At 68.4% G+C, this 57671-nt stretch carries 48 protein-coding genes, 3 pseudogenes and 1 CRISPR repeat array (1 of these 52 only partly in view); of the genes and pseudogenes, 22 read left to right on the plus strand and 29 right to left on the minus strand.

The window, feature by feature from the left end; all coding sequences use genetic code 11:
- The first annotated feature begins 10 nt into the window (after positions 1-10).
- Positions 11-524: direct repeats of the CRISPR family, unit length 24 nt; unit sequence CCCCGCCAGCGCGGGGGTGAACCG.
- Positions 525-1779: 1255 nt separating this feature from the next.
- Positions 1780-2478 (minus strand): AbiV family abortive infection protein, encoded by a 699-nt coding sequence (locus BLS99_RS00850; protein WP_091041907.1) that lies wholly within the window; start codon positions 2476-2478, stop codon positions 1780-1782.
- 289 nt (positions 2479-2767) lie between these two features.
- Here BLS99_RS00850 and BLS99_RS25500 point away from each other — a divergent pair, with 289 nt between their 5' ends.
- On the plus strand, positions 2768-3511 hold the full coding sequence (locus tag BLS99_RS25500) for a hypothetical protein (RefSeq protein ID WP_143034640.1): 744 nt from the start codon (positions 2768-2770) through the stop codon (positions 3509-3511).
- A gap of 22 nt (positions 3512-3533) precedes the next feature.
- On the opposite strand, the gene BLS99_RS00855 is transcribed toward BLS99_RS25500, so the two are convergent.
- Positions 3534-6659, minus strand: coding sequence for an NB-ARC domain-containing protein (locus BLS99_RS00855; protein ID WP_143034641.1), 3126 nt, complete (start codon positions 6657-6659; stop codon positions 3534-3536).
- A gap of 365 nt (positions 6660-7024) precedes the next feature.
- Here BLS99_RS00855 and BLS99_RS00870 point away from each other — a divergent pair.
- Positions 7025-8363 (plus strand): annotated as a pseudogene (locus tag BLS99_RS00870) (transposase).
- Positions 8364-9510: 1147 nt separating this feature from the next.
- On the opposite strand, the gene BLS99_RS00875 reads toward BLS99_RS00870, so the two are convergent.
- The gene (locus tag BLS99_RS00875) at positions 9511-10272 is read right to left on the minus strand and encodes a DUF6338 family protein (RefSeq protein ID WP_091041924.1); all 762 of its coding nucleotides are present in this window, start codon (positions 10270-10272) and stop codon (positions 9511-9513) included.
- A 340-nt stretch (positions 10273-10612) separates the two neighbouring features.
- On the opposite strand from BLS99_RS00875, the gene BLS99_RS00880 reads away from it, so the two are divergent.
- Both BLS99_RS00880 and BLS99_RS00885 read left to right on the plus strand, forming a co-directional pair.
- Positions 10613-12907, plus strand: coding sequence for a protein kinase domain-containing protein (locus BLS99_RS00880; RefSeq protein WP_143034642.1), 2295 nt, complete (start codon positions 10613-10615; stop codon positions 12905-12907).
- 616 nt (positions 12908-13523) lie between these two features.
- Entirely contained in the window at positions 13524-14963 is a 1440-nt protein-coding gene (locus tag BLS99_RS00885; RefSeq protein ID WP_091044662.1) for an NF041680 family putative transposase, read from the plus strand.
- Position 14964: 1 nt separating this feature from the next.
- Here the strand turns inward: BLS99_RS00885 and BLS99_RS00890 are convergent, their stop codons facing one another.
- Positions 14965-15369, minus strand: coding sequence for a hypothetical protein (locus BLS99_RS00890; protein WP_091041928.1), 405 nt, complete (start codon positions 15367-15369; stop codon positions 14965-14967).
- 302 nt (positions 15370-15671) lie between these two features.
- Between BLS99_RS00890 and BLS99_RS00895 the strand changes: the two genes are divergently transcribed.
- Complete coding sequence (locus BLS99_RS00895; RefSeq protein WP_091041931.1) at positions 15672-15908, plus strand: hypothetical protein; 237 nt, start codon at positions 15672-15674, stop codon at positions 15906-15908.
- On the opposite strand, the gene BLS99_RS00900 is transcribed toward BLS99_RS00895, so the two are convergent.
- The 3 genes from BLS99_RS00900 to BLS99_RS00910 all read right to left on the minus strand — a co-directional run bounded on the left by BLS99_RS00900 (position 15893) and on the right by BLS99_RS00910 (position 19713).
- The gene (locus BLS99_RS00900) at positions 15893-16918 is read right to left on the minus strand and encodes a hypothetical protein (RefSeq protein ID WP_091041934.1); all 1026 of its coding nucleotides are present in this window, start codon (positions 16916-16918) and stop codon (positions 15893-15895) included. The two genes, BLS99_RS00895 and BLS99_RS00900, sit on opposite strands and share 16 nt — an antisense overlap.
- Before the next feature lie 405 nt (positions 16919-17323).
- Complete coding sequence (locus BLS99_RS00905; RefSeq protein WP_091041938.1) at positions 17324-18610, minus strand: hypothetical protein; 1287 nt, start codon at positions 18608-18610, stop codon at positions 17324-17326.
- 176 nt (positions 18611-18786) lie between these two features.
- Positions 18787-19713, minus strand: a complete 927-nt coding sequence (locus tag BLS99_RS00910; RefSeq protein ID WP_143034643.1) for a hypothetical protein — start codon at positions 19711-19713, stop codon at positions 18787-18789.
- Positions 19714-20000: 287 nt separating this feature from the next.
- Here BLS99_RS00910 and BLS99_RS27730 point away from each other — a divergent pair, with 287 nt between their 5' ends.
- The 7 genes from BLS99_RS27730 to BLS99_RS00945 all read left to right on the plus strand — a co-directional run bounded on the left by BLS99_RS27730 (position 20001) and on the right by BLS99_RS00945 (position 26516).
- Positions 20001-20282, plus strand: coding sequence for a GNAT family N-acetyltransferase (locus BLS99_RS27730; protein WP_425432602.1), 282 nt, complete (start codon positions 20001-20003; stop codon positions 20280-20282).
- Positions 20183-20542 (plus strand): helix-turn-helix domain-containing protein, encoded by a 360-nt coding sequence (locus BLS99_RS27735; RefSeq protein WP_091041945.1) that lies wholly within the window; start codon positions 20183-20185, stop codon positions 20540-20542. The genes BLS99_RS27730 and BLS99_RS27735 overlap by 100 nt, the downstream gene beginning before the upstream one ends.
- 632 nt (positions 20543-21174) lie before the next feature.
- A complete protein-coding gene (locus tag BLS99_RS00925) occupies positions 21175-22047 on the plus strand; it encodes an adenosine deaminase family protein (protein WP_091041949.1) in 873 nt (290 codons plus the stop codon).
- A 169-nt stretch (positions 22048-22216) separates the two neighbouring features.
- Positions 22217-22807 (plus strand): TetR/AcrR family transcriptional regulator, encoded by a 591-nt coding sequence (locus BLS99_RS00930; RefSeq protein WP_091041953.1) that lies wholly within the window; start codon positions 22217-22219, stop codon positions 22805-22807.
- Between the two features lie 233 nt (positions 22808-23040).
- Positions 23041-24552: a multicopper oxidase family protein gene (locus BLS99_RS00935; protein WP_091041956.1), complete on the plus strand. Its 1512-nt coding sequence runs from the start codon at positions 23041-23043 to the stop codon at positions 24550-24552.
- Between the two features lie 298 nt (positions 24553-24850).
- Positions 24851-25876, plus strand: a complete 1026-nt coding sequence (locus BLS99_RS00940; protein ID WP_091041960.1) for a hypothetical protein — start codon at positions 24851-24853, stop codon at positions 25874-25876.
- Positions 25877-25973: 97 nt separating this feature from the next.
- A complete protein-coding gene (locus BLS99_RS00945; RefSeq protein WP_091041963.1) occupies positions 25974-26516 on the plus strand; it encodes an FYVE zinc finger domain-containing protein in 543 nt (180 codons plus the stop codon).
- A gap of 81 nt (positions 26517-26597) precedes the next feature.
- Here BLS99_RS00945 and BLS99_RS00950 read toward each other — a convergent pair whose 3' ends face one another.
- Positions 26598-27515, minus strand: coding sequence for a LysR family transcriptional regulator (locus BLS99_RS00950; protein ID WP_176953151.1), 918 nt, complete (start codon positions 27513-27515; stop codon positions 26598-26600).
- Positions 27516-27629: 114 nt separating this feature from the next.
- Here BLS99_RS00950 and BLS99_RS00955 point away from each other — a divergent pair, with 114 nt between their 5' ends.
- The gene (locus BLS99_RS00955) at positions 27630-29048 is read left to right on the plus strand and encodes an MFS transporter (RefSeq protein WP_176953152.1); all 1419 of its coding nucleotides are present in this window, start codon (positions 27630-27632) and stop codon (positions 29046-29048) included.
- A 96-nt stretch (positions 29049-29144) separates the two neighbouring features.
- Here the strand turns inward: BLS99_RS00955 and BLS99_RS00960 are convergent, their stop codons facing one another.
- From BLS99_RS00960 to BLS99_RS00970, 3 genes are all read right to left on the minus strand, one after another.
- Positions 29145-30590 (minus strand): hypothetical protein, encoded by a 1446-nt coding sequence (locus BLS99_RS00960; RefSeq protein WP_091041969.1) that lies wholly within the window; start codon positions 30588-30590, stop codon positions 29145-29147.
- Positions 30591-30600: 10 nt separating this feature from the next.
- On the minus strand, positions 30601-31119 hold the full coding sequence (locus BLS99_RS00965; RefSeq protein WP_091041972.1) for a SigE family RNA polymerase sigma factor: 519 nt from the start codon (positions 31117-31119) through the stop codon (positions 30601-30603).
- 140 nt (positions 31120-31259) lie between these two features.
- The gene (locus BLS99_RS00970) at positions 31260-32081 is read right to left on the minus strand and encodes a helix-turn-helix domain-containing protein (protein ID WP_091041975.1); all 822 of its coding nucleotides are present in this window, start codon (positions 32079-32081) and stop codon (positions 31260-31262) included.
- Positions 32082-32189: 108 nt separating this feature from the next.
- On the opposite strand from BLS99_RS00970, the gene BLS99_RS00975 reads away from it, so the two are divergent.
- Entirely contained in the window at positions 32190-33386 is a 1197-nt protein-coding gene (locus BLS99_RS00975) for a Gfo/Idh/MocA family protein (protein ID WP_091041979.1), read from the plus strand.
- Positions 33387-33449: 63 nt separating this feature from the next.
- On the opposite strand, the gene BLS99_RS00980 is transcribed toward BLS99_RS00975, so the two are convergent.
- From BLS99_RS00980 to BLS99_RS00990, 3 genes are all read right to left on the minus strand, one after another.
- Positions 33450-34394: a hypothetical protein gene (locus tag BLS99_RS00980; RefSeq protein WP_091041981.1), complete on the minus strand. Its 945-nt coding sequence runs from the start codon at positions 34392-34394 to the stop codon at positions 33450-33452.
- Positions 34395-34398: 4 nt separating this feature from the next.
- Positions 34399-34884 carry a hypothetical protein gene (locus tag BLS99_RS00985; protein ID WP_091041985.1) on the minus strand — a complete coding sequence of 162 codons (486 nt, stop codon included), beginning with the start codon at positions 34882-34884 and terminating at the stop codon, positions 34399-34401.
- 171 nt (positions 34885-35055) lie between these two features.
- Positions 35056-37581, minus strand: coding sequence for a tetratricopeptide repeat protein (locus tag BLS99_RS00990; RefSeq protein ID WP_091041989.1), 2526 nt, complete (start codon positions 37579-37581; stop codon positions 35056-35058).
- A 346-nt stretch (positions 37582-37927) separates the two neighbouring features.
- Here BLS99_RS00990 and BLS99_RS00995 point away from each other — a divergent pair, with 346 nt between their 5' ends.
- Entirely contained in the window at positions 37928-39934 is a 2007-nt protein-coding gene (locus BLS99_RS00995) for a right-handed parallel beta-helix repeat-containing protein (protein WP_091041994.1), read from the plus strand.
- Positions 39935-39950: 16 nt separating this feature from the next.
- Here the strand turns inward: BLS99_RS00995 and BLS99_RS01000 are convergent, their stop codons facing one another.
- The 9 genes and pseudogenes from BLS99_RS01000 to BLS99_RS01040 form a co-directional block, all read right to left on the minus strand.
- Entirely contained in the window at positions 39951-40472 is a 522-nt protein-coding gene (locus tag BLS99_RS01000; RefSeq protein WP_218126140.1) for a GNAT family N-acetyltransferase, read from the minus strand.
- Between the two features lie 90 nt (positions 40473-40562).
- Positions 40563-41813 carry an MFS transporter gene (locus BLS99_RS01005; RefSeq protein ID WP_091041998.1) on the minus strand — a complete coding sequence of 417 codons (1251 nt, stop codon included), beginning with the start codon at positions 41811-41813 and terminating at the stop codon, positions 40563-40565.
- 27 nt (positions 41814-41840) lie between these two features.
- Positions 41841-42587: a DUF899 family protein gene (locus tag BLS99_RS01010; RefSeq protein WP_091042001.1), complete on the minus strand. Its 747-nt coding sequence runs from the start codon at positions 42585-42587 to the stop codon at positions 41841-41843.
- A 66-nt stretch (positions 42588-42653) separates the two neighbouring features.
- Complete coding sequence (locus BLS99_RS01015; RefSeq protein WP_218126142.1) at positions 42654-43895, minus strand: MFS transporter; 1242 nt, start codon at positions 43893-43895, stop codon at positions 42654-42656.
- A gap of 105 nt (positions 43896-44000) precedes the next feature.
- Positions 44001-44852 carry an aldo/keto reductase gene (locus BLS99_RS01020; protein WP_091042006.1) on the minus strand — a complete coding sequence of 284 codons (852 nt, stop codon included), beginning with the start codon at positions 44850-44852 and terminating at the stop codon, positions 44001-44003.
- 77 nt (positions 44853-44929) lie between these two features.
- Positions 44930-45964 (minus strand): ArsR/SmtB family transcription factor, encoded by a 1035-nt coding sequence (locus tag BLS99_RS01025; RefSeq protein WP_245712157.1) that lies wholly within the window; start codon positions 45962-45964, stop codon positions 44930-44932.
- A gap of 123 nt (positions 45965-46087) precedes the next feature.
- Positions 46088-46519, minus strand: coding sequence for a hypothetical protein (locus BLS99_RS01030; protein WP_218126145.1), 432 nt, complete (start codon positions 46517-46519; stop codon positions 46088-46090).
- A 75-nt stretch (positions 46520-46594) separates the two neighbouring features.
- On the minus strand, positions 46595-47386 hold the full coding sequence (locus BLS99_RS01035; RefSeq protein ID WP_091042010.1) for an ABC transporter permease: 792 nt from the start codon (positions 47384-47386) through the stop codon (positions 46595-46597).
- 47 nt (positions 47387-47433) lie between these two features.
- Positions 47434-48096: pseudogene (locus BLS99_RS01040) on the minus strand (ABC transporter ATP-binding protein); the annotation flags it as partial.
- 100 nt (positions 48097-48196) lie between these two features.
- On the opposite strand from BLS99_RS01040, the pseudogene BLS99_RS01045 reads away from it, so the two are divergent.
- Positions 48197-48583, plus strand: a pseudogene (locus BLS99_RS01045) (GntR family transcriptional regulator); the annotation flags it as partial.
- Positions 48584-48720: 137 nt separating this feature from the next.
- On the plus strand, positions 48721-49866 hold the full coding sequence (locus tag BLS99_RS01050; protein WP_091042020.1) for a DUF1648 domain-containing protein: 1146 nt from the start codon (positions 48721-48723) through the stop codon (positions 49864-49866).
- 22 nt (positions 49867-49888) lie between these two features.
- Here the strand turns inward: BLS99_RS01050 and BLS99_RS01055 are convergent, their stop codons facing one another.
- The 4 genes from BLS99_RS01055 to BLS99_RS01070 form a co-directional block, all read right to left on the minus strand.
- Entirely contained in the window at positions 49889-50242 is a 354-nt protein-coding gene (locus BLS99_RS01055) for a hypothetical protein (RefSeq protein ID WP_091042024.1), read from the minus strand.
- 84 nt (positions 50243-50326) lie between these two features.
- Entirely contained in the window at positions 50327-51070 is a 744-nt protein-coding gene (locus tag BLS99_RS01060; protein ID WP_091042029.1) for a hypothetical protein, read from the minus strand.
- Positions 51071-51220: 150 nt separating this feature from the next.
- Positions 51221-51625: a nuclear transport factor 2 family protein gene (locus BLS99_RS01065; protein WP_091042034.1), complete on the minus strand. Its 405-nt coding sequence runs from the start codon at positions 51623-51625 to the stop codon at positions 51221-51223.
- 81 nt (positions 51626-51706) lie between these two features.
- Entirely contained in the window at positions 51707-52897 is a 1191-nt protein-coding gene (locus BLS99_RS01070) for an MFS transporter (protein ID WP_176953153.1), read from the minus strand.
- 103 nt (positions 52898-53000) lie between these two features.
- On the opposite strand from BLS99_RS01070, the gene BLS99_RS01075 reads away from it, so the two are divergent.
- The 3 genes from BLS99_RS01075 to BLS99_RS01085 all read left to right on the plus strand — a co-directional run bounded on the left by BLS99_RS01075 (position 53001) and on the right by BLS99_RS01085 (position 54338).
- Positions 53001-53624, plus strand: a complete 624-nt coding sequence (locus BLS99_RS01075; RefSeq protein ID WP_176953154.1) for a TetR/AcrR family transcriptional regulator — start codon at positions 53001-53003, stop codon at positions 53622-53624.
- Between the two features lie 115 nt (positions 53625-53739).
- Entirely contained in the window at positions 53740-53985 is a 246-nt protein-coding gene (locus tag BLS99_RS01080; RefSeq protein ID WP_143034644.1) for a hypothetical protein, read from the plus strand.
- Positions 53982-54338: a hypothetical protein gene (locus tag BLS99_RS01085; RefSeq protein ID WP_091042051.1), complete on the plus strand. Its 357-nt coding sequence runs from the start codon at positions 53982-53984 to the stop codon at positions 54336-54338. Before BLS99_RS01080 ends, BLS99_RS01085 begins: the two co-directional genes overlap by 4 nt.
- A gap of 43 nt (positions 54339-54381) precedes the next feature.
- On the opposite strand, the gene BLS99_RS01090 is transcribed toward BLS99_RS01085, so the two are convergent.
- Both BLS99_RS01090 and BLS99_RS01095 read right to left on the minus strand, forming a co-directional pair.
- Complete coding sequence (locus BLS99_RS01090) at positions 54382-54792, minus strand: hypothetical protein (RefSeq protein WP_091042056.1); 411 nt, start codon at positions 54790-54792, stop codon at positions 54382-54384.
- Positions 54793-54939: 147 nt separating this feature from the next.
- The gene (locus tag BLS99_RS01095; RefSeq protein WP_091042059.1) at positions 54940-55395 is read right to left on the minus strand and encodes a VOC family protein; all 456 of its coding nucleotides are present in this window, start codon (positions 55393-55395) and stop codon (positions 54940-54942) included.
- 165 nt (positions 55396-55560) lie between these two features.
- On the opposite strand from BLS99_RS01095, the gene BLS99_RS01100 reads away from it, so the two are divergent.
- Complete coding sequence (locus BLS99_RS01100; RefSeq protein ID WP_176953155.1) at positions 55561-55920, plus strand: nuclear transport factor 2 family protein; 360 nt, start codon at positions 55561-55563, stop codon at positions 55918-55920.
- A gap of 460 nt (positions 55921-56380) precedes the next feature.
- On the plus strand, positions 56381-57671 hold the beginning of the coding sequence (locus tag BLS99_RS01105; protein WP_143034645.1) for a glycosyl hydrolase family 28-related protein. The gene runs 2933 nt beyond the window's last position; the window shows 1291 of its 4224 coding nt (coding positions 1-1291); its start codon is at positions 56381-56383; its stop codon lies off the right edge, out of view.

The following is a 57671-nucleotide window of genomic DNA, read 5'->3' on the forward strand; positions in this document are numbered from 1 at the left end:
GAGGCGAACTCCCCGCCAGCGCGGGGGTGAACCGTGCTACCTGCACGCCGACCGGACCGACCGCGCGAACTCCCCGCCAGCGCGGGGGTGAACCGCTGTCGGGCCTGTCCAAGGGCGCCGTCGAGGAGAACTCCCCGCCAGCGCGGGGGTGAACCGGATTTCAAGGTCGTCGACCTCGGCGGCGAGTTGAACTCCCCCGCCAGCGCGGGGGTGAACCGACCAGGCGTGGGCCAGGTGGCAGCGCATGGCCGAACTCCCCGCCAGCGCGGGGGTGAACCGTACTCGCTCGAAGACGCCGTGGCCGCGCTGCCGAACTCCCCGCCAGCGCGGGGGTGAACCGCGGGCCCGCATGACCTCGGCTCCTCGGCGGGCGAACTCCCCGCCAGCGCGGGGGTGAACCGCCGTGCGAGACGTGCACGGACTGCCACGCGTGGAACTTCCCGCCAGCGCGGGGGTGAACCGCACCCGTTCCTGAACAGGTTCGTGAACGTCGGGACCTCCCCGCCAGCGCGGGGGCGAACCGACAGCGACAAACAACCTCTTGACGGTTGCCCTGACCTCCCCGCCAGCGCGGTGAACCGCCACAAGCACGGCGCCAACCGCGGAGAGCACGGACCTCCCCGCCAGCGCGGGGGTGAACCGTTCGGCATGCAGGAGATCAATCTCGCCCGCACGACCTCCCCGCCAGCGCGGGGGTGAACCGGCCCTCGTGGAGTAGGCGAAAGGCGTGCCCAGGAACTCCCTGCCAGCGCGGGGATGAACCGATGCGAACCAAGACCGAATGGCCGACCACCTTCCGAAAAACCTGACGACACCCAGCCTGCCCGCAATCCCTGCTCGCGCGAGGGTTATTTGTGGTTACTCACCACCGGTGCTCAACAGCGCCACTTTGCGAATCCGGAAACTGTGGCGGAAGGGGCCGATCGACCCCCTCCGCCACCTCAGCTTTTAGAATTGCGCAACGCTCACTCCATCAACTACGCGCCGCGAGTCGCGCCGATACTTCAACCCCGACATCGTTGTATACTGAATGGATCGCGAAGCCTCTTGATCTGCGAAAAGGATGCTGCTCAAGTGGGTGAGGTTTATTGTCATAGCCCGCCATGGATCGAAACCGACACTCGGGCACTTACTTCTCAGACTTACGTTCGAACCGCCTTCAAGATTCGGTCGGGCAAGCTTCAAAGAGCGCATGTGCGTCGGCGCATCAGACGCCGATAGGTCTCCTGGCGCTGGGTCAGCAGTCTCAGATGATCATTCAACTATCGATACTCGTAGGGAGTGAAGACGACCCGTCACCGGCCCACGGGGAGGCCCGTCCTCCCGAACCCGTTGGGCTCGGGAGGACCTTCATAACGAACCAGAACTGACATGCGGAGCTCGAATGAGACGCATTCAGGCGCCGTAGTGGCTTGCGATGGCTTGGTACTGGCTGATCCAAAAACCCAGCTTCTCGTCCTTGGAGGGACGCGGTTCGAGGAGGCCGAGGTGGGGTGGCGGTGCGGGCCGAAACGCGGACGCGGTTGCGACCGGTCTCGGTGTCGGTTTCCATGCACTCGCCTGCGACCGCGGCTATCGCCTCGGCGCGCTCCTGTAGGTCGGCAGTGACGCCGGCGTAGTCGCCTTCACCGCGCAGGAGCCTGCGGACCTCGGCCCAGTTCAGGCACGCTCTCGGGTTCGGCAGGGATGACAACCCGTCACCCTGCCCACCGAGAGACCAGTCCTCTCGAACTTGCTATGGCAGCACCTGAAGTGTCATGAAACAGCGCACTCCCCGTGTCATTCTGGCGCCCTTTCAGACAATCGCTCAACGAAAGACGTGAACTCTTCGGGCTGAGCGTATGGCATCACGGCCCAGTGCATACCCTCCGCTGAATCAATCAGCCACACCTCGGTAGCATCTTGTTGCCGAGTGTGATCCTCAATCAGATGCATCTGGATAACCTGAGCGGCACGTCGGATGTCACCTTCGACTTCTCCTGATGGCACATCTAGTGGTGACGTGATCGAGGTGGCAGCTCGATCGACATAAAGTCCAGCCTGCTTGTCGAGGTTGCGTTGCTTCGCAGTTGCCTCGAACGTCTCCAAATCAGGCAGGGTGTAGTACTCGTGCCTGCGGGTGGAGTTCCAGAACCCAGCTAGGCCGGACGCGAATTGCTCGGCGACCTGGAGTTTCTCCCCATGGGGTCGTCGTACGGTCCGTAGTCCTTCGGGCACCATGACAGATCTCGCCGGACGTGCTGGCAACCCATACATGCCGAGCGGCGCCGTCCACTCGTGTTCCGCCGCCTGATACAACCAGCGCGCCTTTGCCAGCTCTTCCATCGCAAGAACCACCAAAGCCTGGGCACGCCCCGGGCTCTGGTGTTCGGCGAGAACGGCGGCGTCCTCAATAAGCGCTACGGCGTTGGCCAGCAATGCCTTCCACCACTGACGTGCGAAGGCGGCGCTGATCTCTTCCGGTTCACTCCGTGCCATGAAGATGATTGTGACTCGAAGTTGGGGATCTGTGCAACCTGTTCATGATGCCTTCAACCAGCATGTTGATCGGGGTCTTGAAGGTAGCCGATTACGCGGGTCGAGAGCTTCGGGATGCTCCAGGGTCAGCCTCGTCGGGGCACATCGGAGCCCTCGCGTAACACCTGACGCACCGGACAAGCGAACGCGTGTGCCGCAGCCCCGAAAACGGCTCGACCATCCGGGCTTAAGTTGCTTGCACCCGATTTGGGGAAGTCGACTACGAATCTACCTGTGTCAGTATGGGAAGGTGAAATCTCCTCTGACCTCTGATGAGATCTACGCCCCTTTGCTGGGACTGGGTCTGCTTCAACCGAAAGTTGCACCACTCACCGCCATGCTGACGCTTTGGCGGCTGCACCACCATCAGCAGGACTGGACACATGGCGCCGCATACGGCATCATCACCGGCTGCCTTGCACGCTTGGGAGTACAAGCCGTCATCCAGGAGACGGCCGTCTACATCACGAATCCCAGCGATACACGCGATCCCGCACTGTATGGCAGGGATCCGGGATTCCTGGAGTCTACTGGAGACCCGTACTTCGTCATGAGGCTCCCGGGCCTGCACCGGTTGGTCGACCTCTTCTTGCCAGACCTTCCAGAGATGAGAGGTTCGGCCGCAGCTCCAATGCCGCTACAATGTGCTGTCCAAGATGGGTCCTTGCCGGAATACATGGCAGTCCCTCGGGGAGATCGGCTTGTCGTTTACATTCCGGGCGAGGAGTGGGGAGAGGAAGAACTAATCGGACTACCAGGATTCAGGGAAGGTCTGGCTTCACGACACTGCACCGACCTTCTGGCGGAACTCGTCGACATGCTCCACTGGCTGCCTGAAGCACTTCCGCTGGAGCATGAGTGCTGGGTGGTGCTCGCGAAGGTAGTGCGGGCGACCGAGCGCGCACAGCTTGCGATGATCGCCCCATCGCAGCCGGTCTTTATCTCGCGTGCGGGGCGTCGCTTTACTATGGCTGAACTCCTAGATGACGTTTAGTTCATCACGCCACTCCAAGATTTCACATCGCGGCGCCGCCCTCGTATGCGTGGGCATTCCAAGCGTGTCGATAGAGCTCGAGCCGGGTATAACGCCACATGGTACGCCAGCCTCCGCCGATGCTTGGAAGTTCGTCGATGCCAAGGTCGTCCAGTTCAATCTCCATTAGGAGCTGTTCGGCAGCGGCGCTATGTCCCTGCAGTAGCAGCGAGATGGCACCCACAAGTCGGAGACGGTGCTGCTCGCGAGGATTCGCTTGCGGGATGACCAACTCCGTCACTGACCAGGTCATCGCTTCGTGAAGCAGAGCTGCAGCTTCAGCACGATGCTTGAATATGCCGGTGAACAGACGCATGGCGCATTGATGGCCCACGTTGAGCAGCAATCGGATTGACTCCTCGACATGGAGGGTACTGGTCTCGGCTGTCTCCTTGAAGGCGACGAGCTCGAGACGAGCGGCCGCCCAGTGCTCTTGCTTGATGAGCAGTTCGATCAGGAGTCGACGGACGGTCAACTCGTTGAGACCACCGAAATCGCCTCCTTCCAGGACTTCCCGGCAGGTCCGAATGCCTTCTTCCGCATCGAAGTCGCTGTTCGAGAAGCTGCTATCGAGCGCGCGGATTCGCTTGCCAGCACGAGTGACAGGAACGTCCGGCAGACGCAGGGCAAGATCCTCGTATGCGACCATCAGCGGTCCAAGCAGCCTCGAGGCGTCGATCTCTTTATCAGCGATATTGATTCGCATGGCACCGATGACGGGCGCGACGACTTGGGCAATAACTTCGGGCGCCGTGATTGCTTGGGCTTGCGCGAACAGCAGCACCATTTCCAGCCAACGAGTAAGCTCGCGGTCGGTGGCGGTCGACCGGTCGGGCCGGGTGAGGCGCAGTTCGGCGAGGTTGCCAAGAGCATGCGCCCAGATAGTCTGGTGGTTGAGGTCTGGATCGTCCCCCAGGATCTCGATAACGTTGCGCCAAATTGCTTCGGCCGCTTCGAAGTTTCCTTTGCGGCTTTCCATGAGCCCGATATTGGTGACGAACTGCAGGGTCACCGGCTCGATCACCTGGGTGGCGACTACATGGTTGAACAGCGTCCGGGCATGGCTGAGGAGCAGTCGGACCCGCTGCCACTCGCTGCGGTGGGCGGCTGCCATTAGCCACCGGTTGGCGTGCGTAGCGAGCAGCATCAGGAGGGCGTAGGGATCGGGGAGTCGCTCGGCTTCAGCCCGGAGCAGGTCCTGCACGATCGAGTTGACCTGCATGGTCTGGACGTATACTGCGGCATCGCGTCCCTGTTCCGGAGGAAAGGGTTCGTCGAACGCAACGAGGGAGAACCGGCGCAACTCTCGGATAGTTTCACCGAGCGCGAATGCTGGCGCATCGATGTAGGAGGCGCCTTCCCCGGGGGGGACCCGGCTGGTGTGCTCATAGTCGTGGAAGAAGGAGGCGGCGACCATCTGGGTTGGGATTCTGCGCGATCCGAGATAGGCGGTGGCGGTCAGCATGGCGATTGGCAGGGCTGCGTTCGGGGAGTCCGGATCTTGCTGCCATCGACGGATGAAGGGGTCAAGACACATGTTGATCGCCGCCGTCAGGGTCCGAGGATAGCCTGAGGGCAACGCGCCATGGTCGTCAAGCGCTCGTCGACGGAGCGCAACGACGTATTCGCTCACGCCGGCCGGATCAATGCCGCAGGTGGCGATATAGCCAGCGATGAGTTCGATAGCGAGCGGCCAGCCCTCACTGATTTCGCGCAGGGCGCGGAGATCTTCGGGGTCGGCGTTCCGCCAGGACTCGGGCAGTCGGTTGCGGAGCAGCTGTTCGCCTTCAGCTTCGGACAAGGTGCCGACTTCGATGACTCTCGTTCGACCGTAGTTCGCCGCAGCGTTGAGGCTCGTGATGATCACATCGCCGCGGCCGACGGATGGAAGCCAGGTTGAGAGGCTTCCGGGATCTTCAGCGTTGTCGCATACCATCGCCCACCGCCCAGCCAGCGACGACAGTTGGGCGGTCAGAAAGTCTCGCAGCACGAGCGGGTTGCCGTCGATATTCGGCGGGAGCGATGCACCTGAGATCGCCTCGAGCACACTGTACAGTGAAGCGCTGAGCGAGCCGTCGGACTCTGCGTCGAGCCACAAGACCAGGTCATACCGGTCCGCTTGATCCGCGATGTACGCCGCGGCGAGGCTCGACTTCCCTATACCAGACGGGCCCACCAGTGCAACTCGCTGGACCGACTCGCCTGCGGAAGCGGCCAGGTATCGGTGAACTTCCGCTTGCAGGTGGGGGCGATCGACATCAGGGATCGCTGGCACGGCCCCGGCGATGATTCCCCAATCACGGCCCATACAGAGTCGGGCTAGGTCTTCGCCCGGCACCAGAAGGTCCTCCTGGAACTCGGTGATGAGCCAACGAGCGGACTGTCCATCTGCTGCGCGTCGGAGAACTTCGCTGACAAGGTAGCCGGTCAACAGACCAGCGGATCGATCGCCGAGGCCTTCACGATGGCGGTTACGCAACCATCGGAGTTTCTCGCGCAGATCCTCTCGGATCTCCTCGGACTGGCGCTGGTCGAAGTTCAGTCGTGCACGTCCGAGCCGAATCAGCTCGTCGTTTTTCAGGCCCCGGAGCACGGTAAGGCGACTCTCTGCGTTGGCGAGTATGTCCTCGAGCGCTCCGCGGAGTTCCGCTGGAGTGAGCCCGGCTTCAAGTGTCTCTGCAAGCTCCCGTGCATTTGCCGCGGGTACGGCGTTGGTCATCAGCTCATACGCCTCGCTTTCCTGTTGCCGGACGAGCTCGCACAAGATACCGAATGCATCTGGTGCGCGCATGGTGGCACCAGGGGTGCTGCTTTTTACCTGTACCGCAAGTATGCAACCGCCTGCGTGGTCGACCACATCGAAATCAACGCATTCACGGCCTGTGGACTTCCATCCTCCTTCGACTCGGATGCTGGACACTCGGTGGTCATCGATTCGTTCAACGAGCACTTCGAGCGTTCGAAGGTACTGGTACTGAAAACCTCGCGCGGCAATTCGACCGCCGTCGAGCGAAGAGCGTGGAGGTTGGGGTGCATTCGACATGTATTCTTCGCCCTTCAACTCGGGCCGACAGGATCGCGATTCTGAACGGGCTTGGCTCTCAGCCATGGGAACCGCCGACGGGGCAACTCCCGTGAGGCTGCTTCACCCACTTGTCACCGTACCGGATTCGCCAGTGGCCTTGCGATCATCGTGGTGGTGCCCGGCGAAGGAGGCACCCGCAAGGGCGACCATGCCGAAAGGCGGCTCGGTATCACGTCGCCGCACAAGCGCAGGCAGGCGGACGGCCGCGCCGAGGTCTAGCACGAAGCCAGGCTTGAGTTTTAACGTTCTTTGAGTGATACGGGTGAACCTCCTGGTCATCACTATCGTCCGGGCGGATGGTTGCTGTTGTGGACCAACATGACTCGCCAGGTGCGCATGGAGCGGAGATCGCGGTATTGAACCGGTTCCGGTCCCAGCTATACGCGTGCATGACGACCCGTGCCGACGGTCTCTTCGAGCTGTCCGACGCGCTGCTCTCCCATGTCGGCAAGATCGACTCGCTCCCGCATCTGTCCCTGGAGCCGGGTTTCCGGCGCGGTGATGGCATGGTCTACCAGGCCTTGAGCCAGGGATCGATCGACCAATGGCGAGCATCGCGGCTGCTCTTGGACGGTCCGGTGCCGCGGATGCGGGGCCGGATCGTGCTCGCGGTCGACTCGACACCATGGCTCCGGCCCGAAGCGCCAACCAGCCCTGAGCTCCTGTTCTGCCACATCTACGGCCGCACCCGCGACGGCGATCAGCAGATCCCCGGATGGCCCTACTCTCCTCGTCGCCCTCGAGCCCGGGGTCGGCTCCTGGTCGAAGATCCTCGATGCCGAACGCATCCGCAAGGGCCAGACCGAGACGACCGTCGCCATCGCGCAGATCCGTCTGGTCGTCGAGTCGTTCATCGAAGCGGGCCAGTGGAGTCCCGGTGAGCCGCCGGTCATCGTAGTCACCGATGCCGGCTACACGGCGACCGCCATGGCTTGGGCACTGTCCGACCTACCGGTGGTCATCGTCTCCCGCATCAGCTCCGACCGCGTCTACTACCGGGCCGCCACCGATACGGACCAGCCCGCGACCGGTCGCAAACGGCGCCACGCCGGAAGGCTGCCGGTCGCCGACGAGGCTGCCTGGCCGACCGATGCTCTTCACGTCGAGGCCGACTCCGACCGCTACGGCCGGATGCGGATCGACGCCGCGCCCGGCATGCATCAGAAGCTGCTGCGAGGCAGCTCCGGCCCCTGGCAGGACTATCCGTCCGCGAGTCTGCCGATCATCCCCGGCACCGCCGTCCGGATCCGCTCCGAGCGGCTCCCCCACGGACGGAAGCCGACCACGCCGGTGTTTCTCTGGACTTCCACAGCCGAACTCGACGACGATCTGCTGCTGGAGCTGGCCCTGGCCTGGCTGCGCTGCTTCGACATCGAGCACCTGTTCCGGTTCCTCAAGCAGTATCTGGCCTGGACCACGCCGCGACCACGCACGCCCGAGGCGGCCGACCGATGGACGCTCCTGGTCGTCGCCGCTTGGACGCAGCTGTGGTTGGCGCGAGGCCTGGTCGCCGATGTCGCTTTGCCCTGGGAACGGCGCCAGGATCCCGCCCGGCTTTCACCGCTGCGCGTCAAACGAGGCTTTCGCAGCATCGGCTATGACTTGGCCCGGCCCGCCCGAGATGCGAAACCCACGATCAGGGGTCCCGGACGACCTCTCGGACGGCCGAACCGCCACCGCGCGAGACGATGGAGCCCCGGGATCTCACCCAAGACCGCCGATCAGTGATAACGCCGTGGGTCCGTGCCCCGCTCCACCCTCACCAGAGCCGATCATCCAGCCCAAACCGCGGCCACAGGATGCCCGAAACTCCCAGGTCAACACCCGAGCACGTTAAAACTCAAGCCGGGCCACATGCGTTAACGGAGTGTGGGTTTTCACGCCCAACCCGAACTGGTCGCGACAGGTTCTGGACGAGGTCCACGCATTGCTACAGTAACGGGGGCCCGAAGCACTCGCCGTAGTTGCCGGATGGATCGCTGGCCGTTCACGACGATGGCGCCAGGACGAGTGGATCGCCGATCTACACGAGAATCCGCACCCGTTCCGATTCGCTTGGGGGGTGGTCCGCGCGGCGATTTGCATGCGGACTGGAGCGATCCAGCGGCGCATGGGCCAGTGCGCCGCATGGGCGCTCAGATCGGAGTGGAGAACCTGGACGCCTTTGAGCGGGCTGGTGTTCGGTGCGGCCTTCGAGACGGCAGCGAGCGCAGGGCCGCTGAGCGCGCTCTTCCTCATCGCCACCGGGCTGCCAGCACTTGCGGGGGCTGTGGCAATCGCACGGCGAAAACTCGGCGTCCAGCGCTGCCGACGGCGGCGCGAAGACGCCTGAGGGGGTGCCCAGCCGACCGCCGAAGTTCGTGTGGCGTGACGCGGACAGCCGCAGTCGCTGGAGACCGCTCCGTCGCCTTCCTCGCGGACGCGGACGTGGAGCACGCGCGCGTGCCGGTCAGCGTCAACTGGATGAGATAGGCGAACAAGAGGGCGGCGAGGTGTAGCACTAGGCAGTCAGGTCAAAAACCTCCGGCGGCTTCGGTCTCGAGGCGCTCGGTCGAGCATTTGCCGCCACGCTGTACGGGTTGAAGGAACAGGGAGCCTCGGTTATCGTGAGGGACTAAGGGATGTCAAGGAAGTAGGTCGACGTTGACAGAGCAAGAACGACCAGATTATCGGGGTGTGACGAAGACCGACGGTTTGAGTTGCCGCCGGGCGGGCGGCGTGCAGGCGATGACTAATGGCGATGATGACGAGAAGCGGGGTTCCAAGCCGGTGCGGCCTGGCCTGCCGCGAAAGCCACAGCCGGCGCCAGCTACTCCAAAGCCCCAGATCCCAGGCCCCCACAAGAAAGACCAGAAGTAGCAATTCGTCGTCCTTCTCAGGTCTGCTCGAAGTACTGGACGTACATCTCAATAACATTCCCTCTTCCAAAACATGCATACTCACTGGGAAGCTCGACCCACTCCGCTTCATCGCTTGCGCGCCGGAGGATCGGCTGCCGGAGAATGATGTCGCGATCCGAGATATCGTGGGAATCTGGATTGAAAGTGTCGACGTACCCCTGGACCTGTGTGCCACTGTCGAGCACTAGAAGGACAAGGGTGAGCACTGAAGGCTGATCTTGGGACTTGAACCACGTCCAGAATTTCCACCGAGAAATTGTGGTGCCGTTGTAATTCTTGAGGATCGCCTCCGGCGAGTGATGGAAAAGCCGCCACCATGCGGAGGTGATTGACGGATGCACGTCCTCTCGACCCTCGGTTCTGAACACAGGCAGGGTAAGCCGATCAAGAATCCAGTTTAGGACGCGTCGAGCATGAGGAAGGCTCGCAAAGTAGGCGAGACAGCTTGCAAGGAAGAGCCCGATCAGATAGAAGCTCAGAAGCTGGACGGGGCCCTCCTTCCAGTAGGAGGCAGTATCAGTAAGTAGCTTCTTCTCGTTGAGCCGCGGTATCCAAAACCAGGAGAGCCCGATCAAAACTGTCAGCTCCGACATGACGCTCACAAAGACGACATTTGCAGCTTGCCGGAAGCCGTCCAGCTTCCGCTCCGGCCCGTGCCGTTCTCGACCAACCATATAGAGAAAGCCAGGCACGAGCAGAGCTAGGTAGTAAACTACGCCAAGGAAGTTGGTGGGCATTGTTTGCCTCCATGAAAGACCAGGAACTTTAAGACAGCTATGAGTCCTAAGCGCGGATGACCTTGAGGCGCAAAATCCCAGATCATCAGGGCTCTGAGGCAGGCGAGTTTACCCGGCGCTCCGAAGTGCTCGGCCAGTGCCTTAGCGGGTTGTCACCGAAGCTTGGATCGGGCACACCTTCGAACCCGATCGGCGGTCAGGATGTCATGGAAAAGCCTCCACCATGAAGCTCATCAGGATCGTTTCAACTCAGAAGTCACACCTATATTAGCCTGCAACGAACCCTTGCTAGTTGAGATCGGCAAGGACATCTGGTACTAATAGATAAACTCGTATCGTAGTGAGGTTCCCGCAAATTCTTTCGCATCTAGAAACGAATCAATTGGGAGAAATTTTGAAAAAAGCCATAATCGTAGGAATCAACTCATATCCGAATGCACCGCTTTCGGGTTGCGTGCAGGATGCACGAGACATAACTCTTTGCCTTACAGAGCCGGAGTACGGTTTTGATAGCTCTCTCATACTTGATGACGACGGGACTCGAGATAACATTCTCAAAAACCTACACCACGCAGCCCACGCCGAACACCCGTACGGCGAAGGGAGCATTCTGCTTTTCTATTTTGCGGGTCACGGACAAGTTGTAAATGACGCTGGCTACCTTGTTACATACGATTCATTGAGCTACGACCCTGGAATTTCGCTCGCCCACGTCGCTCAAGTGATGGAGGCGGCGAGCATGGTATTTGACCACGTCATTTCAATCCTAGATTGCTGTCATTCTGGCTCGGCTTCCACTTGGGCCAACAGTCGACCGCTAGCATCGACCGACATTGAACGTGAGATAAGGGTAGTGAACGAAAGCCGCTGCATCCTGGCGGCTTGCCGTCCTGAGCAGGGCGCATATGGAAACAGCAATCGAGGAGTTTTCACTACCAGGCTTACAAATGCGCTTATGGGTGACGCGGCAAACTGGGAAGGCCAAGTTACTCTGATGAGCCTTTTTGATTGCGTAGCAAAAGCAATGCCACAAGGATCACAAACACCGGTTTTCAAAGGTGATGTTGCTGGAACTGTGGTAATAGGGAGCGGGTTCCCTAAAAGACTTGGCCCACCTGTGGCAAAAGCAGAAATGACCAGAATTGTCGCCAAAGCTCAGGCAATGATCGATCGCTATCACAATCTCGAACGCAGAGAACTTTCCGATTGGGAAACTCGTCTCTCGGGAGGCTCCAGACGATGTTCAAAAGACCTTGAGCCTCTCATTCACTGGTTTGAATCCACCGAAAAATCGAAGCCGCAGATTAAGGCTAATGAAGACTGGAAGAAGCTGCGGGCTCGACTACTCGTCTTTCAACAACATCTCTCGGACTTGACCGTCGGCGAGGAGACTCGATTTGGCAAAATTGTCACTGAAATCGGATGGGGAGCCTTTGGTCGCGTATGGGAAATACAGCCGGATGAAGAATCACGTAAAGCACTAAAGGTATTTCACGGCAATGAGATACATGATCAAACCAAAGTAAGTCGATTTGAGAACGGCTACAATAGTATGCGCAAACTCGATCACCCCCGAGTTGTTGAGGTATTTGAAATATCCAAGGCCCCCTTTGGCTTTCTAATGCAGTTTGTTGATGGAGGCAACCTGCGGGACGCATATATTCCGCGGGATGGCAACGCGGAACTCATTGTGCGTCTCATGCTTGACATCTGCGAAACTGTTCAACATGCGCACTCGAAGGGTGTTCTTCATCGCGATATCAAACCGGAGAACATCATCATTAAGATGGGAGAACGGGGGGAGCTGATACCGTACCTGACCGACTTTGACCTGGCATACCATGAAACCAATCGCACAATGACGACTACAGCAGGTAACGCAGTAGGTGGTGTGGTAAATTATGCGGCCCCAGAACAGATGTACGCTCCTCAAACTGTTGCTGCACGCAACGTCACAGTCGATGTTTATAGTCTCGCCCAGCTAATGTTTTTCTTGATCGTAGGAGAAGATCCCACAGCCGCAGATCCATCACAAAACATCCTCAAGCTGACTCGCGTGCTTAGCGAATGGATTGACGATCGAGCTTCGAGTCCGATTTTGGAAGCATACCAGAAAGCGAGTCTGAAAGATCCTGGGGAGCGCCCGCAGACCGTAACCGAGTTCGCAGCCTCCTTTCGGACAGCCGAAGCATTTATCCAGCTTGCAAGCGAATCCGAAGATGTTCCGGAGTCCGACTTCTGGCGACGGGTCGGTAATGCCTACGCTGGACTTAATAACTACGAAGCCGATTCTCGCTCGATGAGAGCGAAAAGTGTGTCAGGACAGGTGGAAGTCAACGGTCGCTTCCGCCATGTCTCCTCGCGCGGAATCGCTGAAGCAGAGCTTGAATTCTCCCTAACCCAAAATATCCTTCTAACCTCGTTCAAATCGAGCAAGAAGGCACGAGAACGACTAAATGTGCGACTCGACAAAATTTTGGCAGCCCGGTTTGGGCACACGGTACGACGTCATCATGGACACAAGGGAGTTTATCAAGTTTTCGTCTCAGCATCCGGATTGCGAATGCATATCACCAGCGTCACAAAAGTATGCGAGGTTATCGCCGCATGTGTCGACGGTATCGAAAGAGGTTAATCTTCTGTTTATTGATTTCAGATGGAGCGTTGCGCAGAGCACTCTGGGACGCCGTTGGGGCGTCGGTCACAAACCCGGTCAACAACTCCTCACGGACCCGCTTCGCGCCGAGCACCTTGACACCCTCACTACCAAGAAAAACAGTTGCACTTCTGAGACCGGGCTGAGGAGCTCCGTTCGCTGAGGATCATCGCGAAGTAGGCAGCCCAGACAGGTGCGGCCGTCCGTCAAGACTCGCAGCTACCTGACTGGTCGCAATCACCGCATGATTGCCCCTCTCCCCGCGCCTCAAACACTGCATCACCCACATGAAGCCGCGTGTACTTGACTACCATCATCATCGGCGTTGTCGCGAGACTGCTCTTACTCCAACGGACGGCCGCTCACTTGACCGGACCCTCGACCTGACCAATTCTGAACCGCCCAAGGGCCGCCGCACAGTTCGGCTGCCGGCCTCTCCGATCTAAGCAACGGTTAGGACAGTGACAACTGCGCAGCACCCTGATCAGCATGCGTCGAGACAGCGTGAAGCTTTTAGATCATCATCTTCGTTGTGCCACAAGAGTTTGCGACTTCATCGCCTGCTGAGCCCGGGCAATCCAGGACGGTCGGTCCTCTGGCAGCGCTGTCGGCGTTTCGTAGTGCGTTCTATGCCGCGATCAGCGCTCGTGCTGATGCGGTGTTCGAGTTGACCGATGCGGTCTTGGAGCATGAGGGGCAGGTCGATTCCCCTCCCGGGTTGTCACTCGAGGGCGCGTTCACGCGCGGCCACGGTTCGGTGTACGGAGCCGTCAACGCAGGCCGGATCGATCCTGATTCGGTCCGGTCGGCGGCGTTGGTTGAGCCGCTGCCGCGGATGCGGGGCCATATCGTGTTGGCGGTGGATGTCTCGCCGTGGCTGCGTCCGGACGCGGAGTGCAGCCCGGAGCGGTTGTTCTGCCATGTCTACGGGCGCGGGCGGGGCAGCGATCAGACGATTCCGGGATGGCCGTACTCGTTCCTCGTGGCGCAGACACCGGGGGCTTCGTCGTGGGTGGTGCCGTTGAGCGCGCGTCGCTTCGGCCCTGACGATGACGTGCAGGAGGCGACCGCGTCGCAGGTCCGGGCCGTCGTGGTGGATCTCGTCAATGCCGGCCAGTGGGCCGAGGGCGACCGGCCGATCATTTTGGTGACCGATGCCGGCTACGTTCCGGCCCGGATGGCATGGCAGCTCGACGACTTGCCGGTGGTGGTGTGCTCGCGCGTGCCATCCGACCGGGTCTACTACGGCCGGGCCGAGCCGAAGGCGCCCGGCGCGGTCGGGCCCCGTCCCAGGCATGGGCGACGACATGAATGCGCGAACCCAGCCACCTGGAGTGTCCCCGACGGCGCGGTGACCGTGCCCTCGACTCGGTACGGGCAGGTCCGGTCGCGGTTCTGGCGGTTCCTGCACCCGAAGCTGACCGGCCGGTCGGCGTGGGTCGGCCACGATGGGCCGCTGCCAGTCGTCGAGGGCACCGTGGTGCGGCTGGAGGTCGACCACCTGCCCCACCAGAGCAGGCCCGATCCGGTGAACTTGTGGATCTCCCGGGCCGATCTCGAAGCGGCCATGATCAACACGGTCTGGTTCGCCTGGCTGCGCCGCTTCGACCAGGAGCACTTCCACCGCTTCATCAAGCAGGACCTGGGCTGGACTGTTCCGGCCGTCCGCGACCCGCGTGCCGCCGATACCTGGACGGTGATCGTGATGGCCGTCTACCTGCAACTGTGGTTGGCCCGCGATCTGGTCGCCGACCATCGCCTCCCTTGGGAACGGCCTGCGCTGCCCGGGCACTGCTCGCCCCGGCGCGTCCGCCGCGGATTGCGCAACCTCCGCGGCGCACTCACCCGCCCCGCCAATGTCGCGAAACCCACCCGACCCGGCCCCGGTCGGCCCAAGGGCGCCAAAAACCGTCGCCGAGCAGCGCGCCATGACCCGGGCAAGCAGACCAGACGCCCCGGAACCAATGGGCTAGGCCGCGGCAATCGCGCGTGGTCGAAACAGTCGCCGAAGGTCAACGACGCAAGCCGACCTTGAGCTAACCGGTGGCGGAGAGAGAGTGGTAAGCGATCAGTAGTTTCAAGGCGGCGAATGCCTTGTCCTGGGGGATTTCACGAAGTGCTTGGAAGCGAGCGAGCTCGATATCGAAGGTCGTTGCGTGACTGATCCTGGGCCCCTGGCGAGGGAGAAACCACAGATGGCAGCGCAAGGACTCGACCTCCGAGTCACCGGCTGCATTTCTCAAGGCAGGGAGCAGGAACTTCGGGGAGTACGGATCTACCTCCGCTCGCAGCGCATCAGTTGAACTCCAGGCCGCTCCCCAATGGTGCTCCTTCGTAAGCTCATGAGCGGCAATGAGTTCATCCATCGTCAACATCTTGACCACATAGTCGACGTCGTCCCTGTCGACTTGAGAGAATCGTATGCGCTCGTCGCCCTCCACATGCCCTCCTGAATCGGTCCTCGAACCCGTCAGATCGCGATGGTCGCTCCACCAGGCGGAAGACTAGCTCGAAGCTAGATGTCATGAGTTCCAGGCCGACCACCGGGTTCGGATCATGGCCGCCGGGGCCGTCTCACACCGGAACGGCCCAGCAGGTTAAAACGCAAGCTAAGCGAATGGAGCTGGCCGGATCCGACTGCCAGGTACTGGGAACGACCTAACCCCGGCAGCCTCGGTTGATTCAATCAGCTGCGGCACCCGGGAAGATTTCATATATTGATCAGTGGTGATTGGAGACCGAAATGCCAGACCTGACGGTTAAGCACGTCCCCAAGGGGTTCAACAGGGAGAAGCTGGATGCTGCGTTTGAGGTTCTTGGCTTTGAAGGGCCGACACACATCCAGGAACTACACATTGAAACCGGGGAGTACCCCTCCGCCTACGCGGACGTCGCTGTCGTGAACGACCGTGGCGACTTGCGGCATGACGCCAATGGCAAGCCGGTCACGGCCCGGTTCGCCATTCAAGTCGACCTCTGACGGCTCCGACCGGCGCCGAGATGTGCAATGATCGCGGCAACGCGCTCGGCATCGTCGAACATGGGCCACGAGTGCGACGCAAACACACCGTCGACTTCGCGTACCGACATGGTCCGCACGCCTTCAGCCATCACCGGCATCCGGTCCGGCTCAAAAACGAAACTCCAGCCGTCCTCGATGAAGGTGGAGCGGAAGCAGGCGGCCGCGAACGGGTCGAGGACCGGCATGTCCGCGATGCGCAGCGTCTGCGGCGGCCGCGGCCACAGGCGCGTCGCCGCCCCGGATTCCTCGTCAGGGTGCACCACCACCATGCCCGGGGCCCACACCAACTGAAGGTGGACCTGCCGCCCCGCGCTGCCGTGCCGCACGCCAAGAGTCAGCTGCGCCGTCTTGGCCGGATGGCTGGCGGACACATCCAGCGACACCCGTGCATCCGATCCAGCAGGTCGGTCTGTCCCTGCCAGATCCGAGATGGCAATCCACGCGTTCATGCCTGCGGGGATGGTCCCGTTGAACACGTCGGCGAACACCGGCTCGGGAAAGCCCGCAGGTTGCCGACGCTTCCAGACTCGACGTCCGTTCATCTCGCGAACGGCCTGCGGATGGTGGTCGAGCACCATGGTCTTCACGACCCAGCGCGCGAACTGCTCTGTCCCCGTCATCTCCAGGGCCGTGAGGTGATCGAGGGACAGTGCCCGGTAGTCCTTCGTCCTTCCTCGGTCGTCCTTGACGGTTTGGAGCCCGAACAGCTGCTTCGCCGCCTCCTGGCCGTGCTGCTCGAAGTGCGCTCCGAGGCGGGTGTTATGGGCCTCGCAGCACGGGAGCTTGGTCAAGACGGGCTCATCCGCAGTGTCTTCCACACCATTTGCGGTCACGGCTTCGTACTTCCCCGGCAGCCACACCGCCTTAGTAAAGGCGCGCATGAGCCAGTCGGGAAGGACGTGCTCACCGCGGCGGGTGCTTAGGTTGGAGCAGCCCGGTGCCGCGCACGGTTCGGTCGTCAACGCCATGCGTTCATGATCGCAGGGCCGTCACCTCGATATCCGCGGCGCATCTGCAGCGAGGTGTTCTGCCATGAGGGTGTCGTAGCTGTCCTCGACCCAGACGATCGGAAGGGCGAACGATTCCAGCCAGGCGCGCAAGCCGCCTTGGGTGGCAACGGCGTCGACAGCGGCCGGTTCGGGGCCGCGTTGAACCGGTTCCTGGCGGCATCGCAGTCGATGGCGTACCGCGCCGCTTGACGTTCCTCCTCGTGGGGTCGCCGCCTACCGAGCATGGGCGGCGGCCCCACCCCCTCTTTCAGGTTCCCACTGCTTGACGGCGGCAAGGGCGCCCGCGCCGTCGTTCCGCGGGCGAAGGGCCCGGCCGGGCAACTCCGCAGCCCGGCCGGGTCGCCTCCCTCACCTCTCGCTGTTCTATCCGGGTCCCCATTGGCTCCAGAAGTCGCCCCAGGTGCTGCGCCCGGTCGCGGCGGCGACGAGCGTGCCTACGGCGGCCGCGATCGTCAAGATGAGCACCACGAGCTTCCATCCGCGTTCGACGCTTGCGGTAGCCCGCACGAACCACGACGGCCGCTCCGGGACCCGGTCGACGCGGACCACGTGCTCTTCGGCATCGACGACGCCGGCGGGGGCAGCGAACGCCATGACCGCTTTAGTGTCGGGGTAGGAGGCAAGAATCGCTCCAGCGCGTTCAAGCAACTCGATGCCGGCCGGGTCGAGCTCCCGGTCGTTGCTCCCTGCACGCGAATTGCGGTACACGTCAATACGATCCGCAACAGCCTCCAAGACACGGCCGTGCCACGGATGGCCAGCAGTCACCCGGTAAGCGAGCCGGTCAATGCCGCGCTGGACGCGTTTGAGCGGCAACCCGATCTGCAGCTTCTTCCGAGTGTGCTTCGGAGGGTTCCCGAACGCTTCGGGGTGGTGCCCTGCCAGGAGCACATCGATCTGTTCGAAGACCCAGACGCGAAGCAGCATCGCGTGCAGAGCCTGAATCATCGCGAACGCGAATGCCAGGGCAGCAGCAGCGTAGACAACGGCAGCGAGATCGTAGGAAGTGTCGCCGACGACGTCCGCGGTGTTCGCGAGTGCGCCCACCTCCGGAAGGCACAGCATCAGGGAAGCCACGATCAGGATGCGGGAGAGTCGCAGCATGTTGATCAGCGAGGCCATGATGTACCGCTCCGACAGGGGGAGGTTGAAGCCCGGATCGGCCGCCAGGTAGCTCCTCGTCGGGTGCCGCTCCGATACGGGATACGGGAGTGTGCGTAGCCCGCGCTTGAGTTCGAGCGGCCCTGCGATCACCACGATCACCAGTCCCACCAAAACCGGCAGGTAGGCCTCTTCGCTGTTTTCCGGCATGACCGCGTCAGTTCGTCCAGCGGCCAACCGGTAAAGCATGAGCAGGCCGAAACCCCAAGCGAACACCGCGAAACAGGCAACGCCTACCCGCTCTCGCAGCGGCATACCCTCCGATACCACCCCGGAGCGCCACCGCCGCCACCGCTCCTCGGCCCAGTCGAGGAACCCGCGAATCAGACCGTGACGGGGCTGCCGCTCCAGCAGCGGCACCAGGACGAATTCGTCGAAGGTCACGCGGCCTAGCCAGATGAGTCCGGCGAGGATGAGCGCAAGGAGGGTGATGCCAGCGGATTCGAGCGCGAGGAGGATGCCGTGCCATACGGCGGCCTGAGTCTGCATCGCCTCTTCTTAGCACAGCGTTTCTACAGGTCAACCGCTATAGCGACCCACACTCGCGCTGCTCAAAGTCTCTTTTCCGACACTGCACCACTGGTGTCGCTTCTACCCCGTGCTGCGACGCCGAATCGAGACCGAGTCCCACGCGCGATGAACCGTTCGCGAGGGCCGGTGAAGGCTCACGCCTTCTCGGCAGTGTCACGATCCGGCTCGGCAGCCCTCTCCACTGGCGGCGCGGTCGCCATACCGTGGCTCCAGAACCGCTCGACCCAGATAGTGAACTCTCTTCGGTTTCTCCTGTGGCCGTTCAACGCAGCCACGCCCACCAGAGCAACGTCATCCGCCTCCAAGAGGGTTCGGATGCGCTCGCGGTAGGCACCCGGCCGTTCCAGGCCGTTGATATGGTGCACCCGCTCCAAGATCTCAACTGGCGCGTCCACTGTGGCAATCAGCCACCCCTGTTCGATCCGAAGCCTGCGGACTCCAGACCACGGGAGGACGACACTTCGGAACCAGCGCCCGAGCACCAGCTGGTCCGATTCGAGCCGCAGGAAGTATCCCGGCGCAATCGCTCCAGCCACAGACACCGTGATCAGGAAGACCGCTGCCAGAACGGCCGCGTTGGTGTAGGCCAACCACTCGAGGTCACCGATCGGTCGGCCGTCTCCGCCATCGGATCGGGCCGACCGGTCGAACAAACCGGTGACACAACCGCCGACGCAGGCCAACGACATCACGATGAACATGAAGTACAAGATCTTCTCCCGGTTGAACTCGAACGTCCGTTTGTCGGGGATCGGCTCATCGGGAATCACAATGGCCGCCGCCGAAGCCATCGGTGTCAACTCGCGGTCCGCAACCGATGAGGGCGGCTGCTTCCTGCTGGGGCCTGAGTGGGGGAAGCTGCGCTCGGGAAGCTTGTCCGTGAAGCGCTTGACGGCTAGAAAACCCAGCGGGAGCAGTACGCCAACGATCATGGGGCCGATCACCATGGGCTGTTGTTCAGTCGGGAAACCGCTGACCAAGCCGATCGCCAAAACGATCAGAGATCCAGCGGCTATGAGAGCTCCGCACAGGGAAAGAAGGAGCCAGGTTCGGGGCGGCATCCCTGCATTGTGGCACTACAGTCAGCGACGAGCAGTACAGCACAACCCGCCGCCGAAGCGGTGACGGTGCAGACGACTTCGCCGGGTGGGGACCGCGCACAATCCTCGATGTGATCGCGCGGAGCTGAGGGCGAAGCCGCCCTGAGGACCCCACCCCACGGCATCCGGCGATGCCTGGCATCGGATGAGAGCGCCTGGCTGCGCTGCCGTGTCCGAGTGGCCTGGACACTGCCTACTTTAACGACGTCCAGACCGCCAAGCCCGCCGTCCCGCCATCCGGGCTGGAGCTGGTCGCCGCCGACTCGAGCGGCGAGATCCGGGGCATCCTCGGCATCACCCTCAAAGGCGAATCAGCCACCATCGACACCATCGCGGTCCATCCCCACCACCAATCCCAAGGCATCGCCCGCGCGCTGCTCCAGGAGTCGACCGTCCGCCTCCGTGCACTGAAGGTCGCAACGCTGGATGCATGGACCAGGGACGACCCATCGACGCTGCGGCCTTGGTGTCATGGGTCGAGCCGCGGAGGCCACCGGAGATCCAGATCAAGTTCCCGCCAGCTTCGTTGACGGCCTGGAGGTTCGTGCCGCGGCAGCGGTCGGCCGAGCAGGCCGGCGAACAGGTCTCCTCGCCCGGCCCCATCGTCCAGAGGGCCGACGAGCACTGCGAGCTCATCGGACACGTGACCGCCGCTTGGGACCAGGGCCGTAGCATCCGCGACATCGCCGCCTCAATCGGTCGATCGTACGGATTCGTGCACCGACCGCTGGCTGAAGCAGGCGTTGACTTCCGCACCCGCAGCGGCGCACGCAAGCGCCACCGGAGGTAGCCACTCCCCGAAGGGCGCAACGCGATTCTTCCGCGACACACCTCGTTCCGCCGTTGAAGAGGCGGACAATGCATCTACAGCTCTTCGAGTCATTGACGCGCGACCCGATCCGAAGCTGGGGCATCGGCTTGAGGACGACGCCAAGGACGAGTGTGGTCACGGGGGCGACGAGCGCAAAGGCAGCCACGAGCACCCGGGTTACTCGTGGTTACTCACCACCGAGCCTCGCTAGTACCACCTTGTAGATCCGCAGCGGTAGTGGCGCGGGCCGCTCGACCCGCGCCGCCGTCAGTCCCGCAGCTTCAGCCCTCAGGAAGACACAGCGCTCGCTCCATAAGCTTCGCGCGGCGAGGCGCGCCGATACTTCAAGCCCGTCATTGTTGTAAACTGAATGGAGCACGAACCCGCTCGGCACCCGATGAAACCCCAGATCATATGGGTGAGGGTTATTGTCATAGCCCGCCCGGGCTACCACCACAGACCCGCACTCCTGCAAGAGCATGAGACTCTTCCAGGTATTCGAGTCCGGCCTGTATATGACCCCAACGGCGACGAGATCGCAGCCGCGGCTCGGTCAGTCCTATTAGGCGCGTTTCCTCGCTGAGCGCGAGGGCCGGGACCCGTACGACTGGGTGTCCTGGCGCCGGTGGCTGGCCGCGGAAGTCCCACCCAACAAGGAGCCCCTGCAGCAGATCGGCTCGATGCAGCCGGTCTCGATCGACCATGACGCCGACGACGAGTTGTTCACCGGGCGGTTCGTGGCCCTGATGCGCGACCACGCCGCGGCCGGGGCGTGCTACGTCGAGATCCGCTGCGGTGGTGAGATCGCCACTCGCGACGGGTTCATGTCGATGTTCCGGCAGGCCGAGCAGCAGGTCCGCGCCGACTACCCACGACTGCACGCCGAAGCGATGGCGATCGTCATCGGCGCCGGGCAGGATCCCGAACGCGCGAACGCGTTCGCCGACTCCTGCATCCGCGCCGCGGACGAAGGTTCGGCCGGGATCGACTTCCTCTACTCGCCTTACGACGCCGAGGCGGACTGGGCGCCCATGTACCGGCTGGCAGAGCGGTTCGCCGACGCCGGATTGGGGATCACGGCGCACGCGGGCGAGTTGTCCACGGCCAACATCGCCGCCGCGGCGAACATGCCGGGGCTGAGCAGCATCGGGCACGGCGTCCACGCGGCATTGGACCCGGAGCTGCTGCGGCTGCTGGTGGACCGAGGCGTGACGTTGGAGTGCGCGCTGACTTGCAACGAGTACTTCGGCGTGCTGCCCGATCTCGAGGAGCATCCGCTGCTGGTCGAGGCCGGGGTCGCGGTCACGCTGGCGACGGACAATCCCATCCAGCTCGGCACGACCATCGAGCAGGAGTACGCCGCCGCGGCCGAACTGGGATTGAGCATGGACCAGCTCACGGGCATCACCCGCAACGCGATCCAGGCCGCGTTCACCTCGGACGAGCGCAAGTCCGCGATGCTCGACGAGCTCCCCGGCGGCTGAGCGCCCTGCATACCGACGTGCGAGCACAGGACGGCCAAGCCGACCATTGCTGTTGTGAGGCAGCTGAAACACGTGACGCCCGTCGACGCGACTTCGTTCGAGTCCTGGTGAACACGCTGTCGACGGCACCGTTTACCGAGGTGATAAGAATGAGTGTACAGTCACTCACATGAAATCCGATCGCGTGCTCTCCACGGCCGAGGAACGCCGTGCGAAGGTCCTCACCAGTGCGGTGGCGACGTTCGCGCAGGGCGGTTTCCACGCCGTCACGATCGCCGACGTGGCGAGGCACGCGGGCATCTCCCCCGCGTACGTGCTGAAGCTCTTCACCTCGAAGACGCAGCTGTTCATCGGCGCGCTGGAGGAGTGCTACCGGCGCATCATGGCGGAGTTCGAGCGGGCGGCCTCCAAGGCGAGTGACACCTCGCCGGAGGGCGAGCTAGATGCGATGGGCGAGGCGTACGCCGACCTCATCGGCGACCGCGACCTGCTGATGCTGCAAGTGCACGCGCAGTCCGCCGCGATGGTCGATCCACTGATCGGCGAGGCGGTGCGCGCGGGCGTCGCGGAGGTCACCGACTACCTCGTATCCCGCACGCGGGCCGAGGGGTGGCGCATCCAGCAGTTCATTGCCGTCGGCCAGCTGTGCCACCTGCTCACCACGATCGACGCCTTCGGCGTCGACGCCCCGTGGGCGAAGCTCTTGACCGAAGGCATCCGCCACGCGGACGCCAGGCCGAGCGGATCGTCCGCGGACTGACCAGGGCGTCCGCCGCCTGCGGACGCCGGAACCGAGCACCCGCCTCAGGCGGGCGTTCTTTTGACCAGATGAGTGAGTGAACAGCCACTCAATACCGGAAGGAGCAGTGTCATGAACGCGCAAGCCCTCCAGGCGGCGCCGTCCGGCGGCGAATCCACATAGCCCAGCGGAGCCCTTCCAGGGGCGCCGCCCGACATCCCGACCGCGACTCACCACCCCGAAGGAACACGCACATGCGACGTCGCAAGGCCATCGGACTCACCATCGGCATCGGTAGCGGGGCACTCGTCCTCGGCAGCACCGGCGCCTTCGCCCTCCACCTCGCCACTGCCGGCCTCGACACCGTCGGCGAGGTCGACTTCGACCGGCCGCTCGCCCTCCCGCCGCTCGCCCCCTCAACCGAGGACCCGTCCAGCGCCAAGGTCTTCCACCTGGAGATCCAGTCAGGACAGATGCAGTTCACCGACGGCGGCCCCACCGACACGTGGGGTGTCAACGGTGCCTTCCTCGGACCCACGCTGCGCGCCAAGCGCGGCCAGGAGATCGCCTTCGCCGTGCGCAACGGCCTGGACGAGGCGACCTCGCTGCACTGGCACGGCATGCACCTGCCCGCGGTCATGGACGGCGGCCCCCATCAGGAGGTCCGCCCCGGCGAGACCTGGACGCCGCAGTGGACCGTCGACCAGCCCGCCGCGACCCTCTGGTACCACCCGCACCCGCACGGCCGGACCGCCGCGCACCTCCTGCGCGGCCTCGCAGGGATGTTCATCGTGGACGACGACGGGTCCGAGGCGCTGCGCCTGCCGCAGACCTACGGCGTCGACGACGTCCCGATGATCGTCCAGGACCGCAAGTTCGACGGCGACGACCAGTTCGACGACGCGGCGACGCTGTTCGGCGCGCTCGGCGTCACCGGCGACCGCCTCCTCGTCAACGGCACCGTGGGCCCGTACTTCGACGTCACGACCCGCCTCGTCCGCCTGCGGCTCCTCAACGCCTCGGGCGCGCGGATGTACCACTTCGGATTCAGCGACGATCGGACGTTCTCGCTGATCGCCACCGACGGCGGCCTGCTGCCGGAGGCGTGGGAGACCGACCGCATCCAGCTCTCACCGGGCGAGCGGGCCGAGATCGTCGTCGCGTTCGAGCCCGGCGAGACCGTCGACCTGCGGTCGTATCCGACCGACATCGGCGGCGTCATGGGCCGGCTCGACGGGTTCGCCGACCGGCTGGACGTGTGCCGGTTCCGCGCCGGCGAGGCGCTCGCCGACGACACCGAGATCCCCGCGGTCATGGGGACGGCGCCCGACATCGACGCCGGCGCCGCAGCCGTCGAGCGGTCGTTCACGCTGGGCGGCGACGCCGTAAACGGCGAGGCGATGTCCATGGAGCGCATCGACTTCGGCGTCCGGGTCGACACCGTCGAGGTGTGGGGGGTGGTCAACGACAACGGCTTCCTGCACAACTTCCACGTGCACGACGTGCAGTTCCAGGTCCTGGAGGTCGCGGGCGAGGAGCCGCCGCCGCACCTGCGCGGCTGGAAGGACACCGTGCCGCTCCTCCCCGGGGAGCCGAACCGGCTGGCGCTGCGCTTCACCGGGTACACCGACCCGAACATGCCGTACATGTTCCACTGCCACGTGCTCCAGCACGAGGACGACGGCATGATGGGCCAGTTCGTGGTCCTCGGCGAGGGCGAGGAGATCGGCACTGTGGCCGCGGCGAGCGCACACGACCACTCGTGAGAGGGCGCCCGCCGGAACGCGATCGTCGTCCTCTAGGCTGCCGGGAATATCTGGCCGGTCGGCACCACATGGATGCCGGCTGGTCAGGCCCGCGGGGCGACGGCTGCCATCGCTTCGTCGAGCGCTTCGGCCCAAGCTAGTGCGAGGAGAGCGACCTCTCAACCCTCCAAAATGGTCTTGCGCAGCACCCGTTCACCGCGAGACGCGTCCGTCACCCGGTGTGGGACTCCTGTTGACGCCATTGCCTTTGGAATCGCTAGTGTCAATCCGTCCTGCCCCACGGATCGGAAGACAGCCCATGGACCTCACGACACCTCCGCGTCCGTTCGACCTCCTCGGCGACTTCCCTGAACTCAGCGCGTACGCCAGGCCGGCGGTGCGCCTGCATCCGCGCCGCGGCGAGCCCACGGTTGCGCAGTCCTCGATCGGCGGCCCGCTCCTGTGGCCGGCGGACGAAGCGTGGCCCCTGTGCTACCTCGACCACGACGACACCTCGATCGAACCGTACGATGCCGCGCTGCGCCTGCGCCACCAGGAGGGCAAGATCGAAGGGATGCGCGGCCGAACCGGTTACCTCGACTTCACCGCACAGATGGAGCACCGGCGAACGCTCGCGTCCAGCCTCGTGGATGCGGCAGGGATCGCCTACGGCGCAGACGAACCCAGACCTTTGATCCCGGTCGCCCAGATGTACTCGTGTGACGTCCCCGGCCTGCCGTTCACCGACCGGTTCGACCTCCTGCAGATCCTGTGGTGCCCGCGCGACCATGTCAACACGCGCAACCTGGCGCCGCACTGCCCGGCGTTCCAGGTCCGCTGGAGCCGGGCGGACCCCACCGCAGCGCTGGTCACCGACCCGCCGGAACCGGACCTGTGCAACGGCGAGTACCTGCCCGCGCCCTGCATCCTGTACCCCGAGGTCGTCACCGAATACCCCGATATGCGCAATCTCCCCGAGCCACTCGAACATGCGTTGAGGGGCTGGCACCGCGATGAGGACGAAGACGAGGAGGAGTGGTCCACCGCGTACAGCTTCGACACCGCCCTCGCACCGGGCTGGAAGGCCATGGGGCACGGCATGTATTGGGGCATCATCGATCCGTTCCCGGTCGTCTGCGAATGCGGCGCCGAACAGCTACCGCTGTTCACCGCCGACTCGAGCGAGTTCGACGGCGGAACGGGAAGTTGGCGACCCGTGGAAGAGGCCGGAAGCGGCGGTCTCCTGCAGAATCCAGTCGGCGTCACCATCGGACGGGCCTACACCCTCCAGCTCTACTTCTGCCCCGAATCCGAGACCCACCCCTGCCGATCCGTCATGTCCTGAACCAAGTGCCAGTGCGGCAGGTACATCAATGCCAGGAGTTCAGACCCCAACCCCCATGTCCCCAGGAGCATTCTGGAGCGTCGTTAGGGTAGTCGTCATGATGCTGACCTCGGGTGGAACACCCGCTCCGGACGCCCCTGTCCTGCGCACGGGCGGTGTGCCGCTTGTACCGCCCGGTTTCACCTGGCCCGCATGCGCCGAGTGCGAGGGCGCCATGCAGTTCATCGCGCACCTGCCACTCGACGACGGTGCAGTCGCGGTGTTCTACTGCCAGAACGCCGGCATGTGCGATGACTGGGACGCCACTTCAGGCGCCAACCGGGCGTTCCTGTTCACCGAGGAACTGCAGGCAGCCGAGGTCCCGACCGAAGGCGACACCCTCCTCGGCGCGGTCACCTTGCTGCATCCTGAAGCCGCGCCCGCACCCGACGATGTCGTACTCGGGCAGCTCGGCGGGGAGCCCGAGTGGATCCAGAACGATGAGACCCCCACCTGTCCGCGCTGCGCCGCCCCCATGACGTTCACGGCCGCCCTCGAAGAAGGACTCCACCACGACACGGCGGCGAACTTCGGCTGCGGCTGCGGATACGTCTTCACCTGCCGAGACTGCTCCGAGGCCGCGTTCCTCTGGCAACGCTGACATCATGTTCGGCAATCCCTCGAAGCCGTTGCTCCGCAGCACCCCTCATGTGTTCCTTCCTGACCGCGCGGTGCACCGAGGTCAGCGGGAGGCGGCCGCCGTCGGGCCGCCCCACCGCTCTACCAGGCGCTCGGTCGCCTCGGTGAAGGCGCGGACCCGGGCCGTCTCGGCGCTGCCTCGCCACACCAGGCCGAACTCGAACGGCGCCGCGTCGTCGAACGGGAGGAACGCCACGTCAGGGCGGGGGTGGTAGCGGGTGTTGTGCGCCGCCACCGTGCAGACGCCGCGCCCCGCGGCGACCGCCGTCAGCAGCTCCTGGAAGCTGCGGACGGCCGGGCCGCGCTCGATCGGCCTGCCGCTCGGCGTCGTCCAGGGCTGCGCGGTGCGCAGCCACTGCGGCGGCGGCGCCCCTGCGGGGACCAGCATGCGCTCGCCCGCGAGGTCTTCGAGCGAGACGGATGCGGCGCGCGCCAGCGGGTGTCGGGTCGAGACCGCCAGGAGGCGCGGTTCGGTGATGACCACCGGTCCCGTCACCAGGCCCGGCTCCTCGACCGGGAGCTGGGTGAGGAGCAGGTCGACCTCGTCGTCGCGCAGCGGCTGGCACGGGTCGGCGAACTCGGCCGCCAGCAGGTGCACGACGAGGCCGGGGCGGTCGCGTTCGAGGGCGGTGACCACGTCGAGGAGGACGCGCCCCGCGAGCGGGCCGAGGTAGCCGACCCGCAGGACGCCCTCGACGCCGCGGCCGGCCGCCTGCGCCCGCGCGAGGCCGTCGAGGATCGACCGGTGCGCGGGTCGGAGGTCGTCGCGCAGCCCGCTCCCGATGGGCGTCAACGACACCCGGCGGGTGGTGCGGTCGAACAGCGGGGCGCCGACGCGGCGCTCCAGGCGCTTCACCAACTGGCTCACCCTGGCCTGCGACAGCCGCAGCACCTCGGCGGCCCGCCCGAAGTGGAGCGTGTCGGCGACGGCGAGGAACGCCTCGATCTCCTGCCAGTCCACGGCCGCTCCATTCATCGCAGGGGCTTATCGATTGTGTCAGCATTCGCGCTTTTCGCACGCTTCGGACCACTGCACGCTGAAGGCATGCGACCGCACCGACCGGAGGGATCGACGATGCGAGGCACGGCGACGCGAACACGGACCGCACCGACCCAGGCGGGCGAGCGCGGTGCCAAGTGGCTGCTCGCGGTCACCTCGCTCGGATCCGGACTGGTCCTGCTCGAAGGCACCGTCGTCACCGTCGCGTTGCCGGCCATAGAGTCGGAGCTGCACGCATCGACCGCGCAACTGCAATGGACCGTGAACGCGTTCGCGCTCACGCTGTCCGCGCTCGTTCTGACCGGCGGCGGCATCGGCGACCGCTTCGGCCGCAGGCGCGCCTACCTGGCCGGAGTCCTGATCTTCGGCGCCGCGTCGCTGCTGTGCGGCACCGCGCCGACGACGGCGTGGCTCCTGGCCGGACGGGCCCTCCAAGGGATCGGCGGCGCGCTGATCGTCCCCGGGTCCCTGGCGCTCCTCCAGAGCGCCGTCCCGCCCGCCGACCGCGCCCGGGCCATCGGCTGGTGGGCCGGACTGAGCGGGGTCGCGGGGGCGGCCGGCCCGCTCATCGGCGGCGCCCTGACCGACGCGGCGGGCTGGCGATCGATCTTCCTGGTCAACCTCCCGCTGGCCGCCGTCATCGCGGTCCTGCTGCTGAAGTGCGTGCCGCGGGACCGGGAGCGGACCGAGACGCGGCCGTTCGACGTCCGCGGCGCGGTCCTCGCCGCCCTGGGGCTCGGCGCCCTCGCGTTCGCCGCGACCGCGACCTCGCCCCGGACCGGCGTCATCGCAGGAGCACTCGGTGCGACCGCGCTGGCCGCCTTCCTCATCGCCGAGCACCGCTCGGCGGCGCCGATGCTTCCTCTGTGGCTGTTTCGCTCCCGGCGGTTCACCACGGCCGGCGTCACGGGATTCCTCGCCTACGGCGCACTGGCGGGTGTGTTCTTCCTGGTGCCGATCCAGCTCCAGCTCGGCGCCTCCTACTCGGCGGCCGCCGCCGGACTGGCCATGGTCCCGCTGACCGCGCTCACCCTGGTCGTCGCCCCGCTCGGCGGCGAACTCGCGTCCCGCTTCGGCCACCGCGGCCCGCTTCTCGCCGGATCGCTCTCCTGCGCCGCCGCCGCGCTGTGGGCGAGCCGGATCGGTGCCGGTGCCTCGTACGCGGCGGACGTCCTCCCGGTGATGCTGCTGATCGGCATCGGCATCCCGCTGATCACACCACCGGTCACGGCCGCCGCGCTCGACGCGGTCCCCCAGACGCACACCGGCATCGCAGGCGCCGTCGGCAACGCCGTGGCACGCGTGGCGGGCCTCCTCGTCGTGGCGGTGCTTCCGGCCGCGACCGGCCTCCCGCAGGACCTGGCAGCCGACACAGCGGCGCTCGACCACGGCTTCGAGCAGGCCATGCTCGCCTGCGCGGGCCTCTTCCTCATGGCAGGCGTCACCGCCTGGATCGGCCTGGCGCCCGACAGGCGGCGCCGCAGCGAGCGCTGAACAGCGGTGTTCGTATCGGAAAGAGGCAGGGTCATGAATCGGCCGCGCCGGGGAGCGGGACGCCTTCTGGCGTGCCGCTCCCCGGCCGTGGTCGGTTCAGTCGGTGGGGATCGTCGGGACCGCCTCGGTGTCGTAGACCGGTGCGGGCAGCGATCGCATGAGGTCGGTGAGGGTGTCGGTGTCGATCGGGGTGTCGGCGCTCGCCGATATGCCGACCGCCCAGCCGTCGGGGGCGAAGCGGACGATGTCGAGGAGGTGCGCGGTCTCCCCCGTCGCCGTCGGGCCGACCGCGAACGCCCATGTCGTGCCGTCGTCGTCGGTCTCCTGCGTGCAGGTGTACCCGCTGCCGCACGCCACCGGGTACAGGCCGCGCTCGCCGGGTTCGCCGATGCCCGGGATCCATCCGCCCGGCAGGTAGTAGGTCAGGTCGAACCCGATGTCGCCGTCCGGAAGCGGGATCTCGGCCGTCGCCGCGTAGACGCGGGTCGCGAAGGCCCCGTACTCGTTCGCGCCCAACTGCATCGACTCGCCCTCGTCGAGGACCGCTTCGGGGTGGAGCGCGTTGAGCGCGGAGCGGGCGGCGTCCATCGTGTCCGCGGCCGCGAGGCCGCTCTCCCCGCCCGAGCCCCAGGCGGGGTCCCAGGTCCAGCCGGTCGGGACCTCGACCAGGTCGCCGACGGGTGCGAGCTCGGTGGTGTCGAACTCGAACTGCGGCATCGACTCGACCGCGGCCGTGAAGTCCTCCATCGGGATCGAGTACTCGGGCGACGGCCCGTGGCAGCCCATGTCCCAGGAGACGAGGAGTCCGGTGCCGTTCGGGTACGCCACCCCGACTTCGTACGCGCACTCGTGGTCGACCGCGTGGACCACGCGGCCGTCGTCGAGTTCGGTGGTGACGAGCTCGTCGGTCCAGTCGGCGTCCTCGTACCAGGGTGAGCCGCTGGCGCTGATCAGGTGCTGCGGGAAGACCTGTTCGGTGGCGGGGCCGGGTTCGGCGGTCCAGCCCCCGGGCAGCAGCGCCTCGACGCGCAGGACCGCGTCGTCGGGAGTCTCCCCGTCCTCGGGCCGGATCTCGGACACGAAGGACCGCAGCCAGGTCTGGCCGTAGTTCCCGGGGCTCTGGACCGGGTCGAACGCGAACGCCGGCTCCTCCCCGTCGGCCAGGACCCCCGTGTCGGCGAGGAGCTGCCCGAACGCGGCGGCGGCCGCGTCGTCGAGCTGCGCGAGTTCGGAGGCGGTGCCGAAACCCTCAGCCGCATAGGGGTATCCGGACGTAACGGGGTCCTCGACTTCGGAGGGGTCGGGGTCCTTCCCGGTCGGGCCGGGGTCCTCGGTGCGCGGCGGTCCCGCGAGGGACAGCGCCAGCACGGCGGCGACGGCGGCGACACCGGCTCCGGCCGCGCCGGCGAGGGCGGCGTGGCGGCGGCGCCGCTCGCGGTAGCCCTGGCGCATGATCGAGTCGAGGTCGAGGTCGGGTTCGTCGACCGCGAGGCGGGCACTCGCGCGCCGCAGCAGTTCCGGGGCGTTGTCGTGTTGCGTCATGCTGCCTTCCTTAGCGTTCGGTCGAGGCGGTGACGGCGGGGCGGGCGAGGACCTCGCGCAATCGTTTGAGCCCCTTGGCGGTCTGGCTCTTGACGGTGCCGGTCGAGCAGCCCAGCGCCAGGGCCGTCTCCTCGACCGAAAGGTCCTCGCAGAACCGCAGGATCACAGTGGCGCGCTGCCGCGGGGGCAGCGCCGCCAGCGCTTCGATCACGTCCAGGCGTGCGTCGACGCCCAGCTGCGGCGCCTCGATGCGCCTCGGCGGCGTGTCGCTGCTGGCGCGTTCGCGGCGCACCCACGCCAGGCGGCGGTGGGAGAAGAAGACGTTGAGGACGATCCGGCGGGCGTATGCGGGGGCGCCGCCGGGCTCGACTCGCCTCCATGCGGCGAACAGCTTGACGAGTGCGGTCTGGACGAGGTCGTCGGCCTGGTACCAGTCGCCGCACAGCAGGTACGCCTGCCGTCGGAGCGTGGTCCTGTGCGCGGCAGTGAACGACCGGAACTCGGCCTCCTGCTGCTCCTTGCTGTTCACATGGCCTCTTTCTGATGACGGGTGCACGGGGCCCTGCCCGCCCGGGTGGTGGATGGGGCGGGGTCGGACACCGTACTTACGGGCGCATCAGGTCTGCGCGGTTGCCTTGGCGGAGACTTCGGTTCGAAGGACCGCTCGCGTCACCGGTGGAGGCGGCGGTAGGCCGCGGGAGGGAGGCCGCATTCGGTCGTGAAGGCGGAGTAGAACCGGCTGACCGAGCTGAAGCCCGATTCGGCGGCGACGTCGGCGATCGGCAGGTCGGTCGTGACGAGCAGGCGGCGGCCCTCGGCGAGGCGGCATCCGAGGAGGTAGTCCCCGATGGTCGTGCGCACGATCTTGCGGAAGTGGGTCATCGCGTAGTTGGGGTGGAGGTTGGCGGCGGCGGCGACGTCGGCGACCGTCAGCGGTTCGCGGAAGCGCTCGGCGAGGTGGCGCACCATGGCGACGACGTGGCGGAGCGCCGAGTCGCCGCCGGTGTACGGCAGGACGGACCCGGCCGGCGCGTCGAGGGCGAGGCGGCGCACGCGCGCTTCGACTTCGAGGAGGAGGATTCGGCGGCGCTCGGGCTGCGCACTGGCGAGGTCGAGGGCCCACTGGGTGAAGTTCGCCGGGTCCGATGCCATTGCGGCCGCGGGCGGGGCGATGAGCGGCACGCCGGACAGCAGGCGGCCGACGAGCGCGGCCGGGAGCCCCCAACCGAGGAAGGTCGCGAACGGGACGTGCACCCAGTGCGCCCTGGTGGCGGCGTTCGCGACGAGCTGGTGGGGCACGGCCGCCCAGAAGGCCGCGACCGACCCGGGGCCGATCTCGACGGGCTCGCCGCCGAAGAGGTAGAGCATGGTGCCGCCTTCGGCGACGAAGTTGATCTCCAGGTCGTCGTGCTGGTGGGCGGTGTCCATGAGCACGGGGCGCCCGGCCCACCCGACCAGTTCCGGGGGCTGGATCGCGATCTGAGTATCCAAGAAACACCCGCTCGTATCAGTGAAGACTTCTCGGATCAGAACTTATACGTTCAAGGCGGCCCCGGCAAGCGCCGTCCGGCCATCGACCTGCAACGAAGGAGCGTTCCCGTGTTCGCTATCGGTATCGTCGGGGCCGGGCAGTTCGCCGGCGGTTTCGCGAAGCTGTTCGACGCCCACCCCGGCGTCTCCCGCGTCACCGTCACCGACCTGATCGCCGACCGGGCCGCGACGCTCGTCGCCGAGCTCGGCCTGGCCGGCGTGGAGGACGACTTCGACGCGATGCTCGCCTCCGACGTGGACGCGGTTGCGATCTTCACCCAGCGGTGGACCCACGGACCGCTCGTGGTGCGGGCGCTGCGCGCGGGCAAGCATGTCTACTCGGCAGTGCCGATGGCGTTCACCGCGGAGGAGATCGGCGCGATCATCGACGCCGTCAAGGAGACCGGCCTCACCTACATGATGGGCGAGACCAGCCAGTACAACCCCACGACGGTGCTCGCCCGGCGGAAGGCCGCCGAAGGCGGGTTCGGGCGCCTGTTCTACGCCGAGGGCGACTACGTCCACGACATGGACCACGGCTTCTACGCCGCCTACCAGTACAGCGGCGGCGCCGACTGGAAGCGCACCGCCAGCTTCCCGCCCATGAAGTACCCGACCCACGCGATCGGCGGCGTCCTCGGCGCCTGGGACACCCACGCCGTCAGCGTGAGCGCCATCGGCGTGCCCGACCGGCGCGGCGACGGCGTCTTCGACAAGTCCGTGAGCATGTTCGACAACGACTTCTCCAACGCCACCGCCCTGTTCGAGACCGCCGACGGCGGCAGTTTCCGCACCAACGAGTTCCGGCGGGTCGGCCTCGCCCACTGGATCCCCGAGTCCCGGTTCACCTTCTACGGCACCGAGGGCATCCTGGAGCAGAATTCCCGGGCCACGTTCTGGCACGACCGGTCCAAGCAGCTGGAGGACGTGACCGAGCTGGTGGAACCGGGTTCGGCCACCGGCGCCGACGACCCGGTCCTCGCCAACGTCGACCCGGCGCTGCACGACTCGTTCATCTCCGGGCACGCGCCCGTGCACGACACCTCCGCGCTCCCGGTCGAGTTCAAGGGACTCGGCAACGGGCACATGGGCAGCCACCACCTGCTCGTGCACGACTTCGTGACCGCCGTCAACGGGCGGACCCTGCCGACCGTCAACGCCTGGGTGGCGGCGCGGTACACGCTCCCCGGCCTCGTCGCGCACGAGTCCGCCCTGCGCGGCGGGGAGCGGCTCCGCATCGACGACTTCGGCGACGCGCCCGAGTAACTCCGCAATCTCACGGACGCCCGGAGGGGCGCTCCTGGGCCGCACACTCGCGAGCCCCGGCGGTCAGTCCAGGAGCGCGCCGCCGGGGACGTAGTGGTTGGGCATGGTGCGGTAGCGCTCGAGGTCGAGCCCGAGGGACTCCATGGAGGATCTGAGGGTCTCGACGGCCTTCTCGCGGGCGGTGTCGAGGGAGTCGGCGATGAGTTCGATGCCCTTGTTCATCTCGCTGGTCAGGTCGAGGAAGGAGGCGTTGCTCCGCTCCTCCATCTTGAACGAGACGGTCGTGCGCTGCTCGACCTCCGCCAGCAGCGACGCCCCGAGGCCCATGAGGCTGAGGACGGTGTTCGCCGGCGGGATGACCAGGGCGGCGATCGCGGTGCCGATGGAGAAGTGGGCGAGCGACAGCTGACCGCCGCCTCCCATGATCGACCTGGTGGCGCCGGGGAACTCCGCGAACGCGCGCCGGAGCTTGACCTGCGCGGCCGCTTCCATCTCCAGGGCCGCGAGCAGGTGCCCCACGAGGTCGCGGTGGCGCACCAGCGCGCCGGGGAGCGGGGCCCGGAACTCCTCCTGGAACGGGACGGCGGCGGCCTCGTCCCAGCCTTCGAGGAGCTCGTCCAGGTGCCGGATCGACGGGCTGGAGGCGAGCGCGTCGAGTTCGGCGTAGAACTCGACGTACTTGCCGATCATGTGCTCGAGCTGCGCCTGCTGGTCTGCATCGAAGAAGGTCGCGTAGACGCTCTCCAGGTAGTCGTACTCGGCGGTGACCTGGCTGACGGAGTCGTCCTTGATCTGCTGGCACGCGGTCTCGTCGAGCTCCTCGGGCACGGCCCGGTCGAGCGCCTGGGACCAGCGTCCCCCTTGGGAGTACTCGCCGCGGTCGCGCGCCTCCCGCTGGATCTCGAAGAGCCGCCGGTCGATGTAGAAGCGCTCCATGTCGTCGCGGATCTGCTCCAGTCCCTGGTCGACATCGGACTTCTGCGGCGTGTCGTCGGGGAATCCGGACATGGGGTCACCTCGGTCCGCTAAGCTGGTTCTCGTAGTACTCGGACGCCTCGTCCTTGTGCTCGGGGTCGAGCGGGGCCCGCTCCCCCTCGGTGTAGTCCGGGTGGGCGCCACCGCGCACCTCGGCTTCGTGCTGCTGGAAGGACGCCTCGACCTCGCCGTTGGTGACGCGGTGGTCCGCGGCGATGGCGACGAGCGCGTCTCCCATGGCGCGGATGTTGACGGCGGTGTGGAAGGCGACGGTGTAGAACATGTCGTACGCCTCGTCGAAGGCGAACATCAGCGCGCCGCTCTGCTGGGCCGAAGTCGTGGCACTGGGGTGCGCCGGGGTCGACCGGTTCTCGGCCGCGGGCTTTCCCGCGCTGAAGAACGCCTGGTCACGGTGTTCGGTCGCGAGTGCCACGCCTTCGAGGAGTTCGTCGTACTCGTCGGCGAGCGACTTGAGGTGGACGGACCCCGCTTCTTCGAGAGCGTCGGGGGTGACGTTGACCATCGGCGCTCCAGGGGGCTCGACGGGATTCGGGGATCGCTCCACATCGTGGAGTCGAAAGTCCACTCTCCGTCGATGTACGCCGAGTGACGAGCTTTCGTTGGGATGGGTTGGAATCGCGTGGATCGGGCGTGCTTCGGGAGGCGGCGGGAAGCGGGCAGCGTGCCGCGGCGGTCAGTCGGGGTCGGGTCCGGTCGGGTCCGGCCGTTCGAGACCGCGGAGCTTGGCCCGGACCTCCTCGGCGTTCCCGTGGCCGAGGTCGGTGTAGAGGTCCAGGGCCTCCTGCCAGACGGCGGCGGCGGAGTCGGGGCCCGTGGCGTCGCGGTGGAGGTCGCCGAGGCGGTCGAGGGTGCCGGCCAGTTCGAAGGGGCGGTCGAGCGCCCGGAACTCGTCGGCCGCTCGCCCGAAGTCGGCGAGCGCACCAGCGTGGTCGCCGAGGCGGTGGCGGAGGTAGCCGAGGCTGTCGGCGACGTGGGCGGCCTTGCCGCGGTCGCCGAGTTCCTCGAAGATCGCGTACGCCTCCAGGCACGGGGCCAGGGCCTCGTCGACCCGGTCCAGGTGGACGAGGAGCCAGCCGACCTCGTTGAGGGCGCGGGCCTGGCCGCCGAGGAAGCCGCGCTCGCGGTCGACGGCGAGCGCCTCCTCGGAGCAGGCGAGCGCGGCCGCGTAGTTCCCCAGGCGCTCTTCGATGTAGGACAGGCTGTGGAGGACGGCGGCGCGTCCCGGCCCGTCCCCGTCGGCGCGGTGCAACTCGAGCGCCGTCTGGAGATGGGTGCGGGCTTCGGGGAGCCGTTCGGTCAGGATCGCGGGGTGGGCCAGGTACCGGTGGGCGCGCGCCACGGCTTCGGACTGCCCGGTGCGCAGGCCGGCCTGGAGGGCGAGCTCGCCGAGTTCGACCAGCCGGTTCCACTGGCCGCGCTGCCCGAGCGGGTTGCCGCAGAACCACACAAGCTGCCAGACGTAGGCGTCGAATCCGGTCTCGGTGGCGTGGACGCTGGCGGCGACGACCCCTTCGAGCTCGTCCTCGATCCACTGCTTCGCAGTGTCGAAGTCGTCGAACCGCTCCGGTGCCGCCCCGGGGGCCGCGGGGTCGAGGGTGATCCGGTCGCGGCTCGGTTCGACGACCATGGTGGCGGCGAATCCGCTGTGGCGCCAGTGGTCGAGGCCGCGGCCGATCGCGGCGCGGCGCTCGTGCGCATCGTCGGTGCGCGCCGCCAGGGCCGCGGCGTGGTCGCGGAGCAGGTCGTGGAAGGCGTAGCGGCCCCGCTGGTCGAGGGTGAGCAGATTGGCCTGGACGAGTTCGCCGAGCACTGCGCGGGTGCGCTCGCGCGGTTCGGCGATGACGCTGGCGGCCCACGCCTCGGCGAAGTCGGGGGCGCGGTGGAGGCCGAGGAGGCGGTAGGCGCGCTGGGCGGCGGCGCCGAGGTGGCGCAGCGAGTGGTCCAGGGTGGGTGTCACCGCGGTCGCGGGGTCCGCGGGGTCGATCGCCAACTCCCCCAACCGGTCCGCGGCGAGTTCCGCGGTGTACGCGGCCAGCGGGTGGCGCTGCGGGTGGTGGTGGGTGAGGTAGTTGGCCGCGGCGATCTGGAGGGCGAGCGGGAGGCGTCCGCAGAGGTCGGCGAGGGCGCGGACCTCCTCGTCGGTGGCCGGTCCCGCGGCGAGTCGGCCCAGGAGTTCGCGGAGGAGCGCGGCGGCCTCGGTCTCGGTGAGCGCGTCCAGGTCCAGGCGGGTGATGCCGGGGCTGGTGACGTCGAGTCCGGAGAGGCGGGCCCTGCTGGTGACGAGCGTGAGGCATCCGGGGTCGGCGGGGAGGAGCGGCCGCACCTGCGTCTCGTCGCGGGCGTTGTCGAGGACGAGGAGGAGGCGCCGTCCCGTGAGCATGCGCTGGTAGAGGGCGGCCTGCGCTTCGGGGTCCGGCGGCGGGCGGTGCGGGTCGGCCCCGAGCTGGTAGAGCAGGCGGAGCCTGGCGGTCGCGGGATCGACCGGGGCGTCGGCGCTGTAGCCCTGGAGGTCGAGGTGGAGGCAGCCGTCGGGGAAGGTGGAGCGGACCTGCGCCGAGCGCGCCCAGCGCACGGCGAGCGCGGTCTTGCCGACGCCGCCGATGCCGGTGACGATCGCGAGGACGGCGTCGCCGCGGCCGTGGTCGGCGAGGAGGCGGTCGAGGCGGCGCAGGGCGGGGCGTCTGCCGGTGAAGGCGCGGCTCGCGGCCGGAAGGGACCGCGCGTCCCATTCGGGGGCGGTGTCGGGGTGCAGGGAGGTGCCGGTGAAACGGCGCCGGATCTCGTCGAGTTGGACCCGCTGCTGGAGGCCGAGGCCGAGGGCGGGGCTGCTGAGCAGCAGGTCGAAGCGGTCCGGCTCGTCCACTGCGGGCGGCGGCGGCAGGTGCTCGCCCTTGATCCAGTTGTAGACGGTGCTCATGGAGACGTCGGGGGTGGACTCGGCGAGTTCGCGGACGGAGGTGCCGGCGTCGGCGATGCGGGCGCGCAGCCAGGCGCCGAGCTTCACGGGCGTGTCGAGGTGGTCGAACTCGCCGGGCTCGGGCGCGGCCTGCACGCCTGCGGCCGCGAGCCAGCCGCGCACCTGGCCGGGGCTGACGCGCAGGTCGCGGGCGACGTCGGCGACGGTGAGGCGGTGGCGCTCGAGGTGGGTGGCGAGCCATGCTGCGAAGCGCGCCGCGGTGTCGGGGCTGCCGGGATGCACGGTCTGATCTCCTGGTGTGTCAGGTCAGTTCGCGTTCGGGGAGTTCACCGGTGGCGGTCATCAAAAGGGTGCCGACGAACGCCGACGATCCGAGGGTACCGAGGAGACGCCGACTTTGTTGGACGGGCGCCCGTGGGGACTCACGCACGCAGCACGCCCGATTCGCGGGAACACGGTCTGTGACGCGGGCGTGGCCGTCGTCCGGAACGCGACCTACCACCTCAGGGTGCGGCACCGGACGCTGTTCCTTCGCGACCCCGAGGGCAACCTGATCGAGGTCTACGCCGAGTACTGACCGGCGGGAGGGCTGCGTACAGCCGTACGGGCGAGGGCTAGGGTATGCCGCGTGGAGCTACACGTCGCGAAGTCCGGGTCCGATAGCGCAGCCGGCACCGCCGAGGACCCCCTGCTCAGCATCGGTGCGGCCGCGGCGCTGGCGCGGCCGGGTGACAGCGTTCTCGTGCACGAGGGCGTGTACCGGGAGTGGGTGAACCCGCCCCGCGGCGGTACGGCCGACGCGCCGATCACGTACCAGGCCGCGCCTGATGCGGACGGCCTCTACGAGGCGGTCACGATCACCGGCGCCGAACCGGTCGGCGACTGGCGTCCGCACTCCGCGGGGGTCTGGGTGGCGACGGTGCCGAACGCCGTGTTCGGGGACCGCAACCCGTACACCGAGCGCATCGGCGGGGACTGGTTCTTCGACCAGGTCAACACCTGGCACACCGGCGAGGTGTACCTCGACGGCAAGTCCATGTACGAGTCGCTGACCCTCGGCGGCGTCGAGCGTCCCGTGGTCACCGAGGACTCGTTCGACCCCGAGGGCTCCCTGCTGACCTGGTACTGCGAGGCGGGCGACGACGCCACGACGATCTGGGCCAACTTCGGCGGCGCCGACCCGGCCGACCACGAGATCGAGGTCAACGCCCGCAAGTTCGTGTTCTGGCCCGAGGCCACCGGGATCGACCACATCACGGTTCGCGGCTTCACCCTGACGAAGGCCGCCACGCAGTGGGCGCCGCCCACCGCCCTCCAAGAGGGCCTGATCGGCCCGCACTGGTCCAAGGGCTGGGTGATCGAGGACAACACGATCACCGACTCGAAGAACGTCGGGATCTCCCTGGGCAAGGAGGCCGTCACCGGGCAGAACGAGGCCGCCGCGGGTCCCAAGGCCAAGGGAGGCACGCAGCGCGAACGCGAGGTGATCCAGCGGGCCCTCGCGCTGCGCGGTCCCGACGCCGGCGAACCGCACCCCTGGCACCGGGACCACGTCGGCTCCCACACGGTGCGCCGCAACCGGATCCGGGACTGCGAGCAGGCCGGGATCGTCGGCCACCTCGGCGCGGCGTTCTCGACCATCGCCGACAACCACATCTCCGGCATCCACGTGAAGCGCCAGTGGCACGGCGCCGAGGTCGCGGGCATCAAACTGCACGCCGCCATCGACACCGTCATCAGCGGGAACACCATCCACCACACGCACCGGGCCCTGTGGCTCGACTGGCAGGCCCAAGGGACCCTGGTGCGGCGCAACGTCTTCTACGCCTCCACCGCCGAGGACTTCATGGTCGAGGTCTGCCACGGCCCGTACCTGGTGGACGCGAACCTGTTCCTGTCGCCGTGGGCGGTCAAGGACATGTCCTCCGGCGGCGCCTACGTGCACAACTACTTCGCGGGCCGCATCGCGAACTGCACCGAGCACCAGCGGTACACCCCGTACCACCTGCCGCACTCCACGGCCGTCTACGGCGTCTCGAACATCCTCGGCGGCGACGACCGGTTCTTCAACAACGTCTTCGTCGGCGACGGCGAACGGTCCGAGTCGCAGGCGGAGCCGGCCCTCGCGAGCTTCTGGAACGGCGCCATCGACATCGACGGCGTGCCCGGCCAGGCCACCTTCGTGCCGACCCCCGTGGGCACGTCGCAGTACGACGCGTACCCGACGCCGGAGGAGTACCCGAGCGATGGGGACGGCAGCGCGCTGGCCGGGCCGCGCCTGCCCGTCCGGGCCGAGGGCAACCTGTACGCGGAGGGCGCCGAGCCGTTCCGCGCGGAGCCCGAGCCCCGTGTCGCGGCCACGTCACCGGTGCGTGTCGAGGTGGTCGACGCCGCGGCCGGCACGGTCCGGGTCGAGACGGCCGGCGCCGTCGCGACCGTCGCCACGGTGACGACCGCGCGCCTCGGCACGAGCTACCACGCCGAGATGGGCTACACCGATCCCGACGGCTCCGATCTGGACCTGAGCAGGGACTTCACGGGCCTCCCGCGCGGCGAGACGATTCCGGGCCCCTTCGCGGCCGGGGCCCCGACTTACCGAACGCTCCTCGCACCGGCCCCGGGCCGCCGCGCCTGAGGACCCGCTCCCCCGGTCACGCCATGTCGGGATTGAGGGCCTGGTACAGCACGTGGTCCTGCCAGCGGTCCGCGATCTTCAGGTACTGGGGGGCCAGGCCGTAGCGTACGAAGCCGTTGCGCTCCAGCACCTTCTGCGAGCCGAGGTTGTGGGCCAGGGTCTCGCCCTGGACGCGGTGCAGTCCGAGTTCGCCGAAGGCGACCGCCTTCGCGAGCCGGACCGCCTCGGTCGCCACGCCGCGCCCGGCCTCGGACTCGGCCACCCAGTAGCCGAGGCTGCACGACTGGAACGCGCCCCGGATGACCGAGTTGAGCATCATCTGGCCGACGATCCGCTCGCCGTCGAGGATGACGTGGGAGCGCCCGGTCCCGGCCTGGGCGTCGGCGATCGCGGTGGCGAGGGTGCCGGCGACGCCCTCCTCGGTGAATTGCTCGTCCGAGCGCGCCGGCTCCCAGGGGGTCAGGTACTCCCGGTTCGCGAGCCTCAGTGCGGCGATCGCGGCGGCGTCGCTCGAACGTACGGGTCTGATCGTGATCACCTGCGAATCATGCTCGCCGCCTCCCCCGGGACGCGACGCGGGATGCCGTCCGCTGCCGCTTGGTCTTCGCCGGGCTCCCTTCTCGAATGCTCAGACCGCCGCGCTCTCCGCGGATGCTCGGCGCTGATCGGCACCGGTGGTGGAGAGGGCGCGGGCGTTCGGGCCGGTGAGGAGGAGGGCTCCAACGAGGAGGACGGGGAGGGCCGCCGCCGCGAAGCCCCAGGGGATCGAGTGCTGCAGGACGAGGCCGAGCATCGCGATCGAGAGGGGTTCGAAGACGGTGCGGGTGAACGCGAGGATGGAGTTGACCCGGGCGAGCAGGTGGTGCGGGGTGGTCGTCTGGATGAAGGTGGGCAGGGCGACGTCGGAGCTGTAGGCGACGCCGATGCCGAGCACGAGCAGAAGCGATGCGGCCCACCAGATGCCGCCGACCTGGCCCAGGAGGATGAAGACGGCGCCCTCGGCGAGGGTCATGCCGATGATGAGCACTCCCCACCGTCTGGGGAGGCCGGTGACGGCGGCGGCGAGTGCGCCGATGAGTTGGCCGGCGCCCCACGCGGAGATCAGGATCGAGAGCCCGAGCGCACTGTCGCCGAGGGACCGGGCGAGGACGGGCAGGCCGATGGCGAAGAGGCCGGAGTAGCTCAGGGTCGCGGCCGAGACGACCAGGAGGACCACGCGCATGCTGGGCGACTTCCACGCGTACCGCAGCCCCTCGGTGAGGTGTCGGAGCAGGGAGGCCGGCGCGGTGGGCTCGTCCTGGTGACCGGGGATGGCCAGGCAGGTCAGGGCCGCGGCGGCGAAGGTGACGGCGTTGGCGCCGATCGCGATCCCCGCGCCGTACGCGGTGGTGAGGAGGCCGCCGGCGAGGGGGCCGACCAGGAAGGACACCTGCTCGGTGACGCTCTGGATCGCGTTGCCGCGGGCGTAGTGGGCGGGCGGGATGAGCTGCGGGACCACCGATTCCGCTGCGGGAGTGAAGAACGCGCCCGCGACCCCCATGACCACCGCGAGCGCGTACAGGTGCCACAGTTCCCAGCTCTCGGCGAGCACCAGCCCGGCGACGGCGGCCGCGGCCGCCGCGCGCAGGAGGTGGCAGGCGATCATCACCGTCCGCGGGCTGAGGCGGTCGGTGACGGAGCCGCCGATGAGCAGCAGCGCGCCTCTGGGGAGGGTCTGCGCCAGGAGCACGCCGGTGAGGGCTCCGGCCGATCCGGTCGACTGGAGCACCAGCCAGGCGAGCGAGACCGCGAACGCCGCGTCCCCGGTCATCGACAGTCCCTCACCGCCGATGACGGTGAGGAACCTGCGGTTGCGCAGCGGCGCGGTCCGGTCGGTCATGTCCTTCGCTTCCCGCCCGCTCGGGGCTCAGGTGGTGAGGTCGTCGGAGCGTCCGGCGCGGATGCGCGACCAATGGGCGATGGGGCGCCCGTCGGAGCGGAACGGGTGGACGTCCGGGGTCTCGGGGGTGGGCCCGTGGGTCTGCGGCCAGCCTTCGGGTGAATCCTCCCAGGGCTCCTGCCGGCCGTAGACGGTGAGGTCCATGAGCCGGTAGTTGATGTCGACCGCCTCGACGCCGCGCGAGGTGGTCCAGTAGGTCTCGTAGACGCGGCCGTCGCGCTGGAGGTAGCAGACCACGTGCATCGACCCGATGCGCCGTCCCTCCAGAAGGGTATCGAGCGAGGGCTGCGCGGAGTACCAGGGCATCTTCCAGCCCATGAACTCGTGGTACCGCTTGCTCTCCTCGTACGGGCCCTGGCAGAACACGGCGTACGTGATGTCCCTGGAGTGGACGTAGGACAGCTCGTCCACCTGGGTGTTGTTCCAGGTGCAGCCCTCGCACTGCTCGGCCGCGGGATGGCCGGGGTGCCACATGAAGTAGTAGGTGATGAGCTGGCTGCGGCCTTCGAACGTGTCGATCAGCGGGACCGGGCCGTCTGGGCCGGTCACCGGGGTCCGGGCGTCGACTTCGACCACCGGCAGGCGCCGCCTGGCGGCGGCGAGCCGGTCGCCGGCCCGGGTGTGGGCCTTTTCCTGGACGCGCAGTTCGGCCAGGCGCGCTTCGAAGGCGGCGCGGTCGGTGACGGCGGGTTCGGGTGCGTTCTCGAGATGCATCGGACGGTCCTCCTCGTGGTTGTCTTCAGTCCTGTCTAGACCGCTGTGCGTCCTGTTCGTCGGACGTCAGCGGACGGTGGCGGGTTCGGGTTCCGGGGCCGGGGCTGCGGCCGCGGCCGCGGCCGCGGCCGCGGCCGCAGCGTGCGCGGGGCGCAGGGTGCGGCTGGCGATCGCGGCGGCGATGGCGACGGCGGCGAGGACCGCGCCCGCGATGATCGCCGCGGGGACGCCGGCGGTGTCGATCGCGCGCCCGCCGGTGAAGGCGCCGATGGCGTCGCCGAGGTTCGCGGCGGACGCGGGGAGGGAGGCGGCGAGGATCGCGCCGGGGCCGGCGAGGTGTTCGACGCGGTGCTGCCAGGGGCTGGTGACGCCCGCGCTGCACATGGCGAGCGCGAGCACCGCGAGCACGGCGGCGAGCGGGTTCGCTCCCCACAGGACCATCGCCACGAGCGCCGCCGCGACGCCGACGGCGCCGACGGCCAGGGCGCGTGCGGCGCCGGTGTCGGCGAACCTGCCGCCGCCGAGCGACCCGACCGCGGCGGCGATGCCGTAGCCCATCAGGCATGCCCCGATCCAGGGTCCGGAGATCCCGGCGGTGCCTTCCAGGAACGGGACGAGGTAGGTCAGCGTCGCCGAGACGCCCGCGAACAGCAGCACGCCGACCGCGAGCACCGCCAGGACGCTCGGGGCGAGCGCGAACCGGAGCTGGCCGAGCATCCCGACCCCGCTCTCGGCCGGCACCCGGGGCACCAGGATCCAGGCGGTCAGGAGCACGGCGGCGGCGGCCAGGACGACGGCGAGGAACGACACGCGCCAGCCGACGGCCTCGCCGAGGAGCCGGCCCAGGGGCATGCCGACCGCGCCGGAGACGGCGAAGCCGGAGATCACGACCGCCATCGCCCGGCCGGCCCGGTCCCGGGGCACGATCGAGGTCGCGGTGGTGATGGCGGCGGCGATGAACAGCCCCTCGACCGCGCCGATCGCGAGCCTGGCGGCGATGAACGCCTCCAGGCCGGCGCCGAGGGCGGGGAGCAGGTTGAGCGCGGTGAAGGCCGCGAGCGCGGCCAGCAGCACTGGGCGCCGGTCGAGGCGCGCGGTCAGGAACGTCAGCAGCGGGCCGCCGACGGCGATCCCGAGGGCGTTCGCCGTCACCAGCGCACCCACTGCCGAGACCGGGACGGCGAGGTCCGCGGCCATCAAATCGAGCATGCCCATGACGAGCATCTCGGCGCATCCCATCACCAGCGTCCCCGTGAACAGCGCGCCAAGGGCGATCGCCACTCGTGAACGGCTCTGCGTATCGAACATCGCAACCTCCGAAAATATGCAACCTTTGGTTGCACATAACCCTGCCACACTCCCCGCTCAATTGCAACCTTTGGTTGCATCAGCTGGTCGGGCGGCCTGCCGCGGTCATGCGAGCGAGCGCAGATGGTCGGCGGTGAGGGTGATCGCGGCCGAGCGCACGTTCGCGAGCAGGTGCCCGGGATCGACGGTGCCGGGAATCGGGAGCACCGCCGGTGAGCGGTGCAGGAGCCAGGCCAGCGCGACCTCGTGCCTGGTCGCGCCGAGGTCGGCCGCGACGGCGTCCAGCCGGGGTGCGTCGCCCGGCGCGATCGCGAGGGGCCGCCACGGCAGGAACGCGATCGAGGCCGCTTCGCAGGCGGCGACCACGGCGTCGTCGCGGCGGTCCGAGATCGAGTACTTGTTCTGCACCGACACCACGTCGACGAGTTCGCGGGCGGCGGCGAGCTGTTCGACCGTGACCTGCGAGAGGCCGACCATCGCGACCTTCCCCTGCTCGGCGAGTTCGTTGAGGGCCCCGATCTGGTCCTCGAACGGCACCTTCGGGTCGATCCTGTGGAGCTGGAAGAGGTCGAGCCGGTCGACGCGCAGCCGCCGCAGGCTCAGTTCGACCTGCTGCTTCAGATACTCCGGGCGCCCGAGCGGGACCCAGGCGCCGCCGGGGCGCGACTGCCCGGCCTTGGTGGCGACGAGCAGTTCGCGCGGGTACGGATGCAGCGCTTCGGCGATCAGCTCCTCGTTGTGCCCGAGCCCGTAGCTGTCGGCGGTGTCGATCAGCTCGACCCCGGCCGCGACGGCGCGCCGCAGCAGGGCGATCGCCTTGGCGCGATCGGGCGGGGCCTCCCAGGGAGTGTCGCCGGACAGGTGCATCGCCCCGAGCCCGATGCGGCGGACCCGCCGGTCGCCGAGGGCGACCGTGGCCGCGGGAGTGCTGACGTGTTGGCGGTCGTCGCGAATCATGGCCTCAGCTTCGCGGGGTAGGGCGGCCCGCGCGACGGATTCGCTCCTGGGCGAATCCTCGTGGTGTTCCGACGCCTTCAGCGTCCCGTCGCGTCCGGTGGGAGGAGGTCGTCGCCGAGGGTGGTCCGCACGTACAGCACGGAGCGGCCGATCCTGGTGGCGGTGACCAGGCCCGCGTCGCGCAGTGCGGTGAGGTGCGCGGAGACGCCCGCCGGGGACATGCCGGTGCGGGCGGCGAGGTCGGTGGTGGAGACCGGTGCCGAGAGCTCGGCGAGCAGCCGGGCGCGGGACCTGCCGATCACGGCCGCGAGCGCGTGGAGGGTGGTCGCACTCCCCCGCTCCCAGAGCGTGCCGACGCCGCGCGCCGGGTAGCGCAGGACGGGCTGCCAGCGCCGATCGGTCTTCGTGGCGACCCGCGGCCAGACGAACACCGAGGGCACGAGGACGAGGCCGCGCCCGTCGAGGCGGCGCTCGTCGCTGACGCCGCCGTGCTCGATCGTGAGCACCCCGTCCTCCCATGCGACGGTGGCGTCGAGGCCGTTCAGGAGTCGGCCGGCGCCGCCGTCGGCGAACTGGCGGGCCCGGTAGAGGACGTCGGCTTCCAGCAGGCTCCGCATCCGCGGCCAGTGCGGTTCGAGGACGAGCGCCCAGTACCGCTCGATGGTCCGGCAGATCCGGGCCAGCCCTGCGGCCGGGTCGGACCGCAGCTCGCGGACGATCGGCGCGGTCGAATCGGCGAACGGAGGTTCGTCGAGATCGAGGGTGTTGAGGCCCGCAGAGTCAGCTGCGGCAAGGTCGAGAGCGGCGGGGTCGAGGGCGGCAGGGTCGAGTGTGGCGGAGTCGCGGAGGTCCGCGAGCTCGGTTCGCAGGTCGGGGGTCGGTGTCGTGGGCGTGGGAGCCAGGAACCCGGGCAGCCGGTGCGGATGCGCGCACGCCAGCGCGGTGAGCGGTTCGAGGTCGAGGGCTGCTTCGCGGATCTGCCGCCGGGCCCGTTTGACCCACGGGAGGTGCACCGCATGCGATGCGGGCGCGTGGAGCGCTCGCAGGCTCGCGACGACCTCCCAGAGCGGGGAGAACGCCATCCGCACCTGGGATACGTCCCGGGTCGACACCGTCAAGCGAAGCACGCCTTCGAGTCTCACACACCACCCGAGGTTGAGCAGTCCGGATTCGCGCACACGCGAATCCGATGAGGTGCCGGAAGACGGCTGCCGGACACGCTCGGCCGGCGTGGATCAGTCCTTGAGGGACTCGCGGCGGATGCTGTTCAGCATCCGCCTCACCGAGACGACGTGGGCGCCCGATCCGACGACGAGGGCGTGGTAGGCGCGCCCGCGCAGCCGGGGGAATTCGGCGTTGCTGCGCGCGGTCACCTGGGTCCGCACCGGCGTGATCTCGGCCAGTTCGAACGTCAACCGGTACCGCGAGAACCGGTGCCGCCCTGCGAATCCGAGGACCCGTTCCGGGACCAGCTCGACCCGTTCGAACCCTCGCCGCGGCTGCGTGCCGAGCAGGAGGCCCAGCGGGTGCCGGTCCCCGATACCGAGCGTGTCGGACCACCGGCACAGCCCGGCCCAGACCCGGTCGCGCGGCGCGTCGATGGCGATCCGGTGCTCGTCGAGCAGCGGCAGATCCGGTGCGGGCGATGACGGTTCGGGAGCGGCCACGGTACCGAGCCTATCCGGTATCAGCGGACCGCTCCGACGGCCCGGAACGGGGCCGCACGCTCGCCTGCGGACGGTTCAGGCGACGTCGCGCCGCATCGGGGCCAGGACCGCCGCGGCCGCAGCGGCCAGCGCGTACGCGAGGAGCACCGCCGCGCCGAGGAGCGGGGGCAGGAGCGCGGTCGCCCTCCCGGTCACCTCGACGGCGGCCGCGCTCATCAGGCTCGACTCGGTGAGCGCCGCGGTCGCGCCGCCGGGCAGGAACGGGTACGCGAGGCTGAACCCGGGGATGATCGCGAGCACGTGCTCCACCATGTACAGGTAGGCGCCGAGGACCAGCAGGGTCGCGGTCTGGTTGCGCAGCAGCGCACCGACACCGACGCCGATGACCGTGTAGGCGGCCATCGCCGCGGCGAGCCCGGTCAGGAGCCCGGCCGCGGTCCCGGCCCCGATGCCGACCTCGACGCCCTTGAGCGCCGCCGTCCCGTACAGGCCCGCGGCCGCCGCGAGCGCGACCAGCGTTCCGTAGACCGCGCCCGCGAGGGCGTACGCCGCGAGCTTGGCGGCGAGCACCCGGTGGCGGCGGGGTGCGAACAGGAACGTGTAGGCGATCGTCCCGTGCCGGTACTCCGAGGTCACGGCGAGCGCCCCGAACAGGGCCGGGACCAGGACCGTGAGTCCGATCATGCTGAGCACCAGGCGGGCGCCGGCGTCGGTGGCGACGCCCGGCATGGGCGGGTCGAAGTGCTCGGGTCCGATGAGGACGCAGAGGGCGGTGAGCCCGCCGCCCGAGAGGAGCGCGGCGGCCGGGCCCCACTTCCACAGCGGGGTGGTGAGCAGGCGGCGCAGTTCGGCGCGGACGAGGTTCATGCGGTCGCTCCGGTCAGGTCGAGGAAGGCGTCCTCAAGGGCGCCTTGGCGGGTGAAGTCGGCGAGGGGGCCGGTGGCGGCGATGCGGCCGCGGTGCATGACCGCGACGTCGTCCACCAGCCGCTCGGCCTCGGACAGGACGTGGCTGGCGACCAGGACGGTGCGGCCCTCGGCGGCGAGGTCGCGCAGGAGGCCGCGCAGCCAGGCGATGCCGGCGGGGTCGAGGCCGTTCGTGGGCTCGTCGAGGACGAGCACGGGCGGGTCTCCGAGCAGCGCGGTGGCGAGGTTGAGGCGCTGGCGCATGCCGGTGGAGTAGCCGCCGGCGCGGCGGTGGGCGGCGTCGGCGATGCCGGTGAGGGCCAGGACCTCGTCGATCCGCGAGTCGGGGCAGCCGATGAAGGCGGCGTAGACGCGCAGGTGGTCGCGGCCGGTGCGGGCGGGATGGAGGCCCTTGGCCTCCAGGGCGGCGCCGACGGTGCGGGCGGGGTCAGGCAGGTCGCGGTAGGCGCGGCCGCCTATGCGGGCGTCTCCGGCGTCGGGCCGGACCAGGCCGAGCAGCATCCGCAGGGTGGTGGTCTTGCCGGAGCCGTTGGGGCCCAGAAAGCCCGTAACGCGGCCGGGTTCGACCGCGAAGGTCGCGTCGGTGACGGCGGCGACGGGGCCGAAGCGCTTGGTGAGTCCCCGGATCTCGAGGCGGTGGGGCGGGTGCATGCCGGTGCTCCGATCTTCTTGGTCTGGTCTTCTGAGATTGGTCTGCTTCGAATGGCTTATGTATCTGTTATAGCTCATGTATATCAGATAGAATGACGGCATGCGAATGACGCTCGACGTTGACAGCGAGGTCCCGATCTACCAGCAGATCCGGGACCAGATCGTCACGGCCATCGCCGAAGGCGACCTCACCGCCGAGGACCCGCTGCCCTCGACGCGGCAGCTCGGCGGCGACCTCGCGATCAACTTCCACACCGTCAGCAAGGCGTACGACCTGCTCCGGCGCGAGGGGTTCATCCGGGTCAACCGCAAGAGCGGCGCGGTCGTGCGCCGCGACCCGCGGTCGGGCCCGCCCGAACCCGGCATGGCCGACGCCTGGGAGGAGCGCCTGCGCATCCTGCTGGCCGAGGCCGTCGCCCACGGCCTCGACGCCGACGAGGTCCTGCACCGCTCGGGCCGTGTACTCAACTCGTTCGGCCGCAATGCCTCCGAGGGCACCGCCTCCGAACGTGCCGCATCCGGTCATGCCGCCTCTGGCCGCGCCACCCCTGGCCGTGCCGCCTCAGAACGCGCCGCACCCGACCAGTCCACCTCCGACCCCGTCGTCTCCGATCGGAGCCTCACGTGAACCTCGCCGACACCGCCCTGCTGCTCGCCCTCTTCGCGACGGTCACCACCGCCTGGTGGGCCGTCCCGGCCCTCACCCGGGCCCGGTACGTCTTCGGCGTCGCCGTCCCGCCCGACCGGGCCGCCGACCCCGCCCTCACGGCTATCCGCGACCGCTACGGCCGCAACGTGATCGTCCTCGGTATCGGGCTCGCCGCACTGACGTTCCTGGCGGGGCGCTTCACCGATCCGGTCGCCGCACTGGGCACGGGCGCGACCGTCCTCGTCGCGGCCGACCTCGCCGTCTACGCGCTCGCGGGGCGCGCCGTGCGCGCCGCGAAAGCGGACGGCGACTGGTACGCCGGGACCCGGCAGGGCGTCATCGCCGACCTGACGTTCCGCACCGATCCGGTCCGCGTCCCGTGGACCGGTCTCGCCCCCGCGCTCGCGGTCGTCGCGGCCACTGTCGCGATCGGACTCCTGCGGGCGGGGTCGCTCCCGGATTCCCTGCCGGGCATGGACGGGGCGACGATGGACGGCGGCCCGCGCGTGCCCACCGGCTTCTGGACCGCCGCCAACCCCGTCCTCGCCCAGGTCGCGCTCACCGCCGCGACCTGGCTCGTGCTCGTCGCGATCGTGCGCTCACGCCCGGACATCGACGCCGCGCGCCCCGCGGCCACCGCGCGCCGCTACCGGGCCTACCTCCAGGCCCTGGTGCACCTCGGCCTCGTCACCGCCGTCTGCGCGAACCTGACGCTCGCGGGGATCGCCTTGCGGCTGTGGGAGATCCTGCCGGCGACCGTCCTCACCACGGTCGCGGTCTTCACGCCGCTCGTCGTCGCCGCGGTCTTCGCCGTGCGGTTCGAGCTGCGCGTGGGCACCGGCGGGCACCGCCTCCCTGCGGCGCCCGACGAGGAGGACGAGGACACCGGCCTGGTCCAGCGCGACGACGACCGGCACTGGCACCTCGGCGGCCTCGTCTACGCCAACGGCGACGACCCGGCGGTCCTCGTCCACCAGCGCGTCGGCGGCTCCCAGTGGACGCTCAACCTCGGCCACCCCGTCGGACGGACGACCGGGATCCTGCTCGCGGCGGCGATCCTCGCGGCCGTCGTGCTGGGCGCCGCAGGGGTCATCGACCTGCCGGAGACGCGACGGCTCTGAGCGTCGCGGCTCTGGAACCGGGTCAGGCCCTCCAAGACCGGCGCGGCTCGAGTTCGATGACGGGCGCGGCCGGCGGATACGGCGGGTACTGCTCGACCAGGTCCTCCCAGACCTCGTTCGGGATCGCGAGCCCCGCGTCGATCATCGCCGCGCCGTGCCACAGGCCGATCTCCTTGAGGGCCTTGGCAGTGGCGCGGCAGATCTCCTCGTTGAGGAACGCGAACCGCTCCCCGGCCGCGTCCCGCTCCGCCAGCTCCGCCGGATCAGTCGCGTGCTCCAGCCGGTCCAGCAGCTCCCCCAGCCGCTCGCACTCCTCCACGAGCGCCAGCACCGGCCGGAACCCCGCGGCGATCGCCGCATCGGTCGACTCGTCCATGTCCCACCCCTCTCGGAGCGGACTCTATCGGCGCCGCGCCCCGCCGGTGCGGCATGGTTGGACCAGGCCGGCGAGTCGACATGGTCATGTTCGCCCGCGGCCGGGACGGCTCCGGCGGCGGAGCCATTCGGTGATCTGGAGCAGCAGGCCGATGAGCGGGATCCCCAGCGCCAGCGCCGGGAACAAGGTGTGGTTCGTCAGCCTGTCGCCGGTGAAGAGCACCGCGGCGGCGATGACGATCCCCGTCAGGGCGACCGAGCCGTAGAAGATCCGACGCGTCGGCACCAGCCAGGCCGCGAAGCCGAAGTACGCCGCGGCGCCCAGGTGGATCAGGATCGCCTCGACGGGGACGGTGCCGGGTTCGGGGGCGCCCTCGATGTAGCCGGGGGTCTTCGCCCCCAACAGGGTCCCGATGATGAGCAGCAGGATCACCTCGATGAGGACGGTGTCGAACCGCGGGCGCGGCGACTTCCAGCAGACGAGCAGGAAGAGCACCGCGGGCGTCGCGAGCCAGACCCAGACCAGGCTTTCGGCGAGCGGCACGGTCCAGCCGGTGCGGTCCGCCTGCATCGCGTGGTCGAGGTAGACGACGAGGCCGGCGATCCAGGCCGCCAGGAACACCAGCCAGGACAGGGTCCTGACCACGGCGCTGCCCGAGATCATCGCCGTGGCGATCGCGACCGCCATGGCGAGGAGGTACGGGATCATCGCGACGGGAGAGCCGGTCAGCAGGAGGGCGACGGCGAGCAGGACGGCCGCGAGCGGGCCGCCGAGGGCTTCGGGACGGCGCCGCAGGAGCGGGGCGCGGGTGTCGAGTGCGGTGGTCATGGGGGCAGTATCGAGTCCATGCGCAACCGGTCCGCTCCTGGTTTCGCGTGTTTCCTGTAGGGCTGCTACAACGCCGGCTGCGGTGGTGTCCGGTTTCGCCGGTGATTTTCTCGGTTTCCGACAACGGCAAATGGGCTCGGAGCGCCGGATTCAGTCGGTGAAGTACGCCTCGGCGACGGCGCGGGTGTCCTCGTAGAGGTGGTAGCGGGTGATGCGGCCGTCCTGGACGGTGGTGTGGAGCGCGAACGCGGTGTCGATGTCGCGGCCGGTCCTCCGAACCTCGGATCGCATGCGGCCGAACATGACCACGTCGTCGCCCTCGGCCACGACCTGGCGGACGTCGAATTCCTTGGCCCGCACGTGCTCGCCGAGGAGCTCGAAGAACGTGCGCATCCCCGCGGCGGAGTCGACCTCGGGCACCCAGGGGATACCGGGCGGGTGCGGGATCGAGAAGTCGACCGTCGCGGCGAACAGCGCCGCGGCTTCGGCGGTCTTCCCCGCCGCGAGCAGGGGGAAGAGGCGCTGGACGGTCTCGGTGGGCGTTGCGGAGGTCATGCGGGTCCTCTCGGGTCGGCGGGCCGGTCGGAGCCGACCGTACCGGTCTCGGGCCCGCCGGTCTTGAACGGAACGCGCGGATCAGGTGAGCAGTGGCAGCAGTGCGGGGCCGAAGGCGCCGCCGAGCTGGTAGCAGAGGTTGAACAGCCCGATGGCGAGCGGCGTGTCGCGCGGGTCGGTCCGGGCGGTGGCGAAGGCGATGAGGATGCCCTGGCCGCCCGCGGCGGCGATGAGCGCGGCGCCGAGGGCCGCGAGCGCGGGCGTCGGCCCCGCCGCGAACGCCAGGAGCGGGGCGGCGGCGCCGAACGCGATGAGTACGCCCACGGTGGCGGCGCGGCCGAGCCGGGATGCGGTGGCGGCGAGGCCGAACGCGAGCGCGGCGGCGACGAGCTGGACCGCCATGGCCGCCAGGCCGATCGTGCCCGCGTTCCAGGCGGTGCCGTGGTCCAGGCGGCTGGGCACCACGTAGAGCAGCGCGAAGTAGCTCGTGCCGAGGACGAGGATGAGTCCACAGTAGACGGTGAAGCGGCGGTCGCGCAGCAGCGAGTGCGGGAGGAAGCCCTCGGGCCTGCGGCGCACGTGGAGGGCGAGCAGGACCGCGAGGACCGCGGCGGCGATGAGCGAGGGCAGCGGGCGGCTGGGGAGGAACGTGAGGGCGGTGCCCAGCGCGAGGACGTAAAGCAGGCCCGGGACGTCGAAGGGCCGCGCCGGGCCGCGGGCCGGGCCGGAGGTGCCGAGGACGCCGATCAGCCCGATCAGGGCGAGCGCGGGGAGCATGAGGGCGACGCGCCAGGAGATCCAGTCGGTGGCGAGGGAGCCGACGAGGGCGCCCACGGAGGCGACGGTGGCGAGGGACGCGGCGATGAGGCCCATGCGCCCGGCCGTCCCTGCGAGGTTCATGGCGACGGCGATGAGTCCGGCGCTGCCGAGGGCCTGGAGGGCGCGTCCGGCGAGGGCGGTTTCGAGGCCGGGCGCGACGGCCACGAGCAGTGTTCCGGCGGTCATCAAGAGCGCGTTGAGGATCAGGGTGAAGCGCACGCCGCGGCCGGCGATGAGCGCCGCCGCGAGGGGCGCGCCGATTGCGACGCCCAGGCCGTTGACGGTGGCGAGCCAGGTGGCGGTGGCGACGTCGACGCCGAGCCCGTCGGCGATCTGCGGGAGCACGATCGTCGGGCCGGTCAGGCCGAAGGCGCCCGGGGCGGCGAGGGCCGCGAGCCATCCGGCGGCGACGCGCGGGGCGGCGGTGCGGTCTCGGGTCTCGGCGTCGTTCACGGGGGCCTCCAGTGGTGGCGATTTATCAGAACATAATTACAAGAACGTCATTCTGGAATTTAACTTGATAATGTCGTGGGCGCAATCGACAGTGAGGAGCACCATGTCCGCCAAGCGCCGGGGACGGCCGCGCAACGAGGCCGCGCGCACCCAGATCGTCGAGGCCGCGACCGCCCTGTTCCTGCGGGACGGGTACACCGGGACCACGGTCGGCGCCGTCGCGGACGCCGCGGGCGTCGCGGTCCAGACGATCTACTCGGCGTACGCCTCGAAGGTCGGCGTGCTCGCCGCCGTCCACGACAGCGCGATCGCGGGCGGGGAGCCGCTGCCGCTCCTCGAACGGGACTGGGCGCTCGGGCTGGCGGGCGAGGCGACCGCGGCGGCGGCCTGGGACCAGACGGTCCTCCACGTCGCGCAGGCGACCGAGCAGGTGGCCCCGGTCTTCGCGGTCATCGAGTCGGCCGCGGCCGACCCCGAGGTGGCCGAGCTGCTGAAGGAGCTCCACGGCCAGCGCCACCGCTTCAGCGTCGCGCTCGCTGAACGGCTGCTCCCGCTGCCCGGGGCGCGGCCGGACGCCGACCCCGCGCGGGTCGCGGACCTCCTGTACGCGACGCTCAGCGTCGCCACGTACCTGCCGCTCGTGGTCGAGCGCGGCTGGCCGATGGAGCGGTGGCGGGCGTGGGTGCACGAGGTCGGCGGGCGGGAGGTCCTTGCGGGAACGCCATGACGGGCGGCGCGGTCGCAATGGCGGGAGGTCTCGGCGGAAGCACTTGCCCGGCGGGGAGCCGTGCCGCAGAATGATCAGGCTCGCCCCCTGCGGCATCGAGAGAGGACACGACGCCTTGGCCGAACTGCCACCGGGCCTCCAAGCCCACATGGACCGCGCCCACGCGCGGGCCAACCGCGAACTCGACGACGTCATCGCCGGCCTGGAGCCGAAGCTCGCCGACGCCGGCACCGAGCAGCGCGTCATCATGATCATGGCCGCGCTCGATCCCGTCGTGGACGACCTCGGCTACGCCAAGGCGCTGTGCGCCGCGGCCCTGAACCGGATCCTCGACCAGCGAGCACAGGAGCGGCCGTCATGACCTGGAACCCGATCGAGGACACCGTGCTGGTCTACGAGACCCCGGACGGCGCGTACGCGACCCGCCGGGCCCGGCTCTGGGAGGACCCCGAGACCCGCGCGCACCGGTGCGTCCTCACCGAAGCGGCCGACGACCAGGGCATGTCGATCGTCGACGCCGCGGCCGACGTGGCGGACGCTGTCGAGAAGGCGTGGGGCGCGCACTGCGCGGTGATCGAGCACCACCCCGCGAAGGGCGCGGAACCCGAGCGCTTCGACGCCGTGGCCGTGGACCGGTTCGGCGAGGCGACGCGGACCCCGCTCGACCCCGCAGGGCTCGCGGCGGAACTCCCGGGTCTGGTGGACGCGGCCTGACCGTCCGCCCCGATTCACTTCCGGGGCTTGGGGTCGCGCCTTGTCACCGGTGCCGCAGGCCCCCGGCGTAGCCGATGGCGACAGCGCACGCCACGAGCGCGACGCTCCCCAGGACGAGCCCGCCCGACGCGCCGAAGAAGACGACGGCGACCGCGACGAGGACCGGGCAGAAGAACGCGGGCCAGGCGGCGAGGCGGAGCCTCCGCGCGATGAAGGGCCCGGCGATCGCCGCCGCGAGGGGTCCGAGGGCGAAGGCGGCGAGGACGTACTCGAAGCCCTCCCAGTCGGACTCGTCGGCGCCGGAGCCCGAGACGGCCGCGCCGACGAGGACGAGGGCGGTCGCGACCAGGGCGGCGACGGCGAGCTGGGCGAGCGCGGTCCACAGGCCCTTGAAGGCGGCCTGGATGCGCTCGTCCCGGCTCTTCCCGCGCGCGGGAGTGTCGTCTCGGCTCATAGCCACCGAGCGTAACCGGCGGCTGCGCCGGCTCGGCCGCGGAGCGTTCGGGCCGACCGCGCCCATGGACGAGACGGGTGGACGCGGTCAGAGGAGGCGTCGGCAACGCTGCGGATGCCGGCCGGTCAGCTAAGCAGACTTGGTCGCTCAAACAACGTCGAACTCGTTTCCCTCGGGATCAAGGAGCGCGGCGGCGTAGTGGCCCGTGTCAGGCTGGTCGTTGACCCGCAGGAGGGTGGCACCGGCGGCGACGAGACGCTGGACGGTGGCATCGACGCGCTCGGCACGTACGGCGACGGGGACGTCGCGTCCACCGCCGACCTTCAGGTCGAAGTGCCAGCGGTTCTTGCCGGTCTTCGGCTCGGGAACCTGCTGGAACCAGACGCGCGGGCCGCGCTCGGTGGGATCGACGATCGACTCGGGGAGGTCCCCGCTCCCGGGTGGCAGCTCCTCGGCGGGCACGCCGATCGCCGTCCAGTACGCGCGCCACGTGGCGTGCCCGGCGGGCGGAGGCTCGGGGACGTAGTTCAGGGCCGGGGCCCAGAACGCCACCATCCGCTGCGGGTCGGCGCAGTCGATCACGAGTTGCACTGTCAGCTCCATGCCCCGAGCCTCCCAGACCGGTCCGACAAGCACCGTCGCTCGACGATCCCGACCCCTGCCTACGATGAGCCGGAAATGGCCGAATGCTTCGAGTCCGGTTCGGCGGCATCGGGTGTCGGGGGGCGGTGTCAGACTCGGGGGGTTGCTGAGTGCGTTGGAGGCGGTATGTCGATCGAGGTCGAGGTCGTGGCGGAGGAGTTCGGGCGGGTGCTGCTCGGGAACGACGCCTCGCTGATCGCGGAGTACTTCACCGACGACTGGGTGTACGTCGGGCCCGACGGCATGGTGCCCAAGGCCGATCTCATCGAGTGGATCTCCTCGGGGCGGCTCGCGCACCACACCATGGAGGCCGTCGGGCCCGAGCGCACCGTCGTCACGCGGGACGCGGTCTTGGTGACCTGTCGGCGCACCAGTACCGGCGCCTGGGAGGGCGAACCGTACGCGACCGACGAGTGGATCACCGACCTGTGGGTGCGCAGCGGCGACACCTGGCGGTGCGCGTTCAGCCAGAAGACTCCGGCCTGACCAAGACCCCGACGCGCCGTTCACCGCGTCTCCTCGGGGTCGGCCCTGCCCCGGATCTCCTCGCTTCGCCAAGCTGAGGCGTTGGGCCTCAACGGGTTTCGAGGCGGGGTATTTAGCGCTCAACCACTGGCACCGCCTGGGCCTTGACTTAGTAACACCAATGGAGTTAATTTGTTTGTCACACCTTGCCCGTCCCCCAACGGGTCGAGGGACACCCCCACAGGAGTTTCAGATGAGGAACCCCGCCGTCCACCCCTACTCCCCCGCACTGCGCGCCGCCTCCACAAGCGCTGCGGCAGTTGCCGTTTCACACACCGGTTCACAGCCCTCCCCCGTCCTGTCCTGGGACGCGGCGAAGCACGCCTGAACCGCCGATGCCGCGCGCTCCGGCGCCGCGGCGATCACCACCACTCCCGATGCGACACCGGACGATGAAGTCCGAGAACAGAGGTTTTTGAGGATGGGATCGAGAGCAACAGCGGGCCGGGCGGTCGTCGCCGCGGTCCTCGCGTTGACGGTGACGGGGCTCGCGCCTCCCGCCGTCGCCGCGCCCGCGGTCGAGGTCGACCGCTACCCGACCGGGGTCGGCGCCGACCTGTCGTCCGTCCCCCGCACCCACGGGATCGCCGTCGCCACCGCGCCCACCGCGGGCGCGCAGGTCACCGGCGAGGAGGCAGGGCGCGAGTACTGGCGCACCGACGCCGCCGCGGGAGCGGCGCTCCTGGCGCTGGACGTCGCCGACGAGTACCTGGGCCGGCTCGCCGGGACCCCCGGCTACCTCGTCGTGGACCACCGCGTGGGCGAGGTCCTGGTCGCGACCAGCGGCGCCGCGGGCCTCGACGCCGGGGCGGCCGAGGCAGACGGGGACGGCGACGGCTGGACCACCACCGTGGTCCCTCTGCCTGCGGGAACAATCGATGCGGCAGCGGATCCCGAGGTCGGGCTCGCGGGCGAGAGCGGGGAACTGACCGTCGCGTCGGTGCGCGTCGTCGTCCAGGGCACGAGCGTGGACCTCGGCCCGACCGTGGCCGAGAACGGCATCGCCGTGCGCGCCGGCGACGACACCGCCGGGCTCACCACCGGCAGCGACGGCGACCGCGGGTACTGGCAGACCGGCACCGCGCTGGGCACGAACTTCGTGTACGCCAACGTCTCCGACGCCTACGCGCGCGACACCGACGACCGGGTGCTCGTCGACGCCACCGTCCAGGAGGGCGGCGGTTCGATGTTCCTCCAGTACGACTCGCCGGGCGGCACCATCCCCGACATGTTCAAGCCATCGGCGCGGCACGAGCTGGGCGGCGACGGGTCCTGGGGCTCGCGGTCCTGGCTCCTGGAGGACGCGATCCTCACCAACCGCTCCAACGGGTCCGACTTCCGGCTCTCGGTCGAGGGGTCCACTGAGGACGTGCGGATCGACCGCCTCGCCGTGACGGTGGTGCCGCGCGAGATCGATCCGGCCGTGGGGCTCCGCGAACTGGTGGAGCAGGCCGACATCGCGCACTACGCCGCCCGCGAGGGCGAGCGCGACGGCCAGTACCCCGCCGGGTCGCGAGCCGCACTGCGCGAGGCGATCGAGGCGGCGCAGGCCGTCCTGGACGACGCCGACGCGACCGAAGCGGAGATCGACGCCGCGATCGATGCGCTCCAAGACGCCCTAGAGTCGTTCCTGGCGGCCGAGGTCACGACCGACCTCGCCCGCGGCGCGGCGGCGACCGCGAGTTCCACCAGTTCCGGCGAACCGGGGGCCG

Source organism: Glycomyces sambucus (assembly GCF_900102815.1).
In the GTDB taxonomy this organism is placed as follows: domain Bacteria; phylum Actinomycetota; class Actinomycetes; order Mycobacteriales; family Micromonosporaceae; genus Glycomyces; species Glycomyces sambucus.

Coding starts and splice junctions, on each gene's coding strand:
- BLS99_RS00850 (WP_091041907.1), bottom strand. CDS start 2,478: ATGGCACGGAGTGAACCGGAAGAGATCAGCGCCGCCTTCGCACGTCAG.
- BLS99_RS00855 (WP_143034641.1), bottom strand. CDS start 6,659: ATGGCTGAGAGCCAAGCCCGTTCAGAATCGCGATCCTGTCGGCCCGAG.
- BLS99_RS00875 (WP_091041924.1), bottom strand. CDS start 10,272: ATGCCCACCAACTTCCTTGGCGTAGTTTACTACCTAGCTCTGCTCGTG.
- BLS99_RS00895 (WP_091041931.1), top strand. CDS start 15,672: ATGCCAGACCTGACGGTTAAGCACGTCCCCAAGGGGTTCAACAGGGAG.
- BLS99_RS00900 (WP_091041934.1), bottom strand. CDS start 16,918: ATGGCGTTGACGACCGAACCGTGCGCGGCACCGGGCTGCTCCAACCTA.
- BLS99_RS00905 (WP_091041938.1), bottom strand. CDS start 18,610: ATGCAGACTCAGGCCGCCGTATGGCACGGCATCCTCCTCGCGCTCGAA.
- BLS99_RS00910 (WP_143034643.1), bottom strand. CDS start 19,713: ATGCCGCCCCGAACCTGGCTCCTTCTTTCCCTGTGCGGAGCTCTCATA.
- BLS99_RS27735 (WP_091041945.1), top strand. CDS start 20,183: ATGGACCAGGGACGACCCATCGACGCTGCGGCCTTGGTGTCATGGGTC.
- BLS99_RS00930 (WP_091041953.1), top strand. CDS start 22,217: ATGAAATCCGATCGCGTGCTCTCCACGGCCGAGGAACGCCGTGCGAAG.
- BLS99_RS00935 (WP_091041956.1), top strand. CDS start 23,041: ATGCGACGTCGCAAGGCCATCGGACTCACCATCGGCATCGGTAGCGGG.
- BLS99_RS00940 (WP_091041960.1), top strand. CDS start 24,851: ATGGACCTCACGACACCTCCGCGTCCGTTCGACCTCCTCGGCGACTTC.
- BLS99_RS00945 (WP_091041963.1), top strand. CDS start 25,974: ATGATGCTGACCTCGGGTGGAACACCCGCTCCGGACGCCCCTGTCCTG.
- BLS99_RS00955 (WP_176953152.1), top strand. CDS start 27,630: ATGCGAGGCACGGCGACGCGAACACGGACCGCACCGACCCAGGCGGGC.
- BLS99_RS00960 (WP_091041969.1), bottom strand. CDS start 30,590: ATGACGCAACACGACAACGCCCCGGAACTGCTGCGGCGCGCGAGTGCC.
- BLS99_RS00980 (WP_091041981.1), bottom strand. CDS start 34,394: ATGTCCGGATTCCCCGACGACACGCCGCAGAAGTCCGATGTCGACCAG.
- BLS99_RS00985 (WP_091041985.1), bottom strand. CDS start 34,884: ATGGTCAACGTCACCCCCGACGCTCTCGAAGAAGCGGGGTCCGTCCAC.
- BLS99_RS01005 (WP_091041998.1), bottom strand. CDS start 41,813: ATGACCGACCGGACCGCGCCGCTGCGCAACCGCAGGTTCCTCACCGTC.
- BLS99_RS01010 (WP_091042001.1), bottom strand. CDS start 42,587: ATGCATCTCGAGAACGCACCCGAACCCGCCGTCACCGACCGCGCCGCC.
- BLS99_RS01015 (WP_218126142.1), bottom strand. CDS start 43,895: ATGTTCGATACGCAGAGCCGTTCACGAGTGGCGATCGCCCTTGGCGCG.
- BLS99_RS01020 (WP_091042006.1), bottom strand. CDS start 44,852: ATGATTCGCGACGACCGCCAACACGTCAGCACTCCCGCGGCCACGGTC.
- BLS99_RS01035 (WP_091042010.1), bottom strand. CDS start 47,386: ATGAACCTCGTCCGCGCCGAACTGCGCCGCCTGCTCACCACCCCGCTG.
- BLS99_RS01055 (WP_091042024.1), bottom strand. CDS start 50,242: ATGGACGAGTCGACCGATGCGGCGATCGCCGCGGGGTTCCGGCCGGTG.
- BLS99_RS01060 (WP_091042029.1), bottom strand. CDS start 51,070: ATGACCACCGCACTCGACACCCGCGCCCCGCTCCTGCGGCGCCGTCCC.
- BLS99_RS01065 (WP_091042034.1), bottom strand. CDS start 51,625: ATGACCTCCGCAACGCCCACCGAGACCGTCCAGCGCCTCTTCCCCCTG.
- BLS99_RS01075 (WP_176953154.1), top strand. CDS start 53,001: ATGTCCGCCAAGCGCCGGGGACGGCCGCGCAACGAGGCCGCGCGCACC.
- BLS99_RS01085 (WP_091042051.1), top strand. CDS start 53,982: ATGACCTGGAACCCGATCGAGGACACCGTGCTGGTCTACGAGACCCCG.
- BLS99_RS01090 (WP_091042056.1), bottom strand. CDS start 54,792: ATGAGCCGAGACGACACTCCCGCGCGCGGGAAGAGCCGGGACGAGCGC.
- BLS99_RS01095 (WP_091042059.1), bottom strand. CDS start 55,395: ATGGAGCTGACAGTGCAACTCGTGATCGACTGCGCCGACCCGCAGCGG.
- BLS99_RS01100 (WP_176953155.1), top strand. CDS start 55,561: ATGTCGATCGAGGTCGAGGTCGTGGCGGAGGAGTTCGGGCGGGTGCTG.